Below are 55835 nucleotides of genomic sequence, written 5' to 3'. Positions count from 1 at the left end.
GCTCTTGCGGTATGCCTTACAGTTTGTCAGTCGGGCGGAGCTGTCCGGGTCGAGGAGGCGTGCTGTTCATGAGTGCTGTGGTGTCGATTCCGCGCTATCCCGGCGACGTGACCCCGGCCTGGTTGTCGGCCGCCCTCAGTGGGCGCGGCGCACCGGTCGAGGTCGCCGACGTGGACGTGGTCGCGATCGGCACCGGGCAGACCGGCGCAACCTACCGGGTGTCCGCCCGATACGCGACGGATCCCGGCGACCTTCCGGGCACGTTCGTCATCAAGCTGCCGGCGCAGGACGACACCGTGCGTGACCGGGTCGTCATCGGATATCGCAGCGAATGCGCGTTCTACTCATCCGTGGTGGATCGGGTGCAAGTACCGACGCCGCAGTGCTTCTATTCCGAGATCACCGATGATGCAATGGAGTTCGCTTTGCTGCTCGCCGATCAGGCGCCGGCGGTGCAGGGGGATCAGCTCGCCGGGTGCGGGGAAACCGAAGCGCGCCTCGCGGTCACCGCCCTGGCCGGCCTGCACGCGCCCAGCTGGTGTGATCCTGTCTGGCTCGACTTCCCGGGCATCGCGTTCGCCAGGCCCGACGAAGCGGGCGCCGGCGGCATGGGCGAGGTGGCGAAGATGAGCGCCGACATCACCCTGGACAAGCTGGGCGACCGAATGAGCGCGGAAGACCGCGACACCTTCAGTGCAGCAATGGGATTGGTCACGCCGTGGCTGCTCTCCGAGTACGACCGGTTTGCCCTGCTGCACGGGGACTATCGCCTGGACAACCTGCTGTTCGATCCCGACCGGACCCGGGTCAGCGTCGTCGACTGGCAGACGCTCGGCGTCGGATTGCCGGCCAGGGATCTCGCCTACTTCACCGCGACCAGCCTCAATTCGCGGCTGCGCGCGAGTACCGAGGAACAGCTCGTCGCCGACTACCATCGCGCGCTCACGGCGGGCGGCGTCACCGGCTACGACGCCGAAACGTGTTGGCGTGATTACCGGCTCGGGGTGCTGCAGGCACCGTTGATCTCGGCGCTGGGGTTCGCGTTCGCCGCCGCAACCGAGCGCGGCGACGACATGGTGCTCGCCATGCTCAGCCGCGGCTGCCAGGCGATCCGCGAGCTGGGGACGCTGGAGCTGATCGGCTGAGACCTCAGAGGTCGCCGGTGAAATCCGCGCTCATCCAGCGGTCGGGGCGGATGGTGTACATCACCTCTTCCACGCCCTCCATGCTGCGGATGAACGCCCGTCCGCCTTCCTCGCCGAGGTAGCGGATGGCGACGGCCTCCTGCACATCGGTCGGGGCGGGCTTGGCGGTCTCGACGACGGTGCCTTCGACCACCACGTACTGGTACGGCGGCTCCTCGCGCTGGACGACGAGCGTCACCTTGCCGGCCCGCTCGATCAGCCGGGCCTTACGGCTGGCCGCCCCGGTCATGATCCGGATGTTGCCACCGGGGGTGTAGTCGTACCAGATCGGCACGCTCGCGGGCGGCCGCCCGTCGGCGGCGTCGACGGACAGCACCGCCACGTGCGTGGCGGCCAAAAACTCCTGACGTTCGCTCTCGGTGAAGGCTTTCATGTGCCCTGCAAGTGCCGGTCGTGGCGAATCTATTCCCCCGGCGCGTCGGTCAGTATTGCGTCGAACCCTGATCGACCGGGATCCGGGCGGCGGTGATCTTGCGGGACTCGTCGCTCGCCAGCCAGCACACCGTGTCGGCGATCTCCTCCGGTTCGGCGGCCCAGTCGGGCAGGAACGGCGTGAGCACGTTGGACAGCTGCGGGTTGGTCTCCATCGCCCTGCCCACCGCGGCGACCATGTCGCCCGTGCCCATTGGCGTGTTCACCGGCCCGGGATGCACGCTGTTGACCCGGATCGAATGCTTGCCGAGCTCGGCGGCGAAGGCCCGCGCCATCCCGGTGACGGCGTGCTTACTGGCGGTGTAGTGCACCATGAACGGCTGCATCTTCATGCCGGCCGCCGAACTGATCAGGATGATCGAGCCGCCCCGGCCGCCCTCGATGATCTTGTCCGCGCCCGCCATCACGGTGTTCCAGGTGCCGGTCACGTTGATGTCGATGACGTCGCGGAAGTTTTCCGGGGTGATCTCGTTCCAGGGCTGCGGGGCGGCGACGCCGGCGTTGGCGACGATGATGTCCAGCCGCCCGAGCGCGTCGACACCGGCGTCGACGGCCTTGCGGAGCCCTTCGAAGTCGCGGGTGTCCACGACGGAGGCGATGATCCGGCGGTTCGTCTCTTCGACCAGGCGGACGGTCTCGCTCAGGTCATCGGGGGTCGCCGGGTCGTAGGGGACGCAGGAGGGAAGCTTGCCGGCGATGTCGACGGCGATGATGTCGGCGCCCTCCCGCGCCAGACGGACCGCATGCGCCCGGCCCTGCCCGCGCGCCGCTCCGGTGATGAATGCCACTCTGCCCGCAAGCTTGCCGCTCATCAGCGCTCCTTGGTTGTGGTGGCGCGCTGCGCCGCTTTGATGAGGTTGGACCCGATGATCAACCGCTGAATCTCGCTGGTGCCCTCGTAGAGCCGCAGCAGCCGCACGTCGCGGTAGATGCGCTCGACCGGGACGCCGTGCATGTAGCCGCTGCCGCCGTGAATCTGCACCGCGAGATCGGCCACGTTGCCGGCCATTTCGGTGCAGAACAGCTTGGCCGCCGACGGCGCGACCCTGCGGTCTTCACCGGATACCCAGAGCCGGGCGGCATCGCGGACCAGCGCGCGCCCGGCCAGCACCCCGGTCTGCTGGTCGGCGAGCATCGCCTGGACCAACTGAAAGCTCCCGATCGGCGTGCCGCCCTGGGTCGCGGTGGCGGCGTAGGAGACCGATTCGTCGAGTGCGCGTTGGGCGGCGCCCACCGCGAGGGCGGCGATATGGACCCGGCCCCGCGCCAGCGACGTCATCGCCGCTCGGTAGCCGATGTCTTCGCTGCCGCCGATCAGTGCGCCGCCCTCGACGCGGACGTCGTTGAAGCTCACGTCGGCGGTCCAGGCGCCCTCCTGACCCATCTTGGCGTCCTTGGCGCCCACTTCGACGCCCGGCGAGTCCGCCGGAACGAGGAAGACGGCGATCCCGGGCCCCTGGTCGTCGGCCGGCCGGGTGCGCGCGAACACCACGAACAGATCGGCGACGGGCGCATTGGTGATGAAGCGCTTCTGCCCGGAAATCACCCAATCGGCTTGGTCGCGAACGGCTTTGGTTCGCAGGCCGGCCGGGTTGGATCCCGCGCCGGGCTCGGTCAACGCGAACGAGGCGACGACGTCGCCGGACGCCAAGGACTCCAGCCAGCGGGCCTTCTGCTCGTCGGTGCCGAAGCCGACCAGCACCTGCCCGGCGATGCCGTTGTTGGTGCCGAACATCGATCGCAAGGCCAGCGAGGTGTAGCCCAATTCCATTGCCAGCTCGACATCTTGCATCAGGTTCAGGCCCAGGCCGCCCCACTGCTGCGGGATCGCATACCCGAACAGGCCCATCTTCTTGGCCTGGTCGCGCAGGTCGTCGGGCACCCGATCCTCGGTCAGGATCTCCTGTTCGCGCGGGACGACGGCGGTTCGGACGAAGTGCCTTGTCTGAGAGAGAATCTCGCCGAAGTCTTCATCCGAGACTTCGGCGATTTCAGCGGTGGTCATCGGCTCGGCGCTCCCCTCCTGGTTCGGACACCCCGGTTCAGGGCACGATCCTATATCAAATATGATATTTGGATTGAGGGTGTCCGGTGGTGGCCATAACAGTGAAGGAAGTGTGAGCCAGGTGTCGATGCTGACAGGTCAGACCGCGGTAATCACCGGCGGTGCGCAGGGACTGGGTCTGGCCATCGCGGAACGCTTTGTCGCCGAGGGGGCGCGAGTTGTGCTGGGCGACGTCAATCTCGAAGAAACCCAGGTCGTGGCGAAGCAGTTGGGCGGCGACGACGTCGCGGTCGCGGTCCGCTGCGATGTCACGCAGGCGTCCGACGTCGAGACCCTGATCCAGACCGCCGTCGAGCGGTTCGGCGGCTTGGACATCATGGTCAACAACGCCGGGATCACCCGCGACGCGACGATGCGCAAGATGACCGAGGAGCAGTTCGATCAGGTCATCGCCGTGCACCTGAAGGGCACCTGGAACGGCACCCGGCTGGCCGCCGCCGTCATGCGGGAAAACAAGCGGGGCGTCATCATCAACATGTCCTCGGTGTCGGGGAAGGTCGGCATGGTCGGCCAGACCAACTACTCGGCAGCCAAGGCCGGCATCGTCGGGATGACCAAGGCGGCCGCCAAAGAGCTGGCCTATCTGGGCGTCCGGGTGAACGCGATCGCCCCCGGTTTGATCCGCTCCGCGATGACGGAGGCCATGCCGCAGCGTATTTGGGATTCAAAGGTTGCCGAGGTGCCGATGGGTCGGGCCGGCGAACCCAGCGAGGTCGCCAGCGTGGCCCTGTTCCTGGCTTCCGACCTGTCCTCGTACATGACCGGGACCGTCATGGAAATCACCGGCGGCCGGCATCTATGAGCGCGATGCGCGAGACCGTCATCTGTGAACCCGTACGGACCCCGATCGGCCGCTACGGCGGGATGTTCAAGTCGCTGACCGCCGTAGACCTGGGCGTCGCCGCCCTGAAGGGGCTCCTCGAACGCACCGGAATCGCGCCCGACGCGGTGCACGACGTCATCCTCGGCCACTGCTACCCCAGCAGCGAGGCGCCGGCGATCGGACGGGTGGTGGCATTGGACTCCGGCTTGCCCGTGACGGTTCCCGGGATGCAGGTCGACCGCCGCTGCGGGTCCGGCCTGCAGGCGGTGATCCAGGCAAGCCTGCAGGTGGGCAACGGCGATCACGATCTCGTCATCGCCGGCGGCTGCGAGAGCATGAGCAACGTCGCCTTCTACTCCACCGACATGCGTTGGGGCGGAGCGCGCACCGGCGTTCGCGTGCACGACGGGCTGGCCCGGGGGCGCACCACCGCCGGTGGGCGTCACCACCCGGTGCCCGGCGGAATGCTGGAGACGGCCGAGAACCTGCGCCGCCAGTACGGCATCTCGCGTCTCGAGCAGGACGAGCTCGCCGTGCGGTCGCACCAGCGCGCGGTGGCCGCACAGAAGGACGGCATCTTGGCGGAGGAGATCATCCCGGTCGCGGTGCGCACCCGCCAGGGCGAGGAGCTCATCGACAGCGACGAGCATCCGCGCGCCGACACCTCGGTCGAGTCATTGAGCAAGCTCAAACCCGTGTTGTCGAGCGAGGATTCGGAGGCGACGGTAACGGCCGGCAATTCCAGCGGGCAGAACGACGCGGCGTCGATGTGCGTGGTGACCACACCCGAGAAGGCCGCCGAATACGGCCTGACGCCGTTGGTCCGCCTGGTGTCGTGGGGGCTGGCGGGGGTGGCGCCCCACATCATGGGCATCGGGCCGGTGCCGGCGACCGAGGTCGCTCTGGCCAAGGCCGGCCTGCGGCTGGCCGAGATCGACGTCATCGAACTCAACGAAGCCTTTGCCGCGCAAGCGCTCGCGGTGATGCGCGAATGGAATTTCGGCGCCGCCGACCACGAGCGGACGAACGTGCACGGATCGGGGATCTCCCTGGGTCACCCGGTCGGTGCGACGGGCGGGCGGATGCTGGCCACCCTGGCGCGCGAGCTCAACCGCCGCGAGGCGCGCTACGGGTTGGAGACCATGTGCATCGGCGGTGGGCAGGGTCTGGCGGCCGTGTTCGAGCGAGTCGGCCCGACGTGACCGAAGCCCTGAGCGGCCTCACCGTCGTCGAGGTGTCCAGCTTCGTCGCCGCCCCGCTGTGCGGAATGACGCTGGGTCAGCTTGGCGCGGAGGTGATTCGGATCGATCCGATCGGCGGAGCGTCCGATGTCCAGCGGTGGCCGCTGGCGGCGGACGGCACGTCGATCTACTGGACGGGACTGAACAAGGGGAAGCGGTCCGCCACCGTCGATTTGCGATCCGCCGAAGGGCAGGAGCTGGTCCAGCGGCTCATCGTCGAGGGCGACGGCGTGGTGGTGACCAACGCCGCCGGCCTGCCCTGGCTCAGCCACGACGTGTTGGCCGCCAAGCGTTCCGACGTCATCCACGTGCAGCTGCTGGGGCGCGGCGACGGGTCCACCGGGGTGGATTACACGGTCAACGCCGGCATCGGATTCCCGCTCGTCACCGGCCCCGCCGATCATGCCGGGCCGATCAATCACGTGTTGCCGGCCTGGGACGTGTGTTGCGGCCTGTACGCGGCACTGGCGGTCGTCACCGCCGTCCGCCGCCGTGACGAATCCGGCACGGGCGCGCGGATCAGCCTGGCGCTCGAGGACGTCGCGCTGGCCACCGCCGGAAACCTCGGACTGTTGACCGAGCCGCAGGTCACCGGCACCCAGCGGCAACGGCTGGGCAACGCCATCTACGGCCAGTATGGGCAGGATTTCACCAGCGGCGACGGCGCCAGATACATGGTGGTCACCCTGACCCGCAGGCACTTTCGCGATCTGGTCGACGTGACGGGTACCGGCGCCGCGGTGTCGGCGCTCGCCGATGCGCTGGGCGTCGACTTTGATTCCGAGGGGGAGCGCTACCGGTACCGCGGTGTCCTGTCCGGCCTGTTCGCCACCTGGTTCGCCGACCACACCGCCGACGAGATCGCCGCCGCGCTGTCGGGCACCACGGTGCTGTTCGAGCGATACCGCACATTCGCCGACGTCGCCGCAAGCCCGAAAGTGACCGCCAACCCACTCTTTTCGCTGTTGTGCCAGGAGGGCCTGGGGGAGTACTTCGCCCCGGGCCTGCCGATCGCCTTCGATGGGGCCCACCCCGCCGGTGCGCCGGCGCCCGCCCTGGGGCAAGACACCGCCGACATCCTCGAGCGGCACCTGGGATTGACGACCGCCGACATCGAACGCCTCACCGACGCGAAGACCATCGCTTGCTGAGCAAGCCGGAACCGAAAGACCGCGCATGACCAAACTCGCCCAGACCCTCGGGTTGACCGAATTTCAGACCGAAATCATCGCCACCGTGCGGCAATTCGTGGAGAAGGAGGTCATCCCGAACGCCGCCGAGCTGGAACGCGGCGACACCTACCCACAGGACATCGTCGACCGGATGCGCGACATGGGCCTGTTCGGGCTGATGATTCCCCAGGAGTACGGCGGCCTGGGTGAGTCGCTACTGACGTACGCGCTGTGCGTCGAGGAGTTGGCGCGCGGGTGGATGAGCGTGTCTGGCGTGCTCAACACCCACTTCATCGTGGCCTACATGCTGCGCCAGCACGGCACGGACGAGCAGAAGCAGCGGTTCCTGCCGCGGATGGCGACCGGCGAGTCACGGGGCGCGTTTTCGATGTCGGAGCCGGAGCTGGGTTCCGACGTCGCCGCGATCCGCACCCGGGCGGTGCGCAATCCCGACGGCGACTACACCATCAACGGGCAGAAGATGTGGCTGACCAACGGCGCCACCTCCACGCTGGTGGCGGTCTTGGTGCGCACCGACGAAGGCGCCGACAAGCCGCACCGGAACCTGACCGCATTCCTGGTCGAAAAGCCGGTTGGCTTCGGCGAAGTCGTTCCCGGGCTGCAGATTCCGGGCAAGATCGACAAGCTCGGCTACAAGGGCATCGAAACGACGGAGATGATTTTCGACGGCTACCGGGCCAGCGCCGACGACATCCTCGGCGGCACTTCCGGACAGGGCTTCTTCCAGATGATGGACGGCATCGAGGTCGGCCGGGTCAACGTGTCGGCCCGCGCCTGTGGCGTCGGCATCCGCGCCTTCGAGCTCGCCGTCCGCTACGCCCAACAGCGCCACACCTTTGGCAAGCCCATCGCCGAGCATCAGGCCATCGCCTTCCAGCTGGCCGAGATGGCCACCAAAGTCGAAGCGGCGCACCTGATGATGGTCAACGCGGCCAGGCTGAAGGACTCGGGGGAGCGCAACGACGTCGCCGCCGGGATGGCCAAATACCTGTGCAGCGAATACTGCACCGAGGTCACCCAGCAGAGTTTCCGGATCCATGGTGGCTACGGCTATTCGAAGGAATACGAGATCGAGCGGCTGATGCGCGACGCGCCGTTCCTGCTCATCGGCGAGGGGACGAGCGAAATTCAGAAGAACATCATCAGCAAGCGGTTGCTCGCCGAGTACCAGGTGTAGCGATGACGGTTCCGGATTTCGCCGCGCGGCCCCAACTGTCCGACGACGTCGCGGGCCTTATCCGCCGGCGGATCTTCGATGGCACCTACGTCGCGGGGTCCTACGTCCGTCTGGACCAACTGGCCGCCGAGCTGGGCATCAGCGTGACGCCGGTGCGGGAAGCGCTCTTTGCGCTGCGCGCGGAGGGCTTGATCGACCAACGGCCGCGCCGTGGTTTCATGGTGTTGCCGGTGACCGGTCGCGACGTCACCGACGTCGCGAACGTGCAGGCTCACGTCGGTGGCGAACTCGCTGCCCGGGCCGCGATCAACATCACCGACGACCAACTGCGCGAACTCAAACAGATCCAGGCGGAACTCGAAGATGCCTACGCCGGGGATGACGACGAGCGGACGGTGCGTCTCAATCACCAATTCCACCGGGCGATCAACGTCGCCGCGGACTCTCCGAAACTCGCCCAGCTGATGTCGCAGATCACCCGCTACGCACCGGAATCGGTGTTTCCCGCCATCGAAGGCTGGCCGGAACAGTCGATGAGGGACCACCGCCGGATCTTGTCCGCTCTGAAGAAGCGCGATGAGGAGCTCGCCCGCGCGGCGATGTCACAACACCTCGCCGCGGGAGCCGTCCCGTTGATCGATCACCTCACCGCGCGTGGCGTCGTCGACGAAGGGAGCCACCGTGCGCCGGGCTGACGGTTGTCCGCAGCGCCCGGCTCGGCATAGGCTGCGTCGGAGGGGGCAACAACATAGAGCGAGGAAAAGTGCCCCGAACGATTCGCGCGTCGGCCCTACTCGTATCGGCGGTGACAGCTGTCGCCCTTGCGTCACCGGCCGTCGCCGACCCACTCGACCCGATCCCCGGCAACGGGGTGTTCGTCGTGGGGCCTGACATCGCACCGGGCCTCTACCACACGGGCGGATCCGGGTCGGCTTTCGGCGTCTGGATCAACAATGTGCCAACCCAGGACTCGATGTGTTCCTGGTTCACCTACAGCACGCCCGATGCGAACAAGGACCATGTGCTGCAGACGAATACGTCGATCGGCCCGATGTATGCGAATATCAACACCTCGGTGAAGGCCTTCGAGTCGCAGAACTGTCAACCCTGGACGCGGGTCTCTTAATTCCGATTCGCGTCGCGCAACATCTCCCGCAGCCGGGCGGTATCGACCTTGCCGGTGCCACCGCGCGGTACCTCGTCGTCGGAATCCAGCAGCAGCCACGCCGTCGGTACCTTGAAGGCACTCAGCAGCTTTCGCGCGCACCGTGTCAGCATCTCGGCGGACACGGCGGCGTCGCACACCACCGCCGCGCCCACCCGCTGACCCGCCGTTCCCGGCACGTTGGTGACGAAGGCGCTGCGGACGCCATCGATGGTGCGCAGCGCCCGTTCGACCTCGCCGGGATAGACCGTGGCGCCGCCGACCTTGAACATGTCGTCAGAGCGCCCGTGGTAAAACAGGAACCCGTCCCCGTCGAGGCGGCCCAGATCGCCGGTGGGGTAGAAGCCGTCGGCGGTGAAAACCTCTTCCCGGCTGCGACCGCAGATGCCGCGCAGTGTGTGCGGTCCCCGAATCTGGATCATGCCCACGGATCCGGCCGGGACAGGTTCGCCGCCGTCGGGATCGACGATGCGCACCTCCATGCCGCCGAACGGCTTCCCACAGCTGCCCCACGCGGTCTCGGGCATGTCGGTGTCGGCGGGGTAGCCGCAGTAAGGCCCGAACGCCTCCGTCATGCCGAACAGCGTGGCGCGCGCCCCGGGCCGGGCCCGCCGGTCGGGCGGGAGCAGGCCCTGCAGGCTTCCCGGCTGCAGCGCCGACAGGTCGGCACCGACCGTGACCGTGTGCCGCGCCAGTGTCTCGGCCTGGTCCGGCCAACCGCGAAACAGCGTCACCCGTTCGGCTTCGAGCAGCCGCAGCGTCGTCTCGGGGCGGGGTATGTCCTCGGTCACCAGGGTGGCGCCGGCCAACAGCGTGGACAGTATTCCGCTACCGAAGCCGCCCACCCAGAAGAACGGCATCGGTAGATACAGTCGGGTGTCGGCGGTGATGCAACGCGCCGCCAGGCCCGACCGCACGGCGCCCAGCGCGCTGCCGTGAGAATGCACCACTCCCTTGGGCGGCCCGCTGCTGCCGGAGGTGAACATGATGACCAACGGGTCGGCGGCCCTGACCGTCCCCGTCATGGCGTCGACGAGTTGGCGGGCCCGATCCCCGGCCGTCGCGTCGGCCAGCCGCTCGGCCGTCCAGACCTCGCGCAAGGCGGGGAGATCGGTCCGGGGCGGGAGGTCGTCGAGGTAGCGGTGCCCCCGGAATTCTTCGACGCTGACCAGGAATTGCACCGCGGCGGCCCGCAGTTGCGCCGCCAGTTCCGGCGCCGCCAGCAGGGTGCTCAGCGGCACCAGCACGGCGCCCACGCGGGTCAGGGCAACGGCCAGCTCGACCCAGCGGGTGCCGTTGGGCATGATCAGCCCCACCCGAGTGCCCTTACCGACGCCGGCTTCGATGAACACCGCGGCGAGATCCCTTGTTACCGAGTCGAGTTGGCGGTAACTGGTTCGCGACGTCGGGTCGATGACCATCGGCTTGTCCCCACAGCCGGCGGCGCGGGAACGCACGAGTCCGTCGATGGTGGCCCTGGCTGTCGAGTCAACCATCGAGGAGCTTCCTCAGACGTTGCGTGTCAACTTTGCCGCTGGAGAGCAAGGGGAGTTGGGAGCGCGGCACGGCGACGAAGTGCCGGGGGATCTTGTAGGCCGACAATTCGGCCTTCAGCCGGTCGCGCAGCGCCGCCTCGTCGAAGGCGGCGCCGTCCGGCATCACCACGACCGCCGCGACCAGCTGTCCGCGTCGGGCATCGGGGACTCCCACGACGTGGGCCGTCAGTCCGCCGGTCACCCTGGCGATGGCGCGTTCGACCTCATCCGCCGAGACGTTGGCGCCCGCCGTCTTGATCATCGTGTTGAGCCGACCGACGTAGAAGAAGAACCCGTCGGCGTCGGTGCGCACCAAATCGCCGCTGTGGAACCAGCCGTCGGCATCGAAGCACTCCTCACGGCTACGTCCGTAATAGTGCTGCATCACATACGGCCCGCGGATGCACAGCTCGCCGGCCTCGCCGATGCGAACCGGTTCTCCGGTTTCGATGTCGATGACCCTGATGTCGAAGCCGGGTGCCGGTTTGCCGAACGACCCGCGCCGGTGGGCGGGTTGATCGGTTTCGTCGCCGCTGATCAGCACGACGCTGCCTGCTTCGGTCATGCCTAGCATGTTGTGCCGCAGCTCGGGATCGGCCGGTCGTACGTCGGGGGCCATAATGGGGTACAGGTTGCCCCGGCGCATCGATGACAAATCTCGGCGACCGAAGCTCGGATGCTCGGCCAGGTGAGCGATCCCGGCGCTGAAACCGTTGGTGACAGTGGGTCTTTCGGCCTCCAGCAGGTCGAGCGTCGCACCGGCATCGCCGGCATTGGAGCACACCAGCGTCGACCCGGCGACCAAGGTCGCCAGCAGCCCGAACGCCAGACCGCCGATCCAGAAGAACGGCGAATTGCAGAACAGTTTGTCGTCGGCCGCCAAACCGCGGATCTTGTTGAGGTTCCGCTGATGTGCGAGCAGCGCGGCGTGGGTGTGCACGGCCCCCTTGGGGGCGCTGGTGGAACCCGACGTGTAGACGATGGCCAGCGGATCGCAGCCTCGGACATCCTCTTCGGTCGCGGCCAGCAGCTCGGGGGCCACGGTATCTGCCAGCCGGTAGAACCGGTCGATGCCGCGGGCGCGCCCCACGGCTTCGGCGGGGTAGCCGATGCCGACGTCCCTCAGCTGTGGCGCCGCGGGCGACGACAAGCGGCGGTCGGATTCGAAGTCTGGATCGGACAGCAACCCGGCCAGCCGCCGCGCATAGTCGTGGGTGCGGAAAGATGCCGCGCTCAGCAGTATTTCGACGTCACTGTCTAGCAGCTGCTCGCGCAACTCCCGGGCCGTGGCGAATGTGGAGAAGGGGACCACCACGGCACCGATGCGCGCCGCGGCCAGCATCGCGACGACGAACTCCGGGCCGTTGGGGTAGAGCAGGCCCACATGGGTGCCCTTGCCCACACCGGCCGCGATCAGCCCGCGGGCGAGCGCGGCGGAGCGGGCCTCGGCTTCGCCATAACCGATGCGGTCGCCGTCGCAGACGAGCAGTGCATGGTCCCCGCGCGAGTGCGCCTGGTGTGCCAGGACCTCGGCGACCGTGGTGGCGTCACCGCGCATGGTCGCTGCGGGCCGCGCCGAAGAAGCGCCGGACCGCGCCCAGATCGGCTTTGCCCGACGGTGTCCGTGGGATGACGTCGACGATCGCGATCTCGGTCGGAATCTCGTAGCGCGCCAGCCGCGTCCGCAGATATTCCACCAACGCATCGGGTTCGGTGGAGCCGGGCTCGCGCAGTTCCACCATGGCAACCGGCGTCGCGCCGAGGCGCGGGTCGGAGCGACCGACCACCGCCGCACCGGCCACCGCGCGGTGGCTTTCCAGGGCGGTGCGGATGTCGTCGGGCATTACCTTGAACCCACCGCGGATGATCGCCTGGTCCGCCCGCCCGACGATCCAGACGAAGCCGTCTGCGTCGATGCGCGCCACGTCCGTGGTCCGCATCCACGGGGCCGTCGGCCCCAGCTGGCCCGGCTTGACTTCGAGCAGGCCGACCTGGTCGGGGCCGAGCGGCGAGCCATCGTCGCCGACCACTCGCAGCTGGGCACCGGGGTTGGCGCGGCCGACGCTGCCCCGTTTGGCGGCCCAATATCGTTGGTAGTCGGGCAGCGTCCAGCCCGCCACACCGCCTCCGAATTCCGTTGCCGCGTAAGAGGTCAGCACCGGGATGCCGTACTTTTCGGCGAAGGCGTCGGCGTCCTCGGCCGTCAGGGGGGCCGTCCCGCAGGTGACCGCGCGGATGCTCTCCAGATCGGCCTTCGGCACCTCGGAGTGCAACACCGTCCGCAGGGCCGCGGGCACCAGCGATACGGTGCGCGGCCGGTGCCTGCGCACCGCATCTATCCATGCATTCAGTTCGAATCGCTCGAGGAGCACGAACGGCCTTGCCTCGGCGACGCATTGCAGCACGCGGAACACGCCGCCGATGTGCACCAGCGGCGAGTTGACGATCGCGACTCCGCGCCGCAGCTCCGTGGGAGCCGGGGCACGGTCGGCATCGGCGCCCATCACACTGCGCGCGAGCATGTCGTAGCCGAGGTCGATTCGTTTGGGCTTTCCCGTGGTGCCGCTGGTCAGCATCCGTACCGCCACGCCGGGCCGCGGGTCGGCCTGCGGTGCGGGGGGAACCATCGCGCAGTCCGGGCGGGGATCGTCCAGGGCGGCCGAGATCGCTACCGCCATGGTCCCCGTCGTCGCGGGCACGAGTGCCGCCAGATCGGCGTCCTCCCCGATGATCAGTGGGAGCCGCAACCCGGCGACGTCCGCCCGGGTGCGCGCGTCACCGCGTGACGGGTTGATGGCGACGACGGTGCCGCCGCCCAGCAACACGCCGAGGAAGGCCGCAACCTGGCCGGGGCGGTTGCGCAGCAGCATCCCGGCCTGGCCGCCCGCGGTGAGGCCGGCGATGCGCTGCGCCAACGCGCTGACGCGAGCCCAGGAGATCCATTGGCCCGCATACTCGATGGCGTTCGCATCCGGCTGCAGATCGAGGACACCGGCGATCCGTTGGCTCAGCGGGTGCGGCGGCATCAACGCGTCTTCGGGGTGCGCGCGGTGCCTTCGCCGCCGGAATTCCTCTGGGCGGCAAGCTCGGCCGTGCCGAGCGGATTGCCCAGCCGGGTATAAATCAGTCCCTGCTCCATGGCCGCGCGATAGGGTTTGTCGAGCGACTCCCAGATCGCCTTCACCGTGCCCTGAGTCGCGGTCGGCGGCTTCGCGGCGATCGCCGCCGCAATCTCGTGCGCGCGGTCCCAGAGTCGCTCGGCGGGGACCACCTCCGACACCAAGCCGATCCGTAACGCCGTGTCAGCGCTTACCCGCTCGTCGTTGCCCATCAGCGCGATGCGCAGCGTCTCGCCGAGGCCGATGCGCCTCATCAGGCCGATCGGCTCCAGCGCGCAGACCAGGCCGGCCGACACGTGCGAGTCGAAGAAGGTGGCGTCCTCCGAGCAGATGACGACGTCGGATTCGTTGACGAAATAGAACGCCCCCGCCGTGCACATGCCCCGAACGGCGCACACGACAGGCTTCCACATCTTCTGCCACTTTGGGCTGAGCGACTCACCGGGATCCTCGTGATTCCAGATGTTCTCGGGCTGACCGTACGGCATCTTCACGTCGAGACCGGCGCTGAACGCGCGGTCGCCTGCGGCCCGCAGCACCACCGCATTGACCGAATCGTCGAGTTTGACCGCGCGCCAGGCCCGGGCCATCTCCTCACACATGGTGCGGTTGAACGCGTTCAGCTGTGCGGGCCGGTTCAGCGTGATGGTCGCGACCCGGTCGGTCGTGTCGACCTCCAGCAGGATGGTCTCGAACGTCATCGGCATTGCCAATCGGGCTTGCGTTTCTCCACGAAGGCCTTAGGCCCTTCGGTCGCATCCTCGGTGCGCAATACGCGCTCGCGGAAGGTTTCTGCCATGATCTCGGCTTCGTGCAACGGCACATTGAGACCCTTGATAATGGCCAGCCGAGTCCCCCGAACAGCCAGGGGCGCATTGGAGTTGACGATGTCGGCAATCTCGCGCGCCCGCTCGAGAAGCCGGTCGTGCTCGACGATTTCACTGATCAACCCGAGTTCGTAGGCGCGTTGTGCGCTCATCCGCTCGTGCTTCCCCATCAACGCCATCCGCAGAGCAATGGAGCGGGGCAGCACGCGCGACACCCGCACCATCTCGCGGCCGGCCACCAGCCCGATGCTCACATGAGGATCGAAGAAAGTCGCTTGCTCCGAGGCGATCACGATGTCCGATGTGGTGACCCAGTCCATGCCGGCGCCGCAGCACAACCCGTTGACTGCGGCGAGCACTGGCTTGGCCGCCGAGCGAAACGGGGGAGTGCCCTCCTGCGGCGCCTCCCATTGGTCGTAGGTCGACAGGTATGGGCGTTCGTAGATGACCTTGCCGTCTTCGGGGATGGCCGTGACGTCGGCGCCCGTGCAGAACGCGCGACCGGTGCCGGTCACGATGGTCAGCCAGACCTTGTCGTCGTTCTCGGCCGCGTCGTATGCGGCCCGCAATTCGGTGATCATGTGCGGGCTGAGCGCGTTGAGGGCGTCCGGCCGGTTCAGCGTGATAGTGGCGGTATGCCCGTCGACCTCGTAGTTGACGGTGTCGAACGAGTCAGTAGGCATCCTGCTCCCTCATCGGCCCTGAAATTTCGCCGCGCGTCGCTGCCGGAAGGCGTTCAGGCCTTCCTTGAAATCTGCTGTTCGACAGGATAGTTCGAGGTTGAACAGCTCCTGGGTCATGGATTGGTTCAGGGTCGCGTGCTGGCCGAAGCTCAGCGCCTGCTTGGCCAGGCCGATCGCCGCCGTCGGCCCGGACGCGAGCCGCTCGAGCAACTCCTCGGCGGCGTCGTCGAGCTCAGCGGGGCTGACGGCCTGGTGGATCAATCCCCAGTCGGCCGCGTCCGGCGCGTTGACCTTCTCGCCAAGCAGCAGCATTCGCCTGGCCCGTGCCAGGCCGACCAGCCGGGGCAGCAGCCATGTGGCTCCCGAATCGGGGCTGAAGCCCCGTTCCACGAACGGCTCCCAGAAAACGGCGTCGGTCGCGGCGAGGGTGAAGTCGGCCGCCAGCGCGAGGTTGCAGCCGAAGCCCGCGGCCCATCCTCGCACGCTGCAGAGCACGGGAAGCTGGATGCTCGCGACGAGCTCGATCACGCGGTGAGCGCCATGGGGTATCCGCCGTACCAGATCACCGGCACGGGGGCGCTGCGTGTCGTTGGCGGCGACCCAGTCGACTCCGGCGCAGAAGTCATCGCCGCCCCGGATGTGCACGGCCCGCAGCGAATCATCGGCGGCGGCATCGGTCAACGCGTCGACCAACGCCTCAATCATCGGCTGGCTCAACGAGTTACGCCGCGACGGGCGGTCGAGTGTCACCCGCAACACCACACCGTCGCGGCGCGCTGTCACCGAACCGTCGGCACCGGCCGTGTCGGCCTCCTGACTCACCGTCGAATCCGGCCTTTCTGCCGATACGGTTACCCATACAGTAGGCAATACGATTGATACGCTGTATAAGTTAGCAGGGTACGCTGCCGCCGGAAATAGCCGGGCCGGAACCCGAGCGAAAAGAGAGATGCATGGCCTTGCAGGAGGAGCGGGCGGAGGGGCGGGCCGAACCCGGGTCGACGCGCGCCGCCGACGCCAGATTCGGCGAGCGGCCCCTCGCCCAGACCATGGCCGCCGCCGCCGCGATGCGGCGAATGAGCTCACTGCTGGTGGCACTCGAACATCCCCATCCCACGGTCGACGCCATGGTCGAGAAGTTCGCCGAGTGGGAGCGGGAACTGGCCGGCGCGGCGCCGGCGGACAACTCACCGCGAATCGGCGATTCCCCCGACGATCCCCGGCGCGTCTATCTCAACCACGCGACCGACATCGGCGCCTACAACCCCTGTTTTCCCGAGTACCGGTTCGATCACCTCGACGCCGACAAGGCGACCGGGCGAGTCAACTTCCCGCTGGTCTACGAGGGGCCGCCGGGATTGGTGCACGGCGGCTTTCTCGGCGTCTTCTTCGACTGCGTGATCCAGCACCACAATTGCGTCACGGGCCTTTCCGGCAAGACGCGGTCGCTGGTCGTGACGTTCCGCCGACCGACGCCCATGTTGACCGAGTTGCGGTTCGACATCGCTCGCTCACAGATCGACCGCGGGATCGCGTCGACGGCACGGTTGCTGCTCGACGACGAAGTGCTCTGCACCGGCGAGGTGAACACCCTGGCGTCGCCGCCGCAAGAGCTGGCCGCGTTTCAATTCAGCAGGCGGCGAGAGGAGTCCGATACATGACAGACCCGAACCCCCCGGACGATCGCGTGCTCTTCGAGGTCGACCGCGAATGCCGCATCGCGACGATCACGCTGAACAATCCGGCGCAACGCAACTCCTACGACGCCCCGATGCGCGAGGCCGTCGCCCGGTGCCTGGACCGCGTGGCCGAGGACGACGACCTGACGGTGGTGCTGCTGCGCGGTGCCGGCGGGGTCTTTTCCACCGGGGCCGACATGAACAACGCCTACGGCTGGTACGGCAGTCAGGGCCGAGCGGACGGCGACGACGCGCCGGCCGGGCGCCGCCCCAGTCAGCGCCGTCGACTCACGGTGGACCGCAAGTCCTTTGGCTTCTACCACAACTTCATGGGCTTCCCGAAGGTCACGGTGGGCGAGATCGCGGGCTATGCGCTCGGTGGAGGCTTCGAGCTGGCGCTGATGGCCGACATCTCGGTGATCGCGCGGGACACCAAGGTCGGCATGCCGGCGACCCGCTTCCTGGGCCCCGCGCTCGGCAGCCTGCACATGTTCTTCCACCGGCTCGGGCCGGTGCTGGCCCGGCGTCTGCTATTGACGGGGGACATCATCGAGGCCGGCGAGCTGGAACATCTCGGAATCTTCACCGACACATGCGATTCCGCCGCGGTCCCGGGCCGCGCGCGGTATTGGGCCGAGAAGGCGGCGAAGATGCCCGCCGACGGGGTGGTCATCGCCAAGGAGGCGTTCCGCCTCGTCGAACAGAGTCAGGCGTACCAGGGAGAGGAAGTCGCCAGCTACCTCTTCCACGCCTTCGGAACCAACCTGCAATTCGGGCCTGGCGAGTTCAACTTCGTCAAGACCCGCGCACAGCATGGGACCAAGGAAGCGTTCCGGCTCCGCGACGAGTACTTCCACGTGCCGGAACCCGAAGCGTAGTAGTCGGGTTCGACGGCGCGGCTAGCGCGCGGCCGGGGCGCTGGTGCGCGCCCGCGACCCAGGCGCCTTGGCGGCCTTGCGTTGCCGCGACGGCGCCGGCTTACCGCGTTTCGATCCCCTGCCCTCCTCGATCAAGCGGGCGGCATGATCGAGAATGCAGCCGAGGCCGTACTCGAAGTTGGTCTCGTCGGGTGCGCCGATCCGGTGACCGATCCGGCTCACCTGGGCCAGCAAGGGCGTCTTCTCGGGATCGATGGCGACGGCGTCCTCGATCGCGCGGGCGCCCTCGTCGGAGGATTGGTTCTTTTCGTACAGCCGCTGCAGCACCACCGAGCCGCGGACGTGCACCGAAACCGCCGAGTACGTGTCGAAGGCATCCTCCGGCGACAGGCCGGCCTCGACCAGATTGGCGATGGCCTTCTCCATCTCCTCGGCACCCAGCCGCGCCGCCTTCGGGCTGAGCGCGGCGCGAATCAGAATCAGGTCGCACAGAATTGGATTGCCCATGAACGTCTTACGCATCAGGCGCGCATGGTTGGCCAATGTCTCGCGCCAGTCGCTGGCCTGGACGTAGGGGGTGGCGAACACATACTTGCTCAATGCGCGGTCCGTCATCGCGTTGAGCAGGTCGTCCTTCTTGCGGAAGTACCAGTAGATGCTGGTGACGCCGACGCCGAGGTGTTTGCCCAGCAGCGGCATGCTCAAATTGTCGATCGATACTTGCTCCGCGAGTTCGAATGCGCCACTGATGATGTCATCGGGATTGATGGATCCGCGCTCGCGTCGTTGACGCTTATCGGCGGTAGCCTGCTTGGCCACTACGGGCACCTCCATCACGATGTATCCTGTGCATGCGGTCGAAGAGCCCCACCGACTCACCTGCGCATCCATTGGCGTGTCGCCGCTCGACGATGACCGTCAACCCGCCTTTCGTGCAATTTTCCATCTGCTACTGTAATACCTATCGTAGGCTTTTTGGTAACGAAGGCTGGACGGGCGAAGATGACCGGGCACAGGCCATTCCCCGAGTCCTCCGATGAGCCACGGGAATTGCCATGGATTTAGGCCTGGCGAATGCCGCGACGGTGGTGGTCGGCGGTAGTCGAGGCATGGGTTTGGCCGCGGCCCGTTGCCTCGCTGACGAGGGTGCCCGGGTCGCGGTGGTCGGCCGCAGTCGCGACGCGCTCGACTCCGCGGTCGCGGATATGACGGGGCGCGGTAGCCCGGATGCTTACGGGCTCGTCGCGGACGTCGCCGACCCGGGACAGGTCGACGAGGCATTCGCCGACCTCGCCCGGCGATGGGGCGGCGAGCTCAACGTGCTCGTCAATACGGTCGGGCCGGGCGTGGTCGGCACGTTCGAGGATTTGACCGACGAGCAGTGGCGCCAAGCCGTCGAAGACGGGGTGATGGGGATGGTGCGCTGCGTACGAGCCGCGCTTCCCCTGCTGCGCAAGGCGCAATGGGCGCGGATCGTCAACTTCTCGGCGCACTCGACCCAGCGGCAGAGCGTCATGCTGCCCGCCTACACGGCGGCCAAGTCGATGTTGACGAGCGTCTCCAAGAACCTGTCGCTGCTGCTGGCGAAGGATGAGATCTTGGTCAACGTGGTGTCGCCCGGCAGCATCGCGTCCGAATCGCTGGTCGGTTGGGCGAAGTCGGTCGGTGTTGATGGCGGCGACCCCTACGCGCTAATGGACGCCATTGCCAAGCACTTCGGCCATCCGGCGCACATGCCGCGGGCGGGACTGCCGGAGGAGATCGGGCCGGTGGTCGCGTTCCTGGCGTCGCGGCGCAACTCCTACATGACGGGGGCCAACATCAACGTCGACGGGGGTTCGGACTTCACCTGAGCGCCCGGATCGAAGAAGTCGGTTGAGAAGAAGGAGGTCGCTGTGGCTGGGGCAAGTGAGGCCCGCGCCTGGGCGCGCGGGGCGTTGCGGGGAATCGGCGACTCGCTCTACACCCCGTTCTGCGGCGCGGACGGCGACGATATCGACTGGGAGGCATACCGGACGCTGGTCCGCTACTGCGTCGACGACCTCGGGCACCCGATGCTGTGGTGCACCAGCGGCCTCTCCGAATTCTGGTCGTTGACCATCGTCGAGCGAAAACGCTTGCTGGAAGTGGCGATTGAGGAAGGGCGTGCCGCCAATCCGGATGTCGTCGTGCAGGCCTGCACGGCGGCCATCACGGCGAAGGACTGCCTGGACTTGACGCTGCACGCTCAGGAGGCCGGCGCCGACATCGTCTACATCCAGACGCCGATGATGGAGGTGCACGGCGGCGAGGGGGTGCTGCGATTCTTCAAATACATCGCCGCGCGCACCGACATCGCGCTGGGGATGTTCAACTCGCCCTCGTCGGGTTACGTGCTGACCGCGGCGGAAAGCGCACGGATCTACGATGAGGTGCCCGCAGTGTGCGCCACCAAGGAAGGGGCCTTCCGGCCGGCGAGCAGCCGGATGTTGCACCAGCTGGCGCCCGGTCTGGTGCTGTGGGAATGTGACAAGACCGTGTATCGCGCCGGTTGGCTCCGCGACGGGATCGTATGCCCGGCGCAACTGGGCACCACGGGCTACCTGTTCGAGACTCCGCAGCGGCGATTGTTTTCCCACTATTGGGATTTGGTGCAAAGCGACAAGTTGCTCGAAGCGATGGACTTCGGCCGTGAGTCGGGCCTGGACCAGTTCGACCTCGACGTCGGATCCTGGTGGACGTGCTACCCGGGACGGCCGGATTACTTCACTCACTGGGGTGGCGCGTTCAAATACGCCGCCTCGCTACTGGGGTTGCCAATCGGCGATTATCCGCATTCCCGGCCGCCGCAGGCGGAGTTGCCGCCGGAGGCCAAGTCGCAGATCGAGGAGGCATATCGCCGACTGGGGCTCATCGGCACCTAGCGATCGCCAGACCACGCGCGAGGCAGGATGATACGCATAGCGAAAGGCCCGGCCACCTCGGTGGCCGGGCCGCTCGCAAACCGTTTACTGCTGCTCGGCCTTTTCACGCGCCTCCGCAGCCTTGGCCTTGCCACGGGCCTTCTCAGCCGCGGCTTCCTTCTTCGCCGCGCTGCGCTGCGCGTCGGCCTTGTCCTGCTGGGCCTGGCCCTCGTTGACCAGATCGTTGCGGCCGATGATCGTGCCGATGATCTCCTTGGCCTTGCCGAAGACAGCCTCGACGATGCCCTGGATCAACTCGATCGGGCCGCTCTTTTCGTCAACCATGCGTTTCCCTCCCTCTAATGGGTGTCTGTAGTCGCTTTCCCTCTTAGGCGGTCGGAGAAAACGTGATCGCGACGTGGTGCTCGCCACAGACATGGCCGCAGGCGGGACGATCCGCCGTCGCCGACCGCCCTCGATGGTGCGGTTCAGTAGGTCGAAACTCCCTGTTGGGCTGGGGTTCGAGGGGGCCTGGCGGTGGTTGTGGAAAACGGTACCGATAGGTATACAGTATGGGTACAAAACATCGCGAAATCCGGTCGGAATCTTGAGGAGGTGCCGGGGGAGATGTCGGGGCGGCGACGGCGCTTCCGAGGACGCAGTGCTGTACGAGGCCACCGGCAGCGGCGTCGCGATTCTGACCTTCAACCGTCCGGACCGCCTCAACGCCTGGGGGCCGGACATCGCCGCCGGTTTCTACTCCGCGATAGACCGCGCCGAACAGGACCGGGACATCCGGGTGGTTGTGCTGACCGGACGCGGCAAGGGTTTCTGCGCCGGCGCGTACCTGGGCACGCCGAATTCCGGCCAGAGCTACGGCGACACGATGGAGAAGGCGAGTCGGACCGACCTCGCCGACTTGGTCGGGGACCGCCCGCCGCATTTCGTCACCACGTTGCGCAAGCCCGTCATCGCGGCGATCAACGGCGCCTGCGTCGGCATCGGCCTGACCCAGGCCCTCATGTGCGACGTCCGGTTCGCGGCCGCCGGCGCCAAGTTCGCCGCGGTCTTCGCCCGTCGCGGACTGATCGCCGAGTTCGGCATTTCCTGGATCCTGCCGCGCCTCACCACCTGGGGCGTCGCCCTGGACCTGCTGTTGAGTGGCCGTACCTTTCTCGCCGAGGAGGCGGCCGAGCTCGGCCTCGTCAAGGAAGTGGTTGCGCCCCAGGATCTGATGAAGCGCGCGCTGGACTACGCCGAAGACATCGCTCGCAACTGTTCGCCGGCGTCCATGGAAGTGATCAAGAGGCAGGTGTACGGCGACGCCACCCGCGACGTCGCGGACGCCACGTCGCGTGCCGAGGTCCTGCTGCACGAGGCGATGCCGCGTCCGGACGTCATCGAAGGCATCACCAGCTTCCTCGAGAAGCGCCCCCCGCGGTTTCCCTCGCTCGACTCCACCGACGCTTAGTGTTCGCCGGTAACGCCCGGAAAGGATGATCATGGCCACATTGGGTTACAAGGCGATCGACGTCGATAACCACTACTACGAGCCGCTGGACGCGTTCACCCGCCACCTGGACAAGAAGTTCAAGAGGCGGGGCGTGCAGATGCTCAACGACGGCAAGCGCACGTGGGCCGTGATCGGTGACCGGGTCAACCACTTCATCCCCAACCCGACCTTCGACCCGATCATCGTGCCGGGCTGCCTGGACCTGTTGTTCCGCGGCGAGATCCCCGAGGGCGTCGATCCCGCCTCGCTGATGAAAGTCGAGCGACTGGCCGACCACCCCGAGTACCAGAACCGCGACGCGCGGATTGCGGTGATGGACACCCAGGACATCGAAACGGTGTTCATGCTGCCGACTTTCGCGTGCGGCGTCGAGGAGGCGCTTAAACACGATATCGAGGCGACGATGGCGTCGCTGCACGCGTTCAACCTGTGGCTGGACGAGGATTGGGGCTTCGATCGGCCCGATCACCGAATCATTGCCGCGCCGATCATCTCGCTGGCCGATCCGGCCAAGGCGCTCGAAGAGGTGGACTTCGTGTTGGCGCGAGGCGCCAAGCTGGTGCTGGTGCGGCCGGCGCCGGTGCCCGGTGTCGTCAGGCCGAGGTCGCTGGGCGACCCCAGCCATGACCCGGTGTGGGCGCGGCTGGCCGAGGCGGGGGTGCCGGTGGGCTTTCACCTCAGCGACAGCGGGTACCTGCACATCGCGGCGCAGTGGGGCGGCAAGGCGACCTTCGAGGGGTTCGGCGAAAAGGATCCATTGGATCAGGTTCTCCTCGACGACCGCGCCATCCACGACGCGATGGCCTCAATGATCGTGCACGGCGTGTTCACCCGACACCCCACGCTCAGGGCGGTCAGCATCGAAAACGGCTCCTACTTCGTGCATCGGCTGATCAAACGGCTGAAGAAGGTGGCCAACAACTACCCGCGCCATTTCCCCGAGGACCCAGTGGAACAGTTGCGCAACAACGTGTGGATCGCTCCCTACTACGAGGACGATCTGCCCGAGCTGGCCACCGTCATCGGCATCGGCAAGATCCTGTTCGGGTCCGACTGGCCGCACGGCGAAGGCCTCGAGACGCCGGTGTCCTTCGCGGCTGAACTCAACGGCTTCAGCGAGTCCGACATCCGGAAAGTCATGCGCGACAACGCCCTCGACCTGCTCGGCGTGCCGGTCCCGTCGGCCGTCTAGTCGCTGCTGCCATGAGTGAATGGACTGTAGGCGCGGTCCTCGACGCCATCGCCGACGTCGTGCCGGATCGGCTGATGACCGTGTGCGGCGACCGCACCAGCACGTTCGCCGAATCCACGGTCCGCACCAACCGATTGGCGAACTACCTCAGCGGCAAGGGTTTCGGGGTGTATGCGACCCGTGACGAGCTACAGCGCTGGGAGTGCGGCCAGGACCGCATCGCGCTCCTGATGTACAACGACCTGTACCCCGACATGGTCATCGGATGCCTCAAGGCGCGCACCGTCCCCGTCAACGTGAATCACCACTACTCGCCCCGTGAAATCCGCGACCTGCTCGACTACGTGCGCCCGCGGGGCATCATTTATCACCGCTCGCTCGGTGCCCGGTTCGCCGACGTCCTGCCGCCGATCGGTACCGAGTTGCTGATCTCGATCGATGACGGCAGCACGGTTCCCCAACTGCCGAAAGCGATCTCGCTCGACGATGCCCTGGCCGCCGCCAGCCCGTACCGCGAGGAGGCGGGCTCCCCGGACGACCTCATCATGATGTGCACCGGCGGAACGACGGGGCGACCGAAGGGTGTGCTGTGGCGACAGAGCGACATGTACGTGTCCTCGATGGTGGGCGCCGACCATGCCAGCGTCACCGAGATCCACGACAAGGTCGCCGCGGGCGGCCAGCCGTGGTTCGCCGTCTCCCCGCTCATGCACGCCGCCGGCATGTGGACCGCCTTCTCCGCGCTCTGCGCCGGCCTGCCCGTGGTGCTCTACGACGACCGCAGCAGGCTGGATGCGCGCTCGGTCTGGGAAACCGCCGAGCGCGAGAAGGTGGGCATGATGACCATGGTGGGCGATGCATACGCCGGGCCGCTGATCGCCGAGCTGCGCGCGCGTTCCTACGATCTGTCCTCGCTGCACGCGATCGGCACCGGTGGGGCCGCGACGAACGCGAAACACAAACGCGCGCTGATGGAGTGCCTGCCGCACATCACGATCATCGAAGGCTACGGGTCCTCCGAAAGCGGCAACATGGCGTTCGGTCACAGCCGCGAGGGACACGCCAGCGAGACGTTCCAACCCCGGGAGGGTGCCACGGTGGTCTCGGCCGACCGCAGCCGGTTCGTGCGGCCCGGTGAGCAGGAAGTCGGTTGGGCCGCCAGGACCGGCCGCATTCCGCTCGGCTACTTCGGTGACGCCGAGGCCACCCAACGGACCTTCCCGGAGATCGACGGCCGGCGGCTGGTGATACCCGGCGACCGAGCGGTGCTCGAACCCGACGGCACCATCCGCCTGCTGGGCCGCGATTCGCTGGTGGTGAACACCGGTGGCGAAAAGGTTTTCGTCGAAGAGGTCGAGGAAGTGCTGCGCGCACAACCGGGCGTCGCCGATGCCCTGGTGGTAGGGCGGCCAAGCGAACGGTGGGGGCAAGAGGTCGTCGCGCTCGTCGCGCCGCATCCCGATGCGCGGCCCGGTGAAGAAGCCCTCTACGATGCGTGCACGGCGCAACTGGCGCATTTCAAGGCGCCCAAGGCCTTCATCTTCGTCGAGCAGATCGAACGCCTCGGCAATGGCAAGCCCAACTATCGGTGGGCCAGAGAGCAAGCCATACAACGGGTTCCGGTGACCACGCTGGTGCCGTCCGACCTCGAAGGAAGTCATGAACACCAAAGCGATTGACTGCCTGGTGAACGTCCACTTCGGGGAAGCCGAATCCCAGCCGACCTGGATGCTCAAGGTCAGGGATGACTACTTCAAGGGACCGGAGTCGATGTTCGCCCCGGTCGACCTCTCCGAATTGCTCGCCGAGATGGACGAGCAGGGTGTGCAGAAGGCGATTCTGATGGATTCGCTTGCCGCCCCGTCCACGACCGCACGCAAATTCGTCGAGGCCAAGCCGGACCGGTTCGCGTTGGCCATGGGCGGGGTCAACCTGCTGCGCCCGGTGCGGTCCCTGGGGGAACTGGCCGCCGTCGCGGGCGACCTGCCCGTCGCGTATGCCGTGGTGGGGCCGAGCTTTTGGGGTGACGGTCAGTACCCGCCCAGTGACGCCGTGTACTACCCGCTCTATGCCAAGTGCGCGGAACTGGAGCTTCCGCTTTGTGTCAATACCGGGATCCCGGGACCGCCCATTCCCGGCGAGGTCCAGCACCCCATGCATCTGGACCGCGTATGCGTGCGATTTCCCGAATTGCGGCTGTGCATGATTCACGGCGCCGACCCGTGGTGGGATGTGGCGATTCGCTTGCTGCTGAAGTACGCGAACCTGCGGCTCATGACGTCGGCCTGGTCGCCCAAGCGGCTGCCGGAGAGCCTGCTGCACTACATGCGCACGCGCGGTCCCAACAAGGTGATCTACGCGTCGGATTGGCCGGTATTACCCATGCGCCGCGTCATCCCTGAGGCTCGTGCCCTTGATCTGCCGGCCGAGGTGCTGGATAACTACCTTTACAACAATGCGCAGGACTTTTTCTTCGGCGACCGCGCCTGACCGAGAACGGGAGCACTGACGATGGACCGCTTCGAACTACGCCGACTGGACTACAGCCTGTCCGACGACCACGTGGCCCTGCGGGATGCCTACAAGCAGTTCTTCAAGACCCACTGTCCCATCGAAACAGTCCGCGCCGCAGAGCCATCCGGGTTCGACAAAAACCTCTGGGAGAGGTTGTGCGGCATGGGCGCGACCACGATGGCATTGCCGGAATCGTGCGGTGGTGACGGCGCCACCCTGGTCGACCTCACCCTGGTGGCGGAGGAGATCGGCCGGTCGCTGGCGCCGGTTCCGTGGATCGATCACGTCTGCACCGCGCGGCTGCTGGGCCGTCTCGGCGCGCTGGGTGAGGGCGCCGCCGGCGTAGCCGACGGCGAACAGCTTGCCGCGCTCGACCCGCGCATCGACGCGGGGCGCGGTCCGCGGTTGATCCCCTCGGGCTCCATCGCCGACCAGATCATCGTCCGCGAGGGCCATGACGTCGTGCGCCTGGCCTTCGCCACCCGCCCGGCGAAGGTCGACAACATCGGCCGCCTGCCGATGGCCTGGGTGGACCCGGCGGCCGCCGACACCCGCGAGGTCATCGCCGAAGGGCCCGACGCGTTGGCGAGCTACCGGCTGGCGCTGGACGAATGGCGGCTGCTGACCGCGGCGACGCTCGTCGGGCTGGTAGAGGAGACCATGACAATCGCCGCCGAGTTCGCCAAGACCCGCTACACGCTGGGCGTGCCCATCTCGACGCTGCAGGCGATCTCGCACCCCCTCGCGAACATGGCCATCACCGTCCAAGGCGGACGTAACCTGGCTCGACGCGCCGCCTGGTTCCTGGACAACGAACCCGAAGAACGACCCGAATTGGCGCCCTCCGCCTTCGTTTTCATGGCCGAGGAGGCCGCCAGGGCGGCGACCATGGCGGTCCACATCCAAGGCGGCCTTGGGGTCTCGGCCGAGGCCGCGGCGACGGCGTATCTGGTGCGGGCCCGGGGATGGCCCCTAGCCGGTGGCGATCCGGGTGCCACGGCCCAACGGGTCGCCGAGATCGTGACCGCTCGCGAAGCCGCGGCGCAGCCGGCGTAGAAAGGGGCAACATCATGGATTTCTCCCGCGTCGAGCTGTCCGACGAAGACCAGGCGTTCCGCGACGAGGCGCGCAGCTTTCTGGCCACGCACATGACCGAGGAGATCAGGCGCCGAGACCGCGAGACCGGCGACAATTTCGACGAAGGCCTTCACCTGAAGTTCGGCGCCGCAGGCTATCTGGCGGCCGAGTGGAAACCGGAATCCGACGGCGGTTTCACCCGGGTACGGCGGCGCATCTGGGAGCTGGAGAAGCGGCGCGCACACGTGCCCTGGGTGACCTGGGGGACGACCGCGATGGTGGCCCGCTCGGTGGACAAGTTCGGGTCGCCGCAACTGCGTGACGAGGTACTGCCGAAGGTGTTCAGCGGTGAGGTCCGATTGTGCCTCGGTTACACCGAGCCCGAGGGCGGCTCCGATATCGCCACCTGTAAGACGCGCGCGGTGCGTGAGGCGGATGGATCGAGCTGGGTCATTAATGGCTCCAAGATGTTTACCACCGGAGCCCATAACTGCCAATACGTCTTCCTGATCACCAACACCGCCCCGGACGCGCCGAAGCACAAGAGCCTGACCATGTTCCTGGTGCCGCTGAATTCGCCGGGCATCGACATTCAGGGAATCCGGACGGTGGATGGCGATCGGACCAACATCGTCTACTACAGCGACGTCCGCGTGGACGACAAGTACCGGCTGGGCGAGGTGAACGGTGGCTGGACGGTGCTGCGGGAACCGCTCAACGTCGAGCACGGCGCCGTCGCCGCCGCCCCCGACGGGCTGCAGGATACGTCAATCATGATGCACCAGGCCGGGTCTCTGTCCGATGCGGTGGATAAGGCGGCTGCGCGCGTGACGCGAGCCGACGGCGACGGGCGCCGACTCATCGACGACGCGTCGGTCGCATATCGCCTGGGCCGCTGCGTCGCCCGACTGGAGACGGCGCTGGCCACCCCAAGCATTTTCGGCCGGGTCGCCATCGCGCAAACGATGCGCGACATCTCTCCCGAACTCATGGACATCCTCGGCGCCGCGTCCGCGCTGCCCTATGGAACCGAGGGTGCCGCCGACGACGGTAGCGCCGAATATGCCTACCGGTTCGCCCCACTGGTGGGGATCTACGGCGGCACGCTGGAGGTGTTCCGCAACATGATCGCCCAGTACATGCTCGGGCTGGGCAAGCCCGCGTACGCGCCGCCGGTCAAGAAGGTCTCCTGACCCGGCGCCACCGGATCGCTGCCTGTCGATGCGGGCCGGCGCGTCAGCCGTGCCCGTAGATAATCCGCAGCATCTTGAGATTGATACGGATGAAACGCCCGAATTGCACGAAGACGTTCTGCCGCATCCGCAGCCTTGCCGGAGTGGGCAGCGGTGCGTCGGCGATGCGCTCGGCGGTCAGCGCGTTCACGTCCGAGTAGGAGGTTCCGTCGTCCATCGAAGTGCCTTTCACTCAGGGATCAGCCACCAGAATGGGCGGGCTTTCGCCTTGTAAATGAAGAGATAGTGCAGCAGTAGTTTGATCCAGTGGCCGGCCAGGCCGAGCTCACCGGAGGTGCCGGCGATGTCACGACCGGTTTGCGGGTACTTCACCGGATCGGGGACCACCGGGAACATCGTCATGGCAGCGGCCGAGCCTTCGCGCAAACCGGTGCCTGCCGAGGCGACGCACGCGGCGCCCATGCTCGACATCGAGGCGCGGTGGGCAACCGCGGCCGTTCCCTTGGTGATTCGGTCGCGGATCGTCTCAGCGACCGTCTTGGCCATGATGCCCGACGGCATGCCGGTGCGCGGCGGACTGGGCGTGATCACGGTTCCGTTGGGGCTCGTGCGCGGCCGGGAGATGGGATGCGGGGGCGCGAACGCGATGCCCGGTGCGAAGATGTTCGGATAGGCGGGGGACTCGTAGGTGTGCGGCCAATCCTCCGCGGACCACTCGTCATAGGGCTTGCCCGAGTAGTCCGCGTCGACCTTCATGAAGCCCGATGGCGCGAAGAGAACGGAGCTGATGTCGTTGCCGTCCTTGTCGTATGCCGCCAGTTCGGCTCCCCTGAACGGTGGTAGCAGCATGGCGAAGTCGAAGTCCAGTTCGTGCTCTCTGCCGTCGAGTTGCTCGTAGCGCAGCTTGCCGTCCATCACCTCGTGGACTGCCGCTTGCGTGATGGCCTTGACGCCGCGCTCACGGAACAGCGACTCGGTCCACAGCCGACTGGACTGCACGAAGCCTTTTTCGACGAAACTCATGCCACCGACGCCGAAGTCGCCCAGTTCGTACTCGTTGGTGAGGTAGACGACCTCAGCCAGGTCCCGCACGCCGGCGGCTCGCAACGTGTGCTCGACGTTGAAGGCGTACTCAAAGGCCGCGCCCTCGCAGGTGCAGGTGCCGTGTCCGATGCCGATGACCAGGCGCTGCTTCTCGCCGGCCTTCATCCTGGCGATGACCCGGTCCAGCGCCTCGGCCGCGTCGACGGCGTGGGCTGCGGTGCACACCGAGTATGAGTGGCCGGCGGGGCCGAGCCCGGGGGTGGCCGCGAAGTTCAGGCGCGGTCCGGTGGCGTTGACGAGGTAGTCATAAGTAATGGTGCCGCTCCGCCCGCCGTGCCCCTCATCGGTGTAGGTGAAGTCCACCGAGGGCGCCGACTGATCTTTGGTGCCCTCCGGATGGATCGCGGTGGCAAGCGCTTGGTGAAACACGATGCCCTTGCGGCGGTAGATGGGTTCGAGGGGAATCAGGACCTTGGCGGGATCCATGCGGCCCACCCCGACCCAGATGTTCGACGGGATCCAGTTCCAGTCGGCGTTGGGGGAAATCACGACGACTTCGTGACTGCGGCCCAGCCATCGGCGAAGGTGTAGCGCAGCGGTATGCCCGGCGATGCCAGCGCCGAGGATGACGACTCGTGCCATTGATGCTCCTCTGCTCTCTGCGCCGGCATCCCCGCGCGGTGTGTCTACCGCATCTGGGAACGCCGAGCGCTCCAAGGCCAGAGTGCGCGCCGCGATGGCGCCTTCCTAGGGCCGATGGACTCTTTTGGGCGAGGTAGATGCGCACCGGAGGAAAAATTAGCCGGTCCGCGGGAATACCCCTACCCGTATAGGTATTGTACATGTCATGACAGAGCACACTCACTACCAACAGGTGCTGGACGACCTCAACCCCCAGCACCGCGCCCTGCGCAAGATGATCCCCGACGTGTACCGGGGTTTCGCCGAGATGAGCAACGGCGCACTGACCTCGGGCGCCCTGGACAAGAAGTTCAAGGAACTGATCGCGATGGCGATCGGGGTCGTCGCCGGATGTGACGGCTGCATCGCCTCGCACGCCCAAGGGGCGGCCCGTGCCGGAGCATCCAAGGAAGAGGCCGCCGAGGCGATCGGCGTCAGCATCCTCATGCATGGTGGGCCGGCCACGATCTACGGTGCGCGCGCCTACAGCGCCTTCTGCGAATTCGCCGACAGCGCCGCCGATCCCGCCTCCGGATCGACTCAATAGCCCTCTCGGAACCAGATTCGGTCGTAACCATCAAAGCTCGAAAGGAGCAATCATGACCGTCCAGACACTGACCGCCGCCGACTTCGAGTCGACGGTCCTCGCGAGTCCGATCGTGCTCGTTGACTTCTGGGCCCCGTGGTGTGGGCCATGCCGGGCTTTCGCGCCGGTCTTCGAGCGGTCCTCGCAGAGCCACCCGGATATCGTGTACGCCAAGGTGGACACCGACGCCGAGCGCGAACTGGCTGCGACTGTGGGCATCCGCTCGGTGCCGACAATCATGGCGTTCCGCGAGGGCATCCTCATTTACAGCCAGCCGGGAGCGATGTCACCAGCCGTGCTGGACGACTTGATCGACCAGGTCAAGGGTCTTGACATGGAGAAGGTGCGCGCCAAGATCGCCGAGCGCAAAGCTGCTGTGGAGGCGTAGTGGCCCAATCGCTTCGCTCTGAACGGTAGGAACAACCATGTGCTACCCCGTGCGCTGCCGGCGCTGCGGAAAGATCACCTGGGCGGGGTGTGGCGCACACGCCGAGAGCGTGATGAAGCGGGTGCCCACCGATCAGCGCTGCACTTGCGGCCATAGCGCGCCCGGGTAGCGCGCAGCCCCGGTCAGGTCGTCAGGATCGTCGCCGCGGCCGTGCCCGGCGCCCCGTAGAGTTGCGCGAACCCGACGCGCGGCGCGCCGGCCACCTGGCGATCGCCGGCCTCGCCGCGAAGTTGGCGCACCAGTTCGTGAATCTGGCGCAGGCCCGACGCCCCGATCGGCTCGCCGTTCGCGATGAGCCCGCCGTCGGTGTTGATCGGCATCGAACCGCCGATCTCGGTGGCGCCGTCGGCCAGGAGCTTTTCCTGCTCTCCGTCGGCGCAGAACCCGCACTCGGCCATGTGGATGATCTCCGCGCCGGCGTCCGTGTCCTGCAGCTGGATGACGTCGACGTCCTGCGGCGCCACCCCCGCCTTCTCGAACGCGGCGCGGGAGGCGTACACGGTCGGGGAGACGTCCTCGTCGACCGGGGCGAAGGTCGTGTTGACCTCGTAGGCGCCATAGCGGCGGGTGCGCACCTCGACCGCCCGCAAGAAGATCGGCGTGCCGGTGTAGCGGTGCGCGATGTCGGCGCGGCACATCACGACCGCGGCGGCACCCTCGTCGGGCGCGCAGAACATGTACTGCGTGAGCGGGTAATTCAGCATCGCCGAGCTGAGGATGTCGTCTTCGGAGATCGGCTTGCGGCGAAAGGCATTCGGGTTCAATGCCCCGTTGCGAAAGTTCTTGGCGGCCACCTTGGCCAGTGTCTGCTGTGAGATGTCGTAGTCGTGCAGGTACCGGTTGGCCTTCATGCCGAAGAACTTGGTCGTCAGGTACTGCCCGTTCTCGGCATACCAGCGCGGCATCCCCACCAGGGCCGGGTCTTCGGTGAAGGCACCGCGCGGGTGCTTGTCCAGGCCGATGGCGATCCCGATGTCATAGTCGCCCAACCGGATACCATCGGCACAGGCCTTGGCGGCGCTGGCCGCGGTCGCGCATGCGTTGAACACGTTGGTGAACGGGATGCCCGACAGCCCGACCATGGCCACGATCGCGTCGGGATTCGCCACCGTCCAGCTGCCGCCCGTGGCGGCCTCAATGTCCTGCCATTCGATGCCGGCGTCGGCTATCGCGAATTGGATGGCGTCCGCGGCCATTTCCATCGCGGACTTGCCCTCGAAGCGGCCGAACGGGTGCAGGCCGACCCCGATGATCGCCACGTCATTCATGCCGACTGTCACGCAATGGCTCCCGAGTCCTTCAGTTCCTCGATGCGGTCCCAATCCATGCCCAGCTCCATCAGCACGATCTCGGTGTGCTCGGAGGCCTGGGGCGCCCGGGTGGTCACCAGGGGCTCGTGGTTGAACTGCACCGGACCGCGCACCACGCGGAAAGGCTTTCCGCCGCTGGCGAGCTCGACCTCGCTGACCATGTCGTTGGCCAGGGCTTGCTCGTCGTTGACCAGGTCGAGGAGGCTCTGGAACGGCGCCCACTGACCCTTCATGGTCTTCAGGTGCTGTCGCCAATAGTCGAAGGGCTTGCCGGCGAAGGCCTCTGCGATCAGCTCCGCGGCCGCGCCGGCGTTCTGGATCAGCGGCAGCACGTCGGAGAAGCGGGGATCGTCGGCCGCCTCGGGGATGCCGAGATGCTCGAACGTGTCGCGGATCAAGCCGGTCGGGCTGATGATGCACAGGTTGATGGTGCCGCCGTCGGAGGTTTCGTAGTTGCCCATGAAGGGGTTCACCGACATCGCGGTGGCCGAACCCGGCATGGGAGTGCGCATCACCTGTCCGGTCTCCATGCCCTGCGTCACGCTCGCCCCCGCCGCCCACCACGCCGTGCTCAGCAGCGACACGTCGAGCTCGAGGGCTTCGCCGGTGCGCTCGCGATGCAGCAACGCCGCCGAAATGCCGCCGGCGATGAACATGCCGCCGATGGAGTCGCCGAATGCCGGAATGCCTTGCCCCAGTGCGCCACCCAGCTGCTCTGGCGTCAGCGCGTAGCCGATGCCGCTGCGCGTCCAGAACGCCGTCCCGTCATAGCCACCCACGTCACGCTCGGCGCCCTTGTCGCCGTACGCCGAACCGCGCGCGTACACGATGTTCGGGTTCACCGCGCGGATGTGCTCCACGTCGAACTTGTGCTTTCGCCGCTGCGCCGGCATGTAGTTGGTGAGGAACACATCGGAGGTCTTGGCCAGTTCGTAGATCACTTCCTGACCGCCCGGCGTTGAAACGTCGATCCCGACGCTGCGCTTGCCGCGGTTGGGATGTTCCATCAGCGGGTGCCGCTCCGGATCAAGCTGGATGCCACCCATATTGATGAAGCCGCGCTGGGTGTCGCCGCGCAGCGGGTGCTCGACCTTGATGACGTCGGCGCCCCAATCGGCCAGGATGGCTCCCGCCGCCGGGACGAACGTGAATTGGGCAAGTTCCAGGACCCGGAAGCCCGACATGACTTTTACCATTTTCGGACCCTACTTCGCGGCGAACGTCACGGGAAGCGCCGTCGGTGAACGGAATGGCTGGCCGTGGATGTGCGGGTCGTCGTCGGTCAGCAACCTGACGTCGGTCACCCGGTCCAGCAGGCACTCGACCGCGACGCGGGTTTCCAGCCGCGCCAGGTGCAGGCCGAGGCACGTGTGCTCGCCGGCGGCGAAGGAGATGTGCGGCAGGTGCGTGCGAAAGATGTCGAATTCCTCCGGACGCTCCCAGCGGCGTTCGTCGCGGTTCGCGGCTCCGATGCACACCCCGACGACCGAACGCGCCGGGATCGCGACGCCCTCCAGCTCGGTGTCCTCGGTGGTGAATCGCTGCACCGTGGTCAGCGGCGTCTCGAAGCGCAGCCCTTCCTCGATCGCCTGCGGCAGGAGCGCGCGGTCGGCCTGGACCGCGGCGAACTGGTCCGGGTGGGTGAGCAGCAGATACAGCAGGTTGCCCGACGATCGGTAGGTGGTCTCCAGCCCGGCCGGCAGCAGCAACCGCAGGAAGGAGTAAATCGCTTCGTCGCTTAGCTTTTCGCCGTCGATCTCCGCGTTGACCAGGTCACCGATGATGTCCTGCGTGGGGTGGGACTTGCGCTGTTCGATCTGCTCGACGAAGTATTCCTTGAGCGCCGCAGACGCCTCGAAGGCGTGCTCGTAGTCGACGTGGTAGCTGATCAGCTGCACGGCGCGCTGGCGAAACGTCGGCAGGTCGTCGGCGGGCAGCCCCAGCAGCTGCGCGATGACGCGGGTGGGAAATTCGAAGGTGAAATTGCGGACCAGGTCGGCTTGGCCGGCGTCGATGAAGTCGTCGATCAGCGCGTTGCAGATCGGCCGCACGATGGTGTTCTCCCAGCGGGCCAACGCCTTGGACTTGAACGCCGCGGACACCAGGTTGCGATGGTCGCGATGCTTCTTACCCTCCATCGCCAGGATGGTCGGCCCCATGAACAGGCCGATCGTCTTGTCATACGGCGCGGAGCTGAAAATCCGGCCGTCCCGAAACACCGTGTTCACCGCGCCGAAGGACACCGCGGAGTACTCGCGCTTGGGCATCAGCGACTCGGGCGTCTTGGAGTAGTCCATCACCGTCCCGCGGAAGACCCCGGATTCGCGGCGTTTGCGGGCGAAGAACGGGTACGGATCACGCAGGCTGACGGTCTGGCCGTCGGCACCGGCGGCGGCGTGAACGTTGGTCGGCACCTTAGATCTCCAGCATCTTCAGCGTGAACGGCAAGCCCTTGCGTAAGATCGTACTGTAATTCTTACAGTAGACAATATGGGCAGGCCCGCTGGAAACGGCGGGGCGAACCGGGGGTAGTCAAGCGGGCGGCGCGGGCCACCGGGCCGGCGTCACGGATTGCTCTGGGGTCAGCCGTTCACCGCCTGCTCGCGCGCCCACCGATAATCGGCCTTGCCCGACGGGCTGCGCTCGATCGCCGCGCGGAACACGATCGCCTTGGGAAGCTTGTATCGAGCCAACGATTGCCCGGCGTGTGCGACCAACTCCTCGGCGTCGGCGTGGACGCCCTGCGCCAGCGCGACCACGGCGACCACCTCCTGGCCCCATCGTTCGCTGGGCCGCCCGGCGACCACCACGTCGGCCACCGCAGGATGCGACGCGATCGCGGTCTCGACCTCCTCGACGAAGATCTTCTCGCCGCCCGAGTTGATCGTCACCGAATCGCGGCCCAGCAGTTCGATGCTGCCGTCGGCGCGGTGACGTGCCCGATCACCGGGAATCGCATACCGCACCCCGTCGATGACGGGAAATGTCTTGGCCGTCTTGGCCGCATCGCCCTTGTAGCCAAGCGGAACGTAACCCCGCTGCGCCAACCAGCCCATCCCGTCATGACCCGGTTCCAGGATGGCGCTCAGATCCTCGGCCGCCACGAACGTGTCCGGTCCGGCGTTGAAAGTGCCGGTCGACACCGCCCCCGAGGTGGACATGTGGTGCATCTGAGCGCCCGTCTCCGAGGATCCGACGCCGTCGACCACGACCGCGTTCGGCAGGACCTCGATCAACCGTTGCTTGACGAACGGAGTGAGCAACGCGCCCCCGTTGGCGACCACGGCCAGTGACGACACGTCCGCGATCCCCTTCTCGATGGCGGCGATCAACGGGCGGGCCATCGCGTCGCCGACCACGGTCACCACGCTCACCCGCTCGCGCTCTACGGTGCGGACGACGTCGTCGGCGTCCAGGCGGTCGACGACCGACGGGAAGACGACGGATTGCCCGGTCGTGATCGCCGTCATCACACTCCACTGGGCCGCGCCGTGCATCAGCGGCGGCAGGATCATCAGCTTGGTGCCGGGGCCCGCGAGAACACCCGTCGCGATCTCCTCGACGGACCCGAACGGCTCGCCGGTCATCAGGTTGCGCCCGCCGAAGGACGTCATGAAGATGTCGTGCTGACGCCACAGCACGCCTTTCGGCATTCCCGTCGTGCCGCCGGTGTACAGGACGTACAGATCGTCCGGTGAATGCCGCACCGGTGGTGGCTCGGGTGCGCAGGACACGAGCGCCTTCTCGTAATCGACTGCGCCGTAGATCAAGTCGTTGCCCGAATCGTCGGCGATCTGAATCAGCACCCGCAGCTGCGGGAGGTCCGGCAGTATTTCGGCCACCCGGGGCGCGAACGCGGCATGGTAGATCAGCGCGGTTGCCCCCGAATCCGCCAACAGATATTGCAGCTCGCTCTTGACGTAGCGGAAGTTGACGTTGAAGGGGGCGACCCGGGCCTGGAAGGAGCCCAATAATCCCTCGACGAATTCGTTCCCGTTGTAGGCGTAGATGCCGAGTAGGTCCTGACCGGCCTCATGGCCGGGGAGCGCGGAGCGTTCGGTGTGGCAGCCCAAACCACGGGAACGCAGGTACGCGGCGAGGCGGTGCGACCGCTCGATCACCTGGGCGTAGGTGTGGCGCCGTTCGCCCTGGATCAGCAGCTCCCGATCGGGGATGGCGGCCGCGACGGCCGCCGCGACGGCAGGCACCGTGAATTGTGTTGCTGTGTGCGACATCAGGCCTCTCAAGGCTGGTGGGGGAGCAGTCGGACCATCAGGCCGTTGGCTTCGGTGAGCAGCGTGCCGTCAGCGGCCGTCATCGTAGCCGAGATGAAGATCTTCCTGCCCTCGACGTCGGTGATGCGGCCGTGGGCGGCCAGCGGCTCGTCGATTGGGGTGATGTTCCGGTAGTCGACGTGGAGGTAGGCCGTGCGGGTCGGCCGGATGCCCGCGGTGGACACGACCATGCCGAGTAGCCAGTCGTAAAAGAGCGGGATCATCCCGCCGTGCACGGCCCGGTTCCCGCCTATGTGTGAGGTGGTGAAATGACCGGCCATGCTCACACCGTCGGGGCCCGACTCAGTCACCATCCACGGCGGCATCAAGGGATGGGCCAACCCGGGCAGGCTCAGCACTCGGCCGGCTACCGACTCGGTCTCCGGAACCTGGTGGCCGTCCAGCAGAGCGCAAGCGTTCTGCAGGTGCACGGTCGCGGCGGCCCAAAACGCGGGGTCCGGATTGGTGGACACGGTCAGGTCCTGCAGGCGGCGCAGCGCGGCGACGAACGGACCCAGTTCTTCGGGGGCATCCTCGACGGGTTTGACCTCCGGGACTCCGCCGCGAACTCCTGCGGTGTCGGTCATCGCCCCGTCCAGACGTCGAGCAACTCGTCGGTGGTGGTGATGGTCGCGAGCAGCGACAGGGTGTTGGCGATGATGGCCTCTCCGTACTCGGTGGGTATGCCGGCTACGGCGTCCCGGGGAACGATCACGCGATAGGCGGCGTTGACCGCGTCCATGACGACGTTGGGGATGGCGATGTTCAGCGAGACCCCGACGACGACGATGCTGGACACCCCCAGATTTCGTAATACCGCGTCCAGGTCAGTGCCGCCCATCGGCCCGACGCCGTGCCAGCGGCTCAGCGTCAGATCCCCTGGCTCGGGGCCCAATTCGGGCAGCACGGCCGAACCCGGGGTGCCCGGGGTGATGTCGACGTGATCGTGCCCCATGGCGAAGATTTTGGCGTTGTGGTTGGAGCCTAGGCCGTCGGGCCGTCGCTGCACCAGGCAGTGCACGACGCGTACCCCAGCCGCCCGCGCCGCCGGCAACAGCCGGACGATGTTGGGCAAAGCGACCCGGCGGGCCTCCTCGGCCAGCATCGCCAACCCGGCGTCGGGACCGATGACCGCCCCTTGGCACTCTTGCGTGACGATCGCGGTGTGCTGGGGCGCCGCGATTTCGGCAAGGTTCGCTGTCATGCCGGCGCGGGTACTGCCGGCGGGACGTCATAGAACTGTTTGGCCCACTTCCGCAGTGCCATATAGCCTTTCGCGTCAACCTTGGAGAGCGCCGGGTTTTCGACGTACTTCTGGTAGCGCCAGATCTGCAGATCGTCGAAGACGGTGGACAGGAACTGCTTTTCGATCACGTCGCGCAGCCTGCCGTGCGGTACGTCGGCGGTGTCGCCGGGGAGCCGCGGCCACCAGATGGAGTAGAAGAGGTCGGAACACTCGTCGTCGACCGGAGTGCAGGTGAAGATCAGCCGATGGTTCTGTGCTCCCTCGAACACGCTGATCGCCCCGCCCAGGCCGAACAGGTGGCTGTGGAACCGTAACGCGAGATCCTCGGGGTTGTCGCTGCGCGCGTCGGGCCACCCCGCGACGAACTGCCACTCGTGGTCGACGATCTTGTAGTCCAGCACCCGCGGCGTCACGGTGGCGTGGTGCACGTATTCGAAATGGGCGCTGTCGGGGGCGTTCTCCGCGACGATCTGCGGATGCACCGGTTCGCGCTCGGCGCGCCGGGAGAACTCCGGATACGCGCGGTAGTAGGCCGCCGGGTCGGTCTCGAACTGCGGAAACTTCTTGAAGATGTCCGGCATCTGCCACTGCGGCTCCTTGCCTTCCGGCTGGTGCCAGATGAACACGCAGTCGTACTGCTCGCGCACCGGGTACACCCGCAGCCGCAGCGCGCGGTTGGGCCGGTCCGGTTGGTAGGGGATGTACCGGTTGGTGCCGTCCGGGCCCCAGCGCCAGCCGTGAAACGGGCACTCGACGCAGTCGCCCACCACCTTGCCGCCGTGGCCGATGTGGGCGCCGAGATGTTTGCAGTGCGCTTCCAGGACGTGCAACTCCCCGGACGCGTCGCGATAGGCGACCAGGTCCTCGCCGAAGTAGTGCAGCGGCCGTACCTCGCCGACGGGAAACTCGGGAGACCATCCGACCATGAACCACCCGGTGACCTTCCAGGTGAAGGGCACTTTCACGCCGGCGCCTCCGATCGCCCGATACTAAGTCCGTTACAGTATAGATTTCAGCGGTCCGGCCCGTGCACGGCAAGGAGCGAAATGACAGAGGCAGCCGCGCTCGTTGCGCCGACCGCGCCGGCCCACCCGTGGTGCGACGGCGGCAACGTGGCATGTCCAGGCTGACCCGCGGTCTGGGCCTGGCCCGGGAGGCGACCCGCGAATTCGCGATGGTGCTGCCCCGCGCGGTGGCCGGGTTGACCGAGTCGGCGGGCTGGGCTCAGGCATCGCCGCGTGGGCTCCGACAGTTCGGCGAGGTCATGCTGGACGAACTTGTGCTGAGCGGCTTTTCGCTGCTCGGCGGGAGCCCGGCGGTGATGCGCCCCTCGGCCGGCTGCACGGACGCGGCAGGGGAGTTGTCCGCCCTGGGCATCGACGGCGCGCACGCGGAACCGGCGCCGCTGCGCGCGACCTCGGTGCGGCGGCGACGCATCGGCAATCTGGCGTATGAGCGGATGGCGTTCGAGCACGATCCGGCGTTGCCGAAAACCCTGGAAGCCGAGGGCCTGGGCGGACCGGCGAGGGCGGTGGTGCACCTGTGCCGGCACACCGACGGCCCGAGACCGTGGCTCATCTGGGTGCACGGCGCCGGTCAGGGCGGCACGGAAGACCTGTTGTTGACCCGCATCGGCCGAATACATCACCACCTGGGATTCAACGTCGCATTGCCGGTGCAGCCCGGTCACGGCTGCCGGCGCCGGGAATGGCCCGCCTACCCCGACATGGATCCGTTGGGCAACGTCGCCGGCATGATGCGCTCGGTGTCGGAGATCCGCGCCGTGGTGCGGTGGGCACAACCACAAGCGAGTGCGGTTGTGGTAGCCGGGGTTTCGATGGGGACCCCGGTCGCGGCGCTGATTTCGCACCTGGAGAGGCAGATCGATGCGGTGGCGCTGTATACGCCAATCCTCGGGCTGAATGCGATGATCGCGCGGCACCTGGGGCGCTGGGGATCGTCGCGGGACGGATTGCGCGACCTGCTGGCCTCCCCGGAGGTCGCGAAGCTGACCTCGGTGATCGATCCGTTGCGGGTGGATCCGGCACCGCCGCCACATCGCCGGCTCATCGTCGGCGCCTGGCACGACCGGATGGCGATGCGCGATCCCACGGTTGAGCTGCAGGAGCGCTGGGGCGGCCAGCTGTACTGGTATGACGGCAGCCACGTCGGGCACATCTTCTCCCGGCGGGTGCGAGAGGTGACCGACCGATTCCTGCGCGAGGTGGCCGGCTGATGGCAGCCCCGCGCACGGCGCGTGAGGTGGTCGAGCTGTACAACCTGGTCGTCTGGAACGAGCACAACCTGACCCTGGCCGAGGAGCTGTTCGCCGACACGGTAATTCGGCACGGGGTAGGCGAGGTGCACACCCTCACCCGCAAGCAGGCGGTCAGCCGGGTCAGGGACGTCTGGGCGATGTTCGACACCCTGCGCTTCGATCTGAACATCGTCGCCGCCGGCGACGACGGCGAGCACGTTGCGATCGTCTACGACTCGTCGATGACCGCCAAAGACGGCACTGAGACAAATGTCGCCAGCATCGAGGTGTTCCGCGTCGTCGACGGGAAGATCGCCGAAGTATGGAATTGTGGCTACCAGCAAGGAGTTTGGAGTTGAGCGATCGCACTCTCGATGAGTTGGGCTACTACCTATTGGCCGGTGCCGGCGGGGAGGGCCCGGCAACACTGATCGGCGAGGCCCGCCGCGGCGAGGAGCTGGGCTTCGGCACCGCGTTCATCTCCGAGCGCTGGAACGTCAAAGAGGCGTCGTCGCTGACGGGGGCCGCGTGCGCGGTGACGACCCGGATGCGGATCGCCACCGCGGCAACCAATCACAACACCCGCCACCCGCTGATCACGGGGTCGTGGGCCACCACCATGCACCGGCTCTCCGGTGGGCGCTTCACGCTGGGGATCGGTCGGGGCATCGCGGCCATCTACGGGGCGTTCGGGATACCCGCGGTCACGACCGCGCAGATGGAGGACTGGGCCCAGGTCATGCGCCGCCTGTGGCACGGCGAGCTGATCTTCAACCACGACGGACCGATGGGCAAGTACCCCATCCTGTTCCTGGACCCGGACTTCAACGAGGACATCCGGTTGGCGCTGGTGGCTTTCGGGCCCAAGACTCTCGACCTCGGGGGCCGGATCTTCGACGACGTCATCTTGCACACCTACTTCACCCCCGAGACGCTGCAGCGCTGCGTCAAGACCGTCAAGTCCGCGGCCGAGAAGGCCGGCCGCGACCCGGACAACGTCCGGGTGTGGTCGTGCTTCGCGACCGTCGGTGACCACCTCCCCGAGGAGCTGCGGCTCAAGAAGACGGTCGCGCGACTGGCCACCTATCTGCAAGGCTACGGCGACCTCATGGTGCGGACCAACCACTGGGATCCGGCTGTACTGCAACGCTTCCGGGAAGACCCGGTGGTGACGTCGATCGCGGGCGGGATCGACCACAAGGCCACGGCCGAGCAGATCGAGCACATCGCGACGCTGATTCCTGACGAGTGGCTGGAGCCGTCGGCCACCGGTTCGCCTCGGCAATGTGCGGACCGCGTCCGCAAGGAATTCGACTACGGGGCCGACGCGGTGATCATGCACGGTGCCACGCCGGACGAACTCGAGCCCGTGGTCGCGGCGTATCGGGCGGGGGATTAGCGCCTCAGGGCAGGATGGCGGTCCGCCTGACCGGCTCCGCCGCGGCCTGCCGGCTCGAAAGTCCGCGAAGCAGTGAACTGAGTAGGGCATCACGCGTCTCGCGAGGGTCGATGAGTTCGTCGAATCCCAGATGTTCGGCCGAGCGATAGGACGCCTGCAACTCGGCGTCACGCAGCTTCGCGGTGATGTCCTCACCGGCGTGCGTCGCCCTGCCCAGCGCTGCTGCACTCATGGCGCCCATGGTCGCGCCCGGGTAAGCGAACGTCGCGCTCTGGTGATCGAAGCCCAATAGCGACATGACCATCGAGCCGAATCCGTATGCCTTGCGCAAGGTGACGTGCAACTTGACCGTGGTTGCCGCCGTCTGCGCGGCGAACATCCGCGCACCGGCGCGCAGCACGCCGCTGCGCTCGGAGCGACTGCCGGGCAGCATGCCCGGGTTGTCCGCAAGGAACACGATGGGTAGGTGGAACGAGTCGGCCACCATGATGAAATGTGCCGCTTTGTCCGCCGCGTCGGCGTCGATCGAGCCCGCGAGCACGTTGGGCTGGCTGGCGACGACCGCGACGGGGTGGCCACCGAGATGTGCCAAGGCGCAGATGATCGCCTTGCCATACTTCGGCTGGACCTCGAACCAGTCGGAACGGTCGAAGACCACGTCGAGCACGGCGCGCATGTCGTAGACGCGGCGGTTGTCGCGGGAGACGATGTCGAGCAGCTCGGGCGTCGCACGTGGCTCGCTGTCCGAATCCGGCGGCAGCGACGGCGGGTACGACCAGGCGCTCGGCGGGAAATACGACAGGTACCGCCGGATATCGGCGAGCACGGCTTCGTCGTCCTCGGCGACGTTGTGGATCACCCCGCTCGGCACGGCGGTGACGGGGCCGCCGAGGTCCTCCTTCGAAATCTCTTCTCCGGTGGACTCTTTGACGACCGGCGGTCCGGCGGTGAAGATCGCGCCCTGTTGGCTCATGATCCGGAAGTCGCAGACGGGGGCGACCAGGGCGCCATGCCCGGCCGAGGGGCCGAGGACGGCGGCGACGGTCGGTACCAGGCCCGAGCACTGCGCCTGGGCGAGCAGGTCGGTCGGGGTGCGGCCGTAATGCCCACCGCCAGGACGAAAGCCGGCGCCTTCGAGCAGCATCACCAGGGGAACCTTGTCCCGCAGCGCGAGTTCGGCGATGCGGTAGCGCTTGGAGTTGCCGCCCGGTCCGATGCTGCCGGCCATCGTGGTGAAGTCCTCCGAGCCCAACATCACCGGCGAACCGTTGATCGATCCGGAGCCGACGATCAGCCCGTCGGCCGCGATGTCGCCGCCGACCAGCGTGCCGATTTCGCGGAACGTCCCCGGGTCGAGGAGGCGCTCGATGCGCGCGCGGGCGTCGAGCTTGCCCTTGCCGCGGTGCTTGTCGAGGCGTTCGGGACCACCCATACCCCACGCGCGCTGACGGCGCCGCCCGAGGTCGTCGAGCGTTTCTCCCCAGTCCTGGGCTTTCGGCATGCCTATGTCCTACCTCATGGAAGTTTCGTCACGCGAGCGCCACGATCCTATGGTGGCGACCCGCCGCGCCCGGCTTCGCCGCGCTTGCGATCGCCACGATCCTATGGTGGCGACCCGCCGCGCCCGGCTTCGCCGCGCTTGCGATCGCCACGATCCGATGGTGGCGACCCGCCGCGCCCGGCTTCGCCGCGCTTGCGATCGCCACGATTGCAGGGTCACATACTGGATTGCTTACTGTAAAGTTACCCGCATGGCCGACGCCGCCCGCCTCAAGGTCGACGGGGGCATCCCCAATCAACTCGCGCGAGTGACCGATGCGGCGGTCGCCCTGGAACGCGACGGGTACGACGGCGGCTGGACGGCGGAGACCAGTCACGACCCGTTCCTGCCCTTACTGCTGGCGGCCGAGCACACGTCGCGACTCGAACTCGGCACCAACATCGCCGTGGCGTTCGCCCGCAATCCGATGATCGTCGCCAACATCGGGTGGGACCTGCAGGCGTACTCGAAGGGCCGGTTCATCCTTGGGCTGGGCACCCAGATTCAGCCCCACATCGAAAAGCGGTTCAGCATGCCGTGGAGCCATCCCGCGCGCCGGATGCGCGAGTTCGTCTCCGCCCTGCACGCGATCTGGTCCGCGTGGAAAGACGGCGGGAAGCTGCGTTTCGAGGGGGATTTCTACACGCACAAGATCATGACCCCGATGTTCACCCCGGAGCCGCAGCCCTATTCCGCGCCAAAGGTCTTCATCGCGGCGGTGGGCGAAGCGATGACCGAGATGTGTGGCGAGGTCGCCGACGGTCACCTGGGGCACCCGATGGTTTCCAAGCGCTACCTGGACGAGGTGACGCTGCCGGCGCTGCTGCGCGGCATGCAGCGAGCCGGCCGACGTCGCAGCGACGTTGAGGTGTCGAGTGAGGTGCTGATCGCGACCGGGGAGAACGAGGATGAACTGGCCGCCGCCACCGCCGCGGTGCGCAAGCAGGTCGCCTTCTACGGGTCGACGCCCGCGTACCGCAGGGTGCTGGAGCTGCACGGTTGGGGAGACCTGCAGACCGAACTGCACCGCCTCTCGATCGCGGGTGAATGGGACGCCATGGGCGGGCTGATCGACGATGAGATGCTCGCCGCGTTCGCCGTCGTCGGACCGGTGGATAGCGTCGCCGCCGCTCTCAGGGATCGCTGCCACGGCGCGGTCGACCGGGTCCTGCCGATCTTCTACAACGCCTCCCAGTCCTGTATCACGGCCGCACTGAAGGAGTTTCGCGAGTGAGCACAACCACGGTAGACGAGTCCGCCAAACTGCTGGCGGATCCCTTGGCCTACACCGACGAGCGGCGTTTGCACGCGGCGCTGGCTCACCTGCGCGCCAACGCACCGGTGTCGTGGGTCGAGGTTCCGGACTACCGGCCCTTCTGGGCGATCACCAAGCACGCCGACATCATGGACATCGAACGTGAGAACACGCTGTTCACCAACTGGCCCCGCCCGGTCCTGACGAACGCCGAGGGCGACGAGATGCAGGCGGCCGCGGGCGTGCGCACGCTGATCCACCTCGACGATCCGCAGCATCGGGTGGTGCGCGCGATCGGCTCCGACTGGTTCAGGCCCAAGGCGATGCGCGCATTGAAAGTTCGCGTCGACGAGCTCGCCAAGATCTACGTCGACAAGATGATGGCCGCAAGTCCCGAGTGTGATTTCGTCCAGGAGGTGGCGGTCAATTACCCGCTCTACGTGATCATGTCGCTGCTCGGCCTGCCGGAGGCCGACTTCCCCAGGATGCTCAAGCTGACCCAGGAATTGTTCGGCAGCGACGACTCCGAGTTCAAGCGGGGCACCAGCAACGAGGACCAGCTGCCCGCGTTATTCGACATGTTCCAATACTTCAACGGTGTGACCGAGTCGCGCCGCGAACACCCGACCGAGGATCTGGCGTCCGCCATCGCCAACGCCCGCGTGGACGGCGAGCCGCTGTCGGACATCGACACCGTGTCGTACTACCTCATCGTCGCCACCGCCGGGCACGACACCACCAGCGCGACCATCTCCGGTGGCCTGCAGGCGCTCATCGAAAACCCCGACCAGCTCGAGCGGCTGCGCGACAACCTCGGCTTGATGCCACTGGCCACCGAGGAAATGATCCGCTGGGTCACCCCGGTCAAGGAATTCATGCGCACCGCAGCCGAAGACACCACCGTGCGCGGGGTGCCCGTCGCGGCCGGGGATTCACTGCTGTTGTCCTACGTGTCGGCCAACCGCGACGAGGATGTCTTCACCGACCCGTTCCGCTTCGACGTCGGGCGAGACCCCAACAAGCACCTGGCCTTCGGCTACGGGGTGCACTTCTGCATGGGCGCGGCCTTGGCCCGCATGGAGGTCAACAGCTTCTTCACCGAGCTACTGCCCAGGCTCAAATCGATTGAGCTGACCGGTGAACCGGAACTGGTGGCGACCACCTTCGTCGGCGGCCTCAAACACCTTCCGGTGCGCTACACGTTGGCGTGACCCGGAAGACCCTGCCGCCCCGGTTAGACTCCCCGGGGAGGACTGGGCAATGACGCGCAAGACGATTGTGCTCACCGGCGCCAGCGACGGCATCGGCGCCGCGGCGGCCCGCCGGCTGCACCGCAGCGGCGCGAACGTCGTATTGGTCGGACGGACGGAAAGCAAAGCCGCCGCGGTAGCCGCGGATCTCGACGCCGACTATTTCGTGGCCGACTTCGCCGACCTGCGCCAAGTGCGGGCCCTGGCCGGCAAGATTCGCTCCAGGTACCCGCGCGTTGATGTGTTGGCTAACAACGCCGGTGGCGTGTTCAGCAAGCTGCACAAGACCGTCGACGACCATGAGATCACTCTGCAGGTCAACTACCTGGCGCCATTTCTGCTCACCACGGCATTGCTCGACGTGCTCGTCGCGTCGCACGCCACCATCGTCAACACGTCGAGCTCGTCGCAGCGGCTGCTTTTCAACGTCACCCTCGCCGATTTCGAAACGACCGACCGGCGTCGGCCGAGCACCGCGTACGCCCTGGCGAAACTGGCAAACATCTTGTTCACCAGGGAATTACATCGGCGCTACCACGCCGACGGGCTTTCGGCCGCTGTGGTGCACCCGGGCTTTGTCAACACCAACATCGGTCACTCGTCGGGCTCACGTTTTCTGACGACCATGCAGCGCACTCCGATCAGCCGGCTCATCAAAACTCCGGACCAGGGTGCCGACCAACTGGTGTGGTTGGCCTCCAGCACGCCCGGTGTCGACTGGGCATCCGGCGAGTACTACTCGAAGGGCACAGTCGCGAGGGCAAACCGTGCGGCCGACAATCCCGTGCTCGCGCGCGAGTTGTGGGACCACACCTTGGCCGCGGTCACCTAGCCGCGGCGGCGGACCGACGCGCGTCACGCCTGCGTGGCGACGGGCGCCGAGCGGCACGCCGGTGTGACGATGGGCGGCCGACGACGCCGGAGCCGGCCCCGAAACGGCCCGCTGCCCGGGTGATCTTCGATACTCGCTAGTATCCAATCGATACTGACGGGTATGCTGCTGCACATGTCGCCCGTCAAACCGCTTCGCACCCGCCCCACCCGCGGCGAGGTTCGCGACCGGATCCTGGATGCGGCGTCGAAGGTGTTCGCGGCCGAGGGTTTCGCCGGCGCCACCATCGACGCGATCGGTCAGACCGCGGGCTTCACCAAGGGCGCGGTCTATTCCAACTTCGAGTCGAAGGACGAGCTGTTCCTGGCCCTGGTCGACCGCGAGTTCGAGCTACGTGGTGAGCAGATCGCGATAGCGCTGGACCGCAGCGACGGCGACACCGCCGCGGCCGCGCGCGAGGTGAGCCGGTCGGTGCTCGACTCGGTCCGCGACCATTCCGACTACTACGTGCTGCTCGTCGAGTACTGGCTGCGCGCCCAGCGCGATCCGCAGCTTCGGGAACGCCTGATCGAGCGCCGTCGCGCCGCGGCCGACCAGGCGCTGCACATCGTCGAATCGACCGACACCGTGCCGGGGGACCGGCGGCTGGCCGACATCGCCCAGCTCGTCGTCACCCTCAACCTGGGCGTCGCGATGGAAGAGGTGCTGCGTCCGGGAACCATCAACCCCGAGCTGCTCGCGCAACTCATCACCGCACTGCTGGAATCGATTCCGGTTTCCGGCGATTAGGGAAAGCCACACCATGGATGCGAAAGAGGTACCGGACGACATCGCACCGGCGATCACCGCCGCCGGATTGGGGGTCGACGGTGAGCACGGGCCGCTGTTCTCGGGGGTCGACCTGGCCCTGACGCCGGGGTTTCACGCCATTCAGATGCCCGGCGGTCCGGGTCAGACAACGCTGTTGCTGACGCTCGCGGGACGATTCAAGGCCAGTCACGGCTCGCTGAGCGTGCTCGGCGAAACGACGCCGCGCGCGATCCGCCGGCACTGCTCGATCGCAGCCTTCGACGACATCGATGAACTCGAAGAGTCGGTGACCGTGGGGACCGTGCTCGCCGAGCAACGCCGGTGGTTGGCGCCGTGGTATTCATCGGTGCCGCTGCAATCGGGTCCGGCCGAGCTGACGGAGGTCTTCGGCGACATACCGCCGCCGTCCTCGGACACCTTCATCGTCGAATTGTCCGACCTGGAACTGTTTTTACTGCGCATCACGCTCGCGCTGATGTCGAATCGTCCGATTCTGGTGGTCGGCGACCTCGAGCAAGTGCGCGACAATTCCCGGCGAGCGGTCGCGGTGGAACGGCTGGGTGTGATCGCCAAGCGGCGCACCGTCATCGTCGGGGTGACCAACCCGCTCGGCACCGACGCACCCGAGCACGAGCTTCACGATCGCCGCGTCCTGACCGGAGGAAATTGACGATGTTGGCTGGACTCGCCTTCGGCTCGGAGATCAAGCGTTTCGGCCGCAGCCGATTGACGCGCGTGGCCATCATCGTGCTGATGTTGCTGCCGCTGGTCTACGGGGCGCTGTATCTGTGGGCGTTCTGGGATCCCTTCGGCCACGCCAACAAGATGCCGGTGGCGCTGGTCAACTCCGACCGGGGCGCCGTCGTGTCCGGCCAGCAGTTCAACGCCGGCGCGGAGATCGCCAAGAGCCTGACCGCGGACGGCGGTTTGGACTGGCACGTCGTTGACTTGGCGGAGGCACGCAACGGAGTCGACCACGGCAAGTACTACTTCATGGTCGAGTTGCCGCCGGACTTCAGCGCGGCGATCGCATCACCGGTGACCGGGCAACCCAAGAAGGCCAACCTGATCGCCGTCTACAACGACGCCAACAACTACATCTCGACGAGTATCGGTCGCACCGCCATCGGCCAGGTACTCAACGCCGTGTCGAGCCGGATCTCGGGACAAGCCGTCAATCAGGTTCTGTCGGTGGTCGTTTCGTCGGGATCCGGTATAAAGCAGGCCGCCGACGGGGCCGCTCAACTCGATGACGGCGCTGGTCAGTTGGTGGCCGGTCTGGACACCGCCCGGTCCGGCTCCGCCACGCTTGCCGCCGGAGCCAAGCAACTCTCGGACGGGATCAACCAGGCCACCGACCCGCTGCTCGCGGTAAGCCGGGCGCTGTCACAGATCGGCGGCAGCACGCAGCAACTGCAACAGGGCGCAACCGCGCTTCAGCAGGCCAGCGACCAGATCGGTGCCATCGCCTCGGCGCAGGATGCCGCCGCAAACTCGCTCTCGTCGGTGATCGATCAGCTCTCCGCACGACAGGATCCGCTGGCCAACAACCTGCGCGGCATCCAGGATCAGCTCCGGGGCCACCAGTTCACGCCCCAGATCCGCCAGCAGCTCACCGATGCGCAGAACGCGGCGATCGCCTTGACATCGGGGTTGCGTAACCCGGGCAGTCCGCTCGGGTCGGCGCTCGACCAGGTGGGCAGCAAGGGACAGGACCTGACGGACAAGCTCACCCAGCTGCGCGACGGGGCCCGGCAGGTTGCCACCGGCAACGCTGAATTGGCCGGCGGCATCGCCAAACTCGACGACGGCTCACGACAACTCAAGACGGGATCGGCCGAGCTGGCGACCAAACTCACCGACGGGGCCAAGCAGGTGCCCAACTGGACAACCCAGCAAAAGGATGCGGTCGCGGACACCATCGGTGGTCCGGTCCAACTCAAGGCTTCACACGAGAACGCCGCGCCCAACTTCGGCACCGGAATGGCTCCGTTCTTCCTTACGCTCGCCCTATTCTTCGGTGCCTTGGTGCTGTGGATGGTGCTGCGCCCCTTGCAGAGTCGCGCGATCGCCGCGGAGGTGCTCGCGATCCGCGTCGTGCTCGCCAGCTACCTACCTGCCGCCGCGATCGCGGTATTCCAAGCCATCATCCTTTACTGCGTGGTCCGGTTCGCCCTCGGTGTGCACGCCGTTCACCCGGCGTCGATGCTGGCGTTCATGATGCTGATTTCCGGCGCATTCGTGGCCGCGACACAGGCGATCAACGCACTTGTCGGCCCGGCGGTGGGCCGGGTGCTGATCATGGCCCTGCTCATGTTGCAGCTCGTCAGCGCGGGCGGCATGTATCCCGTGGAAACCACGTCACGGCCTTTCCAGATCTTGCATCGCTTCGACCCGATGACCTACGGCGTCAACGGACTCCGGCAGCTCATACTCGGCGGCATCGACGCCCGACTCTGGCAGGCGATCATCGTCCTGTTCGGGATAACGGCTGCCGCACTGGCGATCTCCTGCCTGTGTGCCCGGAGAGACCGGGTCTGGAATCTCAGCAGGTTGATCCCCGCGATCAAGATGTAGGCAAACGTTCCGCGTCGACAATCGACGTTGCATGATGGGGGGCAAGCTCTGCAATCGAGAGGAAGCCGATGTTGGGTGTCCACCATGCCGCGATCTGTACCGCCGACGTAGAGCGATCGAAGCGGTTCTGGCGCGACGGCCTCGGACTGGCCGAACTGTTCGACCACACTTTCACCGGGGATTGGCCAAAACTGTTCGGCGCCAAGACTGACCGGTTGCAGTCGATATTCTTGGGTGATCCACAGGGGCCCGATGCCGGCATCGTCGAACTGGTCGTCTTCGACGGCGCCGACGAGGCGGTTGCGACGCCCCAGCGTCCGCGGCACGGGTTCTTTCTGCTCTCCCTGCAGCGGGACGTCAACGAAACGCTCGCCACACTCGCCGAATTAGGATTCGCCGACGGTGTTCATCGAATCACCGTGCCGGCTCCGGGCGGAAAGACGGTGCCGATGGCTGTCATCACCGCGCCCGATGGTGTACTCGTCGAGCTGATCGGACCGGCGCAATGACCGCGCTGGTCACCGGCGGCGCGTCCGGAATCGGGCGTGAAGTCGCCGGACGGCTGCGCGATGCGGGCCACGACGTCGTGGTGTGGGACCTCACAAATGCCGATATTGCTTGCGACGTCAGCGATCCCGACGCGGTATCGGCCGCCATGGAGCAGACCGTGCGGGACCACGGCGCCCCCACGCGGATTGTCACCTGCGCCGGGGTCGGTGCGTCCGGCCTGTTATTCGAACAGTCACCGGCGGAATGGAACCGGGTGCTGGGCGTCAACCTCACGGGCACCTGGCTGACGATTCGCGCCGGGGCGCGGGCCATGGTCGACGCCGGGGTCGGCGGCTCGATCGTTGCGGTCTCCAGCATCAGCGGCACCGTCGCCGACCGGGACATGGGCGCCTACTGCGTGTCGAAGGCGGGCGTGGACATGTTGGTGAAGGTCGCCGCCGCGGAATGGGGCGTGCACGGCATCCGGGTGAACGCCGTCGGGCCGGGCGTCACGCGGACCCCGATGCTGGCGAAACCCGAACAACTCCCCGGCTGGGTGGAGGCGCTGACCGAACGGACGGCGCTGGGCGGTGTGGGGGACGCCGCCGACGTGGCGGGGGCGATCGTGGGCGTCCTCGAGCTGCCGTGGGTGACAGGCCAAGTCGTGCATGCCGACGGGGGTCTGGCGCTGCACAGTCCCATCGACGCTTACGGCCAACTGCACAAGGTGATGGGTCGCAAGGGCCTCAGTTGACCCCGAAATCGATGATGCCCCGGATGATCTTGCCGTTGCGGAGGTCGTCGTAGGCATCGTTGATCTCCTCGAGGCGATAGCGCCGGGTGATCATCTCGTCGAGCTGGAGCTGTCCGGTCTGGTAAAGCCTGGCCAGCCGGGTGATGTCCGCCCGCGGGTTGCACGAGCCGAATATCGTTCCCGCCAGCGTCTTGTTCATCAGGATGAAGTCCTGCAGGTCGACCTTCACCGAGTGGGTCAGTTGCGAGGTCATACCGGTGAGCACGCATGTCCCGCCCTTGCGGGTCAGCTTCAGCGCGTCGCGGACGTCGGCGGCGGTGATCAGCGAGGGTGAGACCACCACCGCGTCGGCCATCACGCCGTATGTCAAGTCCCGCACCAAATCCTGCGCCTCGGCGATCGTGGCGGTGCTGTGGGTCGCGCCGAACTGCAACGCCGATTTCTGCTTGAAGTCCACCGGGTCCACCGCGACGATCTGTGCGGCGCCGCTGATCCGAGCGCCCTGGATCGCCCCCGTACCGATTCCGCCCGCGCCTACGACGACGACGGTGTCGCCGCCGCGCACGCCGGCCCGATTGGCGGCCGAACCGTAGCCGGTCGGAATGGCGCACGACAGCAACGCGCTTGGCGCCAGCGGCAGGTGCGGCTCGATCTTCACCAGTGAATTCGTCGACACCACCGTGTGTTCGGCGAACGCGCCGACCTTGGCCAGATGCCCGAGCGGCCGGCCGTCGGCGGTGTGATGACGAAAGGTGCCATCGGTGGGCATCCCCGGTGTCAGCGTGAAAGCGCCCACGTCGCAGATGTATTCCATGCCGGTGGCACACCAGCGGCACTGGCCACACACCGCGACGAACGACATCACCACGTGGTCGCCGGGGGCGAAATCCGTTACGCCATCGCCGACTTCCCGCACGATCCCGGAGCCCTCATGGCCGCCGATCATCGGGAACATGGTCGGCAGGCCGAGGGATCGCATCACCTCGTTGGGCGCCGACATGTCACCTTTGAGGATGTGGTCGTCGGAGTGGCACAGCCCGGCCGCCGCCATCTCGACCAGGACTTCGCCGGCGCGGGGCGGGTCGAGTTCGAATTCCTCGACCGACCACGGGCCGCCGACGTCGTGCAGGAGCGCTCCCCTAGTTTTCAAGCGGCTTCTCATGTGGCCGGGGCGAACGTGACCGGAAGCTTGTTCGGGGAGCGGAACGTCAGCCCGACGATCTTCGATTCCTGGCCGGTTCCGTCATCGGTCACGAAGGCGAGATCTTTGACGCGGTCGAAGAGGCTGTTCAGCATGACCCGCGTCTCGAGCCGGGCCAGATGCATGCCGAGGCACATATGAATACCGCCGGCGAACGCGATGTGCGCTTGCCGCGGCCGTCGGATGTCGAAAGTGTTGGGGTCGGTCCAGCGGGTCTCGTCGCGGTTGGCCGAGCCCATGCACATGTCGATCTGAGCATCGGCCGGGATTGTCTTGCCGCCGATTTCGACCTCTTCGGTCGTCGTCCGCATGACCATCGTCAGTGGCGTTTCAAAGCGCAGGCCCTCTTCGATCGCCATCGGTATCAACGACCGGTCCCGGTAGACGAGGTCGAGCTGCTCGGGGTGCGTCAGCAGCAGGTACAGCAGGTTGCCCGACGAGCGGTAGGTGGTTTCCAGTCCTGCGGGCAGCAGCAGCCGCAGGAACGCGATGATGGCCTCGTCGGTGAGCTTCTCCCCGTCGATCTCGGCCGCCACCAGGTCCCCGATGATGTCGTCGGTGTGTTTGCGCCGGCGCTGCTCGACCTGGTCGAGGAAGTAGCCGTGCAACTCCGCCGCCGCGTTCAGCCCCGCCATGATGTCGGTCGGGATCGAGATGAGGTCGAGGGATAACCGCCGGAACAGGTCGAGATCTTCGGGGGGCAGACCGAGCAGGGTGGAGATGATCCTGGTGGGGAATTCGAACGTCACCGCCTTGACCAGGTCCGCGTGCCCGTCGTTCTTGATTTCGTCAACCAGTTGATCGCACACCGGTCCGATCACCGACGGCTCCCAGCGTTCCAGCGCGGTCGCGCGGAAGGCCTTGGCCACCAGGTTGCGGTGATCGTGGTGTTCCCTCCCGCCCATCGCCAGGATGGTGTGTCCCATCACCAAACCGATGGTCTCGTCGTACTTGTGGGAGCTGAAGATGCGGTCGTCGCGGAACGCCTGGAACACCGGGTCGTAGCCGAACAACACCCACTCGTCGTTCGGCCGCAGCTCCTCGGGCATCTGTGAGTGGTCCGCCAGTGCGCCGTGCCAAACCGGGTCCGTGCGCCTCATGTATTCGAAGAACGGGTAGGGGCTGGTTTCTCCGGTGAGGTCGAGTGTGACGGGCTGGTTGGCGGGGTCGGTGCTGAGCGTCATCAGCGCTCCTCCTGAGCAGCCGGTAAGTGGATCGGAAAGCGGGGAATATCGCTATCATAGTATAAATAGCAACTAAGCCCAACGGCTTGTCGTGGTTACGGTAACGGGCACAGTATTGATGCTGCATGGCTTCGGGAGGCGGTGAGGCGAATGCCCGAACGGCGATTGGTGTGCTCGCTGGACGATCTGCCACCCGGCGCGATGAAGCTGGTCGACGTCGGGAAATTCGGCGTCGGCGTGTACAACGTGCGCGGCGAGTTCTACGCGATCGTGAACTACTGCTCTCACGAGGGCGCCCCGCTGTGCCTCGGTCTGGTCGGTGGCACCAACGAATTCGCCCCGAACGAACCGGGCGGGCTGCGGCGCGTCCGCGACGGTCAAATCGTCCGATGCCCTTGGCACAACTGGGAATTCGACATCACCACCGGACAGAGCGTTGCCGATCCGACCCGACGCATCCGCACCTACCAGGTCGACGTCGCCGACGGGGAGGTGTACCTGACCGCATGAGCCCACCGATCATCGACGCCAACGTGCAACCGCACTTCCGCTACAACGCGGAGATCCGGCGCTACCTGCCGGCCGCGCACCAGCTGCGGTCGATCCCCGACGTCGAGAAGCAGTGGTATCAGGCGCCCGGGGGGGATTACCGGGAGGACCTCTACGGGGACCACTACCCGGGTTCGGACCCGGAGACCGTGAGCCGGCACCTCTTCGGTGAGATGGGCGTCGATTACGCCATCCTCAACCCGCTGACGCGCGGCAACATCGCCGACTACCTGCTCAACAGCAGGATTTGCGCGGCGGTCAACGACTGGCTGCTCGACCGCTGGCTCGAGCCCGACTCCGCCGATCGATTCCGGGGCACCATCCGCGTCAATCCCGAGGATCCCAAGGGGGCCGTCGCGGAGATCGAACGCCTGGCCGACCACCCGAAACTGGTGCAGGTCGGCGTTCCGATGCAGTCGCGGGAGCCTTACGGCAAACCGATGTTCGAGCCGATCTGGGAGGCCGCCGCCGCACACGGCCTGCCGGTGGCCGTGCACATCAACGGTGGCAACGGCGTCGACTATCCGCCCACCTTTGCCGGGCACGCCCATACCTACCCGGGATACGCGGCGTTCATGCCGCTGAACTACTTCGTCCACCTGGCCACCCTCATCGTGGAGGGGGTGTTCGGCAGGCACCCCGGCCTCACGTTCGTCTTCGCCGACGGCGGCTACGACATCCTGACCCCGTTGATCTGGCGGCTGGACACGTTCTGGGTGTCGATGCGGGATCAGACCCCGTGGGTGGACCGCTATCCGAGCGAATACCTGCCGGGCCACGTCCGGTTCTGCTCGTCGGCGTTCGACGGCCCGACCGACGCGGCCGACGCGCAGCGCTGGATGGAGTTCACCGGCAAGACCGACCTGCTGATGTACGGGTCGGCGTATCCGCACTGGTCCACCTCGCCACCCGAGAGCGTTGCCGAGGGCCTCGACGCCGCGCAACGCGACAAGGTGCTGTGGCGAAACGCCAGCGAGCTCTACGGATTGAAGGAGCGTGTCCAATGACGACCATCGAACGCGTCGGCTCGACGACCGGTCACGACGACGAAATAGCGGTCACCATCGTCGACACCGACGTGCACCCGTTGCCCGTCTCCACCGACGTGCTCAAGTCGTATGCGGCGCCCGAATGGGTCGACAAGATATGGCCCACCGGCAACGCCGTCACCCCGGTGCCGCATTTCTACGACACACCGGATTCGTACAAGACCATGTCGTTGCGCATGGACGCCGCGCCGCCGGGCGGCGGGTTCGCGGGCAGCGACCCGGAATTCGCCGCCAAGCAGCTGCTGCTCGATGCCGGTGTGAGCATCGCGACGCTCGAGCCGATGTGCGATGCCCAACTGCCACAGGCCGAACACGTGCTGAAGTCCGCCTATAACGACTGGCTTGCCGACGTCTGGCTCGACAAGAACAACGCACACGGCCGGTGGCGCGGATCGATCAGCGTCAGCGCGCAGACCCCCGACCAGGCGGCGCGCGAGGTCGAACGGTGGGCGGGACATCCGTACATGGCCCAGGTGCTGATGACACCGCAGACCCGCGGGATCCCCTTCGGCAACCCGCATTTCGACCCGCTCTACGAAGCGGCGGCGCGCAACGGCTTCCCGGTGGCCACCCACCTGATGGGGCAGACGCCGTTCGAGCTGATTCCGCTGTACCCGGTCGGCAATCCCGCGCACTGGCACGACTTCTTCGCCTCCTGGCCGCTGCTATACGTCTCGCACCTGATGAGCCTGGTGTTCGACGGCGCA

Annotated in this window: 56 protein-coding genes (1 of these 56 only partly in view); 33 read left to right on the top strand and 23 right to left on the bottom strand. The window is 66.8% G+C overall.

The window, feature by feature from the left end:
* The first annotated feature begins 68 nt into the window (after nt 1–68).
* The gene (locus G6N51_RS11530; RefSeq protein WP_083170506.1) at nt 69–1145 is read left to right on the top strand and encodes a phosphotransferase family protein; all 1077 of its coding nucleotides are present in this window, start codon (nt 69–71) and stop codon (nt 1143–1145) included.
* A 4-nt stretch (nt 1146–1149) separates the two neighbouring features.
* On the opposite strand, the gene G6N51_RS11525 is transcribed toward G6N51_RS11530, so the two are convergent.
* From G6N51_RS11525 to G6N51_RS11515, 3 genes are read right to left on the bottom strand one after another with little or no spacing between them, the layout of a single operon-like run.
* Nucleotides 1150–1578 (bottom strand): pyridoxamine 5'-phosphate oxidase family protein, encoded by a 429-nt coding sequence (locus G6N51_RS11525; protein WP_083170252.1) that lies wholly within the window; start codon nt 1576–1578, stop codon nt 1150–1152.
* A gap of 49 nt (nt 1579–1627) precedes the next feature.
* On the bottom strand, nt 1628–2449 hold the full coding sequence (locus G6N51_RS11520) for a mycofactocin-coupled SDR family oxidoreductase (protein WP_083170254.1): 822 nt from the start codon (nt 2447–2449) through the stop codon (nt 1628–1630).
* Complete coding sequence (locus G6N51_RS11515; RefSeq protein ID WP_083170256.1) at nt 2449–3642, bottom strand: acyl-CoA dehydrogenase family protein; 1194 nt, start codon at nt 3640–3642, stop codon at nt 2449–2451. Before G6N51_RS11515 ends, G6N51_RS11520 begins: the two co-directional genes overlap by 1 nt.
* A gap of 127 nt (nt 3643–3769) precedes the next feature.
* On the opposite strand from G6N51_RS11515, the gene fabG reads away from it, so the two are divergent.
* The 6 genes from fabG to G6N51_RS11485 all read left to right on the top strand — a co-directional run bounded on the left by fabG (nt 3770) and on the right by G6N51_RS11485 (nt 9262).
* Nucleotides 3770–4504 carry a 3-oxoacyl-ACP reductase FabG gene (gene fabG, locus G6N51_RS11510; protein WP_067757882.1) on the top strand — a complete coding sequence of 245 codons (735 nt, stop codon included), beginning with the start codon at nt 3770–3772 and terminating at the stop codon, nt 4502–4504.
* Nucleotides 4501–5727: an acetyl-CoA C-acetyltransferase gene (locus G6N51_RS11505; RefSeq protein ID WP_083170258.1), complete on the top strand. Its 1227-nt coding sequence runs from the start codon at nt 4501–4503 to the stop codon at nt 5725–5727. The genes fabG and G6N51_RS11505 overlap by 4 nt, the downstream gene beginning before the upstream one ends.
* On the top strand, nt 5724–6917 hold the full coding sequence (locus G6N51_RS11500; protein WP_083170260.1) for a CoA transferase: 1194 nt from the start codon (nt 5724–5726) through the stop codon (nt 6915–6917). The genes G6N51_RS11505 and G6N51_RS11500 overlap by 4 nt, the downstream gene beginning before the upstream one ends.
* A gap of 25 nt (nt 6918–6942) precedes the next feature.
* Nucleotides 6943–8136 (top strand): acyl-CoA dehydrogenase family protein, encoded by a 1194-nt coding sequence (locus tag G6N51_RS11495; RefSeq protein ID WP_083170262.1) that lies wholly within the window; start codon nt 6943–6945, stop codon nt 8134–8136.
* Nucleotides 8137–8138: 2 nt separating this feature from the next.
* Nucleotides 8139–8831: a GntR family transcriptional regulator gene (locus G6N51_RS11490; RefSeq protein WP_083170264.1), complete on the top strand. Its 693-nt coding sequence runs from the start codon at nt 8139–8141 to the stop codon at nt 8829–8831.
* 68 nt (nt 8832–8899) lie between these two features.
* The gene (locus tag G6N51_RS11485; RefSeq protein WP_083170266.1) at nt 8900–9262 is read left to right on the top strand and encodes a hypothetical protein; all 363 of its coding nucleotides are present in this window, start codon (nt 8900–8902) and stop codon (nt 9260–9262) included.
* On the opposite strand, the gene G6N51_RS11480 is transcribed toward G6N51_RS11485, so the two are convergent.
* From G6N51_RS11480 to G6N51_RS11455, 6 genes are read right to left on the bottom strand one after another with little or no spacing between them, the layout of a single operon-like run.
* On the bottom strand, nt 9259–10797 hold the full coding sequence (locus G6N51_RS11480) for a class I adenylate-forming enzyme family protein (protein WP_083170268.1): 1539 nt from the start codon (nt 10795–10797) through the stop codon (nt 9259–9261). The two genes, G6N51_RS11485 and G6N51_RS11480, sit on opposite strands and share 4 nt — an antisense overlap.
* Nucleotides 10790–12394, bottom strand: coding sequence for a class I adenylate-forming enzyme family protein (locus G6N51_RS11475; RefSeq protein WP_083170270.1), 1605 nt, complete (start codon nt 12392–12394; stop codon nt 10790–10792). The genes G6N51_RS11480 and G6N51_RS11475 overlap by 8 nt, the downstream gene beginning before the upstream one ends.
* A complete protein-coding gene (locus tag G6N51_RS11470) occupies nt 12384–13862 on the bottom strand; it encodes a class I adenylate-forming enzyme family protein (protein ID WP_083170272.1) in 1479 nt (492 codons plus the stop codon). Before G6N51_RS11470 ends, G6N51_RS11475 begins: the two co-directional genes overlap by 11 nt.
* Complete coding sequence (locus G6N51_RS11465; RefSeq protein ID WP_174814312.1) at nt 13862–14662, bottom strand: enoyl-CoA hydratase/isomerase family protein; 801 nt, start codon at nt 14660–14662, stop codon at nt 13862–13864. The genes G6N51_RS11470 and G6N51_RS11465 overlap by 1 nt, the downstream gene beginning before the upstream one ends.
* The gene (locus G6N51_RS11460; protein ID WP_083170274.1) at nt 14653–15465 is read right to left on the bottom strand and encodes an enoyl-CoA hydratase/isomerase family protein; all 813 of its coding nucleotides are present in this window, start codon (nt 15463–15465) and stop codon (nt 14653–14655) included. Before G6N51_RS11460 ends, G6N51_RS11465 begins: the two co-directional genes overlap by 10 nt.
* A gap of 9 nt (nt 15466–15474) precedes the next feature.
* Complete coding sequence (locus tag G6N51_RS11455) at nt 15475–16287, bottom strand: enoyl-CoA hydratase/isomerase family protein (protein WP_083170276.1); 813 nt, start codon at nt 16285–16287, stop codon at nt 15475–15477.
* 131 nt (nt 16288–16418) lie between these two features.
* On the opposite strand from G6N51_RS11455, the gene G6N51_RS11450 reads away from it, so the two are divergent.
* Both G6N51_RS11450 and G6N51_RS11445 read left to right on the top strand, forming a co-directional pair.
* Nucleotides 16419–17126 (top strand): hotdog family protein, encoded by a 708-nt coding sequence (locus tag G6N51_RS11450; RefSeq protein WP_083170278.1) that lies wholly within the window; start codon nt 16419–16421, stop codon nt 17124–17126.
* Nucleotides 17123–18022: an enoyl-CoA hydratase/isomerase family protein gene (locus G6N51_RS11445; protein WP_083170280.1), complete on the top strand. Its 900-nt coding sequence runs from the start codon at nt 17123–17125 to the stop codon at nt 18020–18022. Before G6N51_RS11450 ends, G6N51_RS11445 begins: the two co-directional genes overlap by 4 nt.
* A gap of 21 nt (nt 18023–18043) precedes the next feature.
* Here G6N51_RS11445 and G6N51_RS11440 read toward each other — a convergent pair whose 3' ends face one another.
* Nucleotides 18044–18856: a TetR/AcrR family transcriptional regulator gene (locus G6N51_RS11440; RefSeq protein WP_083170282.1), complete on the bottom strand. Its 813-nt coding sequence runs from the start codon at nt 18854–18856 to the stop codon at nt 18044–18046.
* A gap of 221 nt (nt 18857–19077) precedes the next feature.
* Between G6N51_RS11440 and G6N51_RS11435 the strand changes: the two genes are divergently transcribed.
* Both G6N51_RS11435 and G6N51_RS11430 read left to right on the top strand, forming a co-directional pair.
* Complete coding sequence (locus tag G6N51_RS11435) at nt 19078–19875, top strand: SDR family NAD(P)-dependent oxidoreductase (protein WP_083170284.1); 798 nt, start codon at nt 19078–19080, stop codon at nt 19873–19875.
* A 42-nt stretch (nt 19876–19917) separates the two neighbouring features.
* A complete protein-coding gene (locus G6N51_RS11430) occupies nt 19918–20925 on the top strand; it encodes a dihydrodipicolinate synthase family protein (RefSeq protein ID WP_083170286.1) in 1008 nt (335 codons plus the stop codon).
* 84 nt (nt 20926–21009) lie between these two features.
* On the opposite strand, the gene mbp1 is transcribed toward G6N51_RS11430, so the two are convergent.
* Entirely contained in the window at nt 21010–21249 is a 240-nt protein-coding gene (gene mbp1 / locus G6N51_RS11425) for a microaggregate-binding protein 1 (RefSeq protein WP_083170288.1), read from the bottom strand.
* Between the two features lie 316 nt (nt 21250–21565).
* Here mbp1 and G6N51_RS11420 point away from each other — a divergent pair, with 316 nt between their 5' ends.
* Genes G6N51_RS11420 through G6N51_RS11395 form a run of 6 tightly spaced genes read left to right on the top strand, consistent with a single transcriptional unit; the run spans nt 21566 to nt 28393 of the window.
* Nucleotides 21566–22375, top strand: coding sequence for an enoyl-CoA hydratase (locus G6N51_RS11420; protein WP_232078340.1), 810 nt, complete (start codon nt 21566–21568; stop codon nt 22373–22375).
* A 31-nt stretch (nt 22376–22406) separates the two neighbouring features.
* The gene (locus G6N51_RS11415) at nt 22407–23609 is read left to right on the top strand and encodes an amidohydrolase family protein (RefSeq protein ID WP_083170510.1); all 1203 of its coding nucleotides are present in this window, start codon (nt 22407–22409) and stop codon (nt 23607–23609) included.
* 11 nt (nt 23610–23620) lie between these two features.
* Nucleotides 23621–25288 (top strand): acyl-CoA synthetase, encoded by a 1668-nt coding sequence (locus G6N51_RS11410; RefSeq protein ID WP_083170292.1) that lies wholly within the window; start codon nt 23621–23623, stop codon nt 25286–25288.
* Entirely contained in the window at nt 25269–26099 is an 831-nt protein-coding gene (locus tag G6N51_RS11405; RefSeq protein WP_083170295.1) for an amidohydrolase family protein, read from the top strand. The genes G6N51_RS11410 and G6N51_RS11405 overlap by 20 nt, the downstream gene beginning before the upstream one ends.
* A gap of 21 nt (nt 26100–26120) precedes the next feature.
* Nucleotides 26121–27179, top strand: a complete 1059-nt coding sequence (locus G6N51_RS11400; RefSeq protein WP_083170297.1) for an acyl-CoA dehydrogenase family protein — start codon at nt 26121–26123, stop codon at nt 27177–27179.
* A gap of 14 nt (nt 27180–27193) precedes the next feature.
* Nucleotides 27194–28393, top strand: coding sequence for an acyl-CoA dehydrogenase family protein (locus tag G6N51_RS11395; protein WP_083170299.1), 1200 nt, complete (start codon nt 27194–27196; stop codon nt 28391–28393).
* A gap of 43 nt (nt 28394–28436) precedes the next feature.
* Here the strand turns inward: G6N51_RS11395 and G6N51_RS11390 are convergent, their stop codons facing one another.
* The gene (locus G6N51_RS11390) at nt 28437–28610 is read right to left on the bottom strand and encodes a hypothetical protein (protein WP_158086206.1); all 174 of its coding nucleotides are present in this window, start codon (nt 28608–28610) and stop codon (nt 28437–28439) included.
* 11 nt (nt 28611–28621) lie between these two features.
* Nucleotides 28622–30079 carry an NAD(P)/FAD-dependent oxidoreductase gene (locus G6N51_RS11385; RefSeq protein ID WP_083170301.1) on the bottom strand — a complete coding sequence of 486 codons (1458 nt, stop codon included), beginning with the start codon at nt 30077–30079 and terminating at the stop codon, nt 28622–28624.
* A gap of 205 nt (nt 30080–30284) precedes the next feature.
* Here G6N51_RS11385 and G6N51_RS11380 point away from each other — a divergent pair, with 205 nt between their 5' ends.
* Nucleotides 30285–30665, top strand: a complete 381-nt coding sequence (locus G6N51_RS11380; RefSeq protein WP_083170303.1) for a carboxymuconolactone decarboxylase family protein — start codon at nt 30285–30287, stop codon at nt 30663–30665.
* 52 nt (nt 30666–30717) lie between these two features.
* Nucleotides 30718–31092 carry a thioredoxin gene (gene trxA, locus G6N51_RS11375; protein ID WP_083170305.1) on the top strand — a complete coding sequence of 125 codons (375 nt, stop codon included), beginning with the start codon at nt 30718–30720 and terminating at the stop codon, nt 31090–31092.
* Between the two features lie 182 nt (nt 31093–31274).
* Here trxA and G6N51_RS11370 read toward each other — a convergent pair whose 3' ends face one another.
* From G6N51_RS11370 to G6N51_RS11340, 7 genes are all read right to left on the bottom strand, one after another.
* The gene (locus G6N51_RS11370; RefSeq protein ID WP_083170512.1) at nt 31275–32420 is read right to left on the bottom strand and encodes a thiolase family protein; all 1146 of its coding nucleotides are present in this window, start codon (nt 32418–32420) and stop codon (nt 31275–31277) included.
* An 8-nt stretch (nt 32421–32428) separates the two neighbouring features.
* On the bottom strand, nt 32429–33646 hold the full coding sequence (locus G6N51_RS11365) for a CaiB/BaiF CoA transferase family protein (protein WP_083170307.1): 1218 nt from the start codon (nt 33644–33646) through the stop codon (nt 32429–32431).
* A 21-nt stretch (nt 33647–33667) separates the two neighbouring features.
* On the bottom strand, nt 33668–34876 hold the full coding sequence (locus G6N51_RS11360) for a cytochrome P450 (RefSeq protein ID WP_083170309.1): 1209 nt from the start codon (nt 34874–34876) through the stop codon (nt 33668–33670).
* A gap of 168 nt (nt 34877–35044) precedes the next feature.
* Complete coding sequence (locus G6N51_RS11355; protein WP_083170311.1) at nt 35045–36697, bottom strand: acyl-CoA synthetase; 1653 nt, start codon at nt 36695–36697, stop codon at nt 35045–35047.
* An 8-nt stretch (nt 36698–36705) separates the two neighbouring features.
* Nucleotides 36706–37323, bottom strand: coding sequence for a PaaI family thioesterase (locus G6N51_RS11350; protein ID WP_083170313.1), 618 nt, complete (start codon nt 37321–37323; stop codon nt 36706–36708).
* Nucleotides 37320–37940, bottom strand: a complete 621-nt coding sequence (locus G6N51_RS11345; protein WP_083170315.1) for a cysteine hydrolase — start codon at nt 37938–37940, stop codon at nt 37320–37322. The genes G6N51_RS11350 and G6N51_RS11345 overlap by 4 nt, the downstream gene beginning before the upstream one ends.
* Nucleotides 37937–38947, bottom strand: a complete 1011-nt coding sequence (locus tag G6N51_RS11340) for a Rieske 2Fe-2S domain-containing protein (RefSeq protein ID WP_083170317.1) — start codon at nt 38945–38947, stop codon at nt 37937–37939. Before G6N51_RS11340 ends, G6N51_RS11345 begins: the two co-directional genes overlap by 4 nt.
* 152 nt (nt 38948–39099) lie before the next feature.
* Here G6N51_RS11340 and G6N51_RS11335 point away from each other — a divergent pair, with 152 nt between their 5' ends.
* Genes G6N51_RS11335 through G6N51_RS11325 form a run of 3 tightly spaced genes read left to right on the top strand, consistent with a single transcriptional unit; the run spans nt 39100 to nt 41638 of the window.
* Nucleotides 39100–40218 (top strand): PHB depolymerase family esterase, encoded by a 1119-nt coding sequence (locus G6N51_RS11335; RefSeq protein ID WP_083170319.1) that lies wholly within the window; start codon nt 39100–39102, stop codon nt 40216–40218.
* Entirely contained in the window at nt 40218–40598 is a 381-nt protein-coding gene (locus tag G6N51_RS11330; protein WP_083170321.1) for a nuclear transport factor 2 family protein, read from the top strand. The genes G6N51_RS11335 and G6N51_RS11330 overlap by 1 nt, the downstream gene beginning before the upstream one ends.
* Nucleotides 40595–41638 carry a TIGR03857 family LLM class F420-dependent oxidoreductase gene (locus G6N51_RS11325; protein ID WP_174814311.1) on the top strand — a complete coding sequence of 348 codons (1044 nt, stop codon included), beginning with the start codon at nt 40595–40597 and terminating at the stop codon, nt 41636–41638. Before G6N51_RS11330 ends, G6N51_RS11325 begins: the two co-directional genes overlap by 4 nt.
* A gap of 4 nt (nt 41639–41642) precedes the next feature.
* Here G6N51_RS11325 and G6N51_RS11320 read toward each other — a convergent pair whose 3' ends face one another.
* Nucleotides 41643–43139 carry an acyl-CoA carboxylase subunit beta gene (locus G6N51_RS11320; protein ID WP_083170325.1) on the bottom strand — a complete coding sequence of 499 codons (1497 nt, stop codon included), beginning with the start codon at nt 43137–43139 and terminating at the stop codon, nt 41643–41645.
* A gap of 250 nt (nt 43140–43389) precedes the next feature.
* On the opposite strand from G6N51_RS11320, the gene G6N51_RS11310 reads away from it, so the two are divergent.
* From G6N51_RS11310 to G6N51_RS11275, 8 genes are all read left to right on the top strand, one after another.
* Nucleotides 43390–44412 carry an LLM class F420-dependent oxidoreductase gene (locus tag G6N51_RS11310; RefSeq protein ID WP_083170326.1) on the top strand — a complete coding sequence of 341 codons (1023 nt, stop codon included), beginning with the start codon at nt 43390–43392 and terminating at the stop codon, nt 44410–44412.
* Nucleotides 44409–45644, top strand: coding sequence for a cytochrome P450 (locus G6N51_RS11305; protein ID WP_083170327.1), 1236 nt, complete (start codon nt 44409–44411; stop codon nt 45642–45644). Before G6N51_RS11310 ends, G6N51_RS11305 begins: the two co-directional genes overlap by 4 nt.
* A gap of 49 nt (nt 45645–45693) precedes the next feature.
* Nucleotides 45694–46515, top strand: a complete 822-nt coding sequence (locus tag G6N51_RS11300) for an SDR family NAD(P)-dependent oxidoreductase (RefSeq protein ID WP_083170328.1) — start codon at nt 45694–45696, stop codon at nt 46513–46515.
* A 162-nt stretch (nt 46516–46677) separates the two neighbouring features.
* The gene (locus tag G6N51_RS11295) at nt 46678–47304 is read left to right on the top strand and encodes a TetR/AcrR family transcriptional regulator (protein WP_083170329.1); all 627 of its coding nucleotides are present in this window, start codon (nt 46678–46680) and stop codon (nt 47302–47304) included.
* 13 nt (nt 47305–47317) lie between these two features.
* Complete coding sequence (locus tag G6N51_RS11290) at nt 47318–47995, top strand: ATP-binding cassette domain-containing protein (RefSeq protein WP_083170331.1); 678 nt, start codon at nt 47318–47320, stop codon at nt 47993–47995.
* A gap of 2 nt (nt 47996–47997) precedes the next feature.
* Complete coding sequence (locus G6N51_RS11285; protein WP_083170334.1) at nt 47998–49902, top strand: YhgE/Pip domain-containing protein; 1905 nt, start codon at nt 47998–48000, stop codon at nt 49900–49902.
* Nucleotides 49903–49970: 68 nt separating this feature from the next.
* Nucleotides 49971–50411, top strand: a complete 441-nt coding sequence (locus G6N51_RS11280) for a VOC family protein (RefSeq protein WP_083170335.1) — start codon at nt 49971–49973, stop codon at nt 50409–50411.
* Complete coding sequence (locus tag G6N51_RS11275; protein WP_083170336.1) at nt 50408–51145, top strand: SDR family NAD(P)-dependent oxidoreductase; 738 nt, start codon at nt 50408–50410, stop codon at nt 51143–51145. Before G6N51_RS11280 ends, G6N51_RS11275 begins: the two co-directional genes overlap by 4 nt.
* Here G6N51_RS11275 and G6N51_RS11270 read toward each other — a convergent pair.
* Together G6N51_RS11270 and G6N51_RS11265 are read right to left on the bottom strand one after the other, a co-directional pair.
* Nucleotides 51138–52295, bottom strand: coding sequence for a Zn-dependent alcohol dehydrogenase (locus G6N51_RS11270; RefSeq protein ID WP_083170337.1), 1158 nt, complete (start codon nt 52293–52295; stop codon nt 51138–51140). The genes G6N51_RS11275 and G6N51_RS11270 overlap by 8 nt on opposite strands.
* Nucleotides 52296–52303: 8 nt before the next feature.
* Complete coding sequence (locus tag G6N51_RS11265; RefSeq protein WP_083170338.1) at nt 52304–53530, bottom strand: cytochrome P450; 1227 nt, start codon at nt 53528–53530, stop codon at nt 52304–52306.
* A gap of 150 nt (nt 53531–53680) precedes the next feature.
* Between G6N51_RS11265 and G6N51_RS11260 the strand changes: the two genes are divergently transcribed.
* The 3 genes in view from G6N51_RS11260 to G6N51_RS11250 are tightly spaced (each overlapping or abutting the next) and all read left to right on the top strand, a layout consistent with a single transcriptional unit that may run on beyond the window.
* Complete coding sequence (locus G6N51_RS11260) at nt 53681–54040, top strand: Rieske (2Fe-2S) protein (RefSeq protein ID WP_083170339.1); 360 nt, start codon at nt 53681–53683, stop codon at nt 54038–54040.
* Nucleotides 54037–55086: an amidohydrolase family protein gene (locus G6N51_RS11255; protein ID WP_083170340.1), complete on the top strand. Its 1050-nt coding sequence runs from the start codon at nt 54037–54039 to the stop codon at nt 55084–55086. The genes G6N51_RS11260 and G6N51_RS11255 overlap by 4 nt, the downstream gene beginning before the upstream one ends.
* Nucleotides 55083–55835: the 5' portion of an amidohydrolase family protein gene (locus tag G6N51_RS11250; protein ID WP_083170341.1), read on the top strand. The gene runs 396 nt beyond the window's last position; the window shows 753 of its 1149 coding nt (coding positions 1–753); the start codon lies at nt 55083–55085; its stop codon lies off the right edge, out of view. Before G6N51_RS11255 ends, G6N51_RS11250 begins: the two co-directional genes overlap by 4 nt.

This window comes from Mycobacterium paraseoulense (assembly GCF_010731655.1).
In the GTDB taxonomy this organism is placed as follows: domain Bacteria; phylum Actinomycetota; class Actinomycetes; order Mycobacteriales; family Mycobacteriaceae; genus Mycobacterium; species Mycobacterium paraseoulense.
The sequence above is the reverse complement of the archived record's forward strand: the minus strand, read 5'-3'. Positions and strand labels throughout refer to the sequence as shown.

Coding starts and splice junctions, on each gene's coding strand:
- G6N51_RS11530 (WP_083170506.1), top strand. CDS start 69: ATGAGTGCTGTGGTGTCGATTCCGCGCTATCCCGGCGACGTGACCCCG.
- G6N51_RS11525 (WP_083170252.1), bottom strand. CDS start 1,578: ATGAAAGCCTTCACCGAGAGCGAACGTCAGGAGTTTTTGGCCGCCACG.
- G6N51_RS11520 (WP_083170254.1), bottom strand. CDS start 2,449: ATGAGCGGCAAGCTTGCGGGCAGAGTGGCATTCATCACCGGAGCGGCG.
- G6N51_RS11515 (WP_083170256.1), bottom strand. CDS start 3,642: ATGACCACCGCTGAAATCGCCGAAGTCTCGGATGAAGACTTCGGCGAG.
- fabG (WP_067757882.1), top strand. CDS start 3,770: ATGCTGACAGGTCAGACCGCGGTAATCACCGGCGGTGCGCAGGGACTG.
- G6N51_RS11505 (WP_083170258.1), top strand. CDS start 4,501: ATGAGCGCGATGCGCGAGACCGTCATCTGTGAACCCGTACGGACCCCG.
- G6N51_RS11495 (WP_083170262.1), top strand. CDS start 6,943: ATGACCAAACTCGCCCAGACCCTCGGGTTGACCGAATTTCAGACCGAA.
- G6N51_RS11490 (WP_083170264.1), top strand. CDS start 8,139: ATGACGGTTCCGGATTTCGCCGCGCGGCCCCAACTGTCCGACGACGTC.
- G6N51_RS11480 (WP_083170268.1), bottom strand. CDS start 10,797: ATGGTTGACTCGACAGCCAGGGCCACCATCGACGGACTCGTGCGTTCC.
- G6N51_RS11475 (WP_083170270.1), bottom strand. CDS start 12,394: ATGCGCGGTGACGCCACCACGGTCGCCGAGGTCCTGGCACACCAGGCG.
- G6N51_RS11470 (WP_083170272.1), bottom strand. CDS start 13,862: ATGCCGCCGCACCCGCTGAGCCAACGGATCGCCGGTGTCCTCGATCTG.
- G6N51_RS11465 (WP_174814312.1), bottom strand. CDS start 14,662: ATGCCGATGACGTTCGAGACCATCCTGCTGGAGGTCGACACGACCGAC.
- G6N51_RS11460 (WP_083170274.1), bottom strand. CDS start 15,465: ATGCCTACTGACTCGTTCGACACCGTCAACTACGAGGTCGACGGGCAT.
- G6N51_RS11450 (WP_083170278.1), top strand. CDS start 16,419: ATGGCCTTGCAGGAGGAGCGGGCGGAGGGGCGGGCCGAACCCGGGTCG.
- G6N51_RS11445 (WP_083170280.1), top strand. CDS start 17,123: ATGACAGACCCGAACCCCCCGGACGATCGCGTGCTCTTCGAGGTCGAC.
- G6N51_RS11440 (WP_083170282.1), bottom strand. CDS start 18,856: ATGGAGGTGCCCGTAGTGGCCAAGCAGGCTACCGCCGATAAGCGTCAA.
- G6N51_RS11435 (WP_083170284.1), top strand. CDS start 19,078: ATGGATTTAGGCCTGGCGAATGCCGCGACGGTGGTGGTCGGCGGTAGT.
- mbp1 (WP_083170288.1), bottom strand. CDS start 21,249: ATGGTTGACGAAAAGAGCGGCCCGATCGAGTTGATCCAGGGCATCGTC.
- G6N51_RS11415 (WP_083170510.1), top strand. CDS start 22,407: ATGGCCACATTGGGTTACAAGGCGATCGACGTCGATAACCACTACTAC.
- G6N51_RS11410 (WP_083170292.1), top strand. CDS start 23,621: ATGAGTGAATGGACTGTAGGCGCGGTCCTCGACGCCATCGCCGACGTC.
- G6N51_RS11405 (WP_083170295.1), top strand. CDS start 25,269: ATGAACACCAAAGCGATTGACTGCCTGGTGAACGTCCACTTCGGGGAA.
- G6N51_RS11400 (WP_083170297.1), top strand. CDS start 26,121: ATGGACCGCTTCGAACTACGCCGACTGGACTACAGCCTGTCCGACGAC.
- G6N51_RS11395 (WP_083170299.1), top strand. CDS start 27,194: ATGGATTTCTCCCGCGTCGAGCTGTCCGACGAAGACCAGGCGTTCCGC.
- G6N51_RS11390 (WP_158086206.1), bottom strand. CDS start 28,610: ATGGACGACGGAACCTCCTACTCGGACGTGAACGCGCTGACCGCCGAG.
- G6N51_RS11385 (WP_083170301.1), bottom strand. CDS start 30,079: ATGGCACGAGTCGTCATCCTCGGCGCTGGCATCGCCGGGCATACCGCT.
- G6N51_RS11380 (WP_083170303.1), top strand. CDS start 30,285: ATGACAGAGCACACTCACTACCAACAGGTGCTGGACGACCTCAACCCC.
- trxA (WP_083170305.1), top strand. CDS start 30,718: ATGACCGTCCAGACACTGACCGCCGCCGACTTCGAGTCGACGGTCCTC.
- G6N51_RS11370 (WP_083170512.1), bottom strand. CDS start 32,420: ATGAATGACGTGGCGATCATCGGGGTCGGCCTGCACCCGTTCGGCCGC.
- G6N51_RS11365 (WP_083170307.1), bottom strand. CDS start 33,646: ATGTCGGGCTTCCGGGTCCTGGAACTTGCCCAATTCACGTTCGTCCCG.
- G6N51_RS11355 (WP_083170311.1), bottom strand. CDS start 36,697: ATGTCGCACACAGCAACACAATTCACGGTGCCTGCCGTCGCGGCGGCC.
- G6N51_RS11350 (WP_083170313.1), bottom strand. CDS start 37,323: ATGACCGACACCGCAGGAGTTCGCGGCGGAGTCCCGGAGGTCAAACCC.
- G6N51_RS11345 (WP_083170315.1), bottom strand. CDS start 37,940: ATGACAGCGAACCTTGCCGAAATCGCGGCGCCCCAGCACACCGCGATC.
- G6N51_RS11335 (WP_083170319.1), top strand. CDS start 39,100: ATGTCCAGGCTGACCCGCGGTCTGGGCCTGGCCCGGGAGGCGACCCGC.
- G6N51_RS11330 (WP_083170321.1), top strand. CDS start 40,218: ATGGCAGCCCCGCGCACGGCGCGTGAGGTGGTCGAGCTGTACAACCTG.
- G6N51_RS11320 (WP_083170325.1), bottom strand. CDS start 43,139: ATGCCGAAAGCCCAGGACTGGGGAGAAACGCTCGACGACCTCGGGCGG.
- G6N51_RS11310 (WP_083170326.1), top strand. CDS start 43,390: ATGGCCGACGCCGCCCGCCTCAAGGTCGACGGGGGCATCCCCAATCAA.
- G6N51_RS11300 (WP_083170328.1), top strand. CDS start 45,694: ATGACGCGCAAGACGATTGTGCTCACCGGCGCCAGCGACGGCATCGGC.
- G6N51_RS11295 (WP_083170329.1), top strand. CDS start 46,678: ATGCTGCTGCACATGTCGCCCGTCAAACCGCTTCGCACCCGCCCCACC.
- G6N51_RS11290 (WP_083170331.1), top strand. CDS start 47,318: ATGGATGCGAAAGAGGTACCGGACGACATCGCACCGGCGATCACCGCC.
- G6N51_RS11285 (WP_083170334.1), top strand. CDS start 47,998: ATGTTGGCTGGACTCGCCTTCGGCTCGGAGATCAAGCGTTTCGGCCGC.
- G6N51_RS11280 (WP_083170335.1), top strand. CDS start 49,971: ATGTTGGGTGTCCACCATGCCGCGATCTGTACCGCCGACGTAGAGCGA.
- G6N51_RS11275 (WP_083170336.1), top strand. CDS start 50,408: ATGACCGCGCTGGTCACCGGCGGCGCGTCCGGAATCGGGCGTGAAGTC.
- G6N51_RS11265 (WP_083170338.1), bottom strand. CDS start 53,530: ATGACGCTCAGCACCGACCCCGCCAACCAGCCCGTCACACTCGACCTC.
- G6N51_RS11260 (WP_083170339.1), top strand. CDS start 53,681: ATGCCCGAACGGCGATTGGTGTGCTCGCTGGACGATCTGCCACCCGGC.
- G6N51_RS11255 (WP_083170340.1), top strand. CDS start 54,037: ATGAGCCCACCGATCATCGACGCCAACGTGCAACCGCACTTCCGCTAC.